The organism is Ruegeria sp. CDSA141, from assembly GCF_059612005.1.
In genome coordinates, this window is sequence record NZ_JBXWPT010000017.1 from 1 (window position 1) to 55,014 (window position 55,014).

General features: G+C 57.6%; 59 protein-coding genes, 2 tRNA genes and 1 pseudogene (1 of these 62 only partly in view). 31 read left to right on the top strand and 31 right to left on the bottom strand.

Features of this window, described 5'->3' with window-relative positions; translation table 11 throughout:
* The first annotated feature begins 520 nt into the window (after nt 1-520).
* From AC2FLP_RS18170 to AC2FLP_RS18185, 4 genes are all read left to right on the top strand, one after another.
* Nucleotides 521-1,270: a 5-oxoprolinase subunit B family protein gene (locus AC2FLP_RS18170; RefSeq protein WP_117872353.1), complete on the top strand. Its 750-nt coding sequence runs from the start codon at nt 521-523 to the stop codon at nt 1,268-1,270.
* Nucleotides 1,267-2,265: a 5-oxoprolinase subunit C family protein gene (locus tag AC2FLP_RS18175; RefSeq protein ID WP_496685376.1), complete on the top strand. Its 999-nt coding sequence runs from the start codon at nt 1,267-1,269 to the stop codon at nt 2,263-2,265. Before AC2FLP_RS18170 ends, AC2FLP_RS18175 begins: the two co-directional genes overlap by 4 nt.
* Nucleotides 2,266-2,277: 12 nt before the next feature.
* On the top strand, nt 2,278-3,039 hold the full coding sequence (locus tag AC2FLP_RS18180; protein ID WP_117872349.1) for a LamB/YcsF family protein: 762 nt from the start codon (nt 2,278-2,280) through the stop codon (nt 3,037-3,039).
* A gap of 149 nt (nt 3,040-3,188) precedes the next feature.
* Nucleotides 3,189-4,436 (top strand): hypothetical protein, encoded by a 1,248-nt coding sequence (locus AC2FLP_RS18185; RefSeq protein WP_299901490.1) that lies wholly within the window; start codon nt 3,189-3,191, stop codon nt 4,434-4,436.
* 57 nt (nt 4,437-4,493) lie between these two features.
* Here AC2FLP_RS18185 and AC2FLP_RS18190 read toward each other — a convergent pair whose 3' ends face one another.
* Nucleotides 4,494-5,888, bottom strand: coding sequence for a D-alanyl-D-alanine carboxypeptidase family protein (locus tag AC2FLP_RS18190; protein ID WP_299901487.1), 1,395 nt, complete (start codon nt 5,886-5,888; stop codon nt 4,494-4,496).
* Nucleotides 5,889-6,167: 279 nt separating this feature from the next.
* Nucleotides 6,168-6,869, bottom strand: coding sequence for an HAD family hydrolase (locus tag AC2FLP_RS18195; protein WP_299901484.1), 702 nt, complete (start codon nt 6,867-6,869; stop codon nt 6,168-6,170).
* Between the two features lie 93 nt (nt 6,870-6,962).
* Here AC2FLP_RS18195 and clpS point away from each other — a divergent pair, with 93 nt between their 5' ends.
* Genes clpS through hemF form a run of 4 tightly spaced genes read left to right on the top strand, consistent with a single transcriptional unit; the run spans nt 6,963 to nt 10,040 of the window.
* Nucleotides 6,963-7,304 carry an ATP-dependent Clp protease adapter ClpS gene (gene clpS / locus AC2FLP_RS18200; RefSeq protein ID WP_117872341.1) on the top strand — a complete coding sequence of 114 codons (342 nt, stop codon included), beginning with the start codon at nt 6,963-6,965 and terminating at the stop codon, nt 7,302-7,304.
* Between the two features lie 43 nt (nt 7,305-7,347).
* The gene (locus AC2FLP_RS18205) at nt 7,348-8,313 is read left to right on the top strand and encodes a class I SAM-dependent methyltransferase (protein ID WP_299901480.1); all 966 of its coding nucleotides are present in this window, start codon (nt 7,348-7,350) and stop codon (nt 8,311-8,313) included.
* A gap of 36 nt (nt 8,314-8,349) precedes the next feature.
* The gene (locus AC2FLP_RS18210; RefSeq protein ID WP_299901477.1) at nt 8,350-9,150 is read left to right on the top strand and encodes an SDR family NAD(P)-dependent oxidoreductase; all 801 of its coding nucleotides are present in this window, start codon (nt 8,350-8,352) and stop codon (nt 9,148-9,150) included.
* Nucleotides 9,151-9,155: 5 nt separating this feature from the next.
* Entirely contained in the window at nt 9,156-10,040 is an 885-nt protein-coding gene (gene hemF / locus AC2FLP_RS18215; protein ID WP_299901474.1) for an oxygen-dependent coproporphyrinogen oxidase, read from the top strand.
* 3 nt (nt 10,041-10,043) lie between these two features.
* Here hemF and AC2FLP_RS18220 read toward each other — a convergent pair whose 3' ends face one another.
* Nucleotides 10,044-10,451: a hypothetical protein gene (locus AC2FLP_RS18220; protein ID WP_496685381.1), complete on the bottom strand. Its 408-nt coding sequence runs from the start codon at nt 10,449-10,451 to the stop codon at nt 10,044-10,046.
* 185 nt (nt 10,452-10,636) lie between these two features.
* Between AC2FLP_RS18220 and AC2FLP_RS18225 the strand changes: the two genes are divergently transcribed.
* Nucleotides 10,637-11,149: a toxin-activating lysine-acyltransferase gene (locus AC2FLP_RS18225; protein ID WP_496685384.1), complete on the top strand. Its 513-nt coding sequence runs from the start codon at nt 10,637-10,639 to the stop codon at nt 11,147-11,149.
* Nucleotides 11,150-12,082, top strand: a complete 933-nt coding sequence (locus tag AC2FLP_RS18230) for a Hint domain-containing protein (protein WP_299901470.1) — start codon at nt 11,150-11,152, stop codon at nt 12,080-12,082.
* Here AC2FLP_RS18230 and modC read toward each other — a convergent pair.
* From modC to modA, 3 genes are read right to left on the bottom strand one after another with little or no spacing between them, the layout of a single operon-like run.
* On the bottom strand, nt 12,079-13,179 hold the full coding sequence (gene modC, locus AC2FLP_RS18235; protein WP_299901467.1) for a molybdenum ABC transporter ATP-binding protein: 1,101 nt from the start codon (nt 13,177-13,179) through the stop codon (nt 12,079-12,081). The two genes, AC2FLP_RS18230 and modC, sit on opposite strands and share 4 nt — an antisense overlap.
* Complete coding sequence (modB, locus tag AC2FLP_RS18240; RefSeq protein WP_299901464.1) at nt 13,176-13,868, bottom strand: molybdate ABC transporter permease subunit; 693 nt, start codon at nt 13,866-13,868, stop codon at nt 13,176-13,178. The genes modC and modB overlap by 4 nt, the downstream gene beginning before the upstream one ends.
* Nucleotides 13,869-13,873: 5 nt before the next feature.
* Nucleotides 13,874-14,653, bottom strand: coding sequence for a molybdate ABC transporter substrate-binding protein (gene modA / locus AC2FLP_RS18245; RefSeq protein ID WP_496685388.1), 780 nt, complete (start codon nt 14,651-14,653; stop codon nt 13,874-13,876).
* A 294-nt stretch (nt 14,654-14,947) separates the two neighbouring features.
* Here modA and AC2FLP_RS18250 point away from each other — a divergent pair.
* Together AC2FLP_RS18250 and AC2FLP_RS18255 are read left to right on the top strand one after the other, a co-directional pair.
* Nucleotides 14,948-15,023, top strand: a tRNA-Val gene (locus AC2FLP_RS18250).
* Between the two features lie 149 nt (nt 15,024-15,172).
* The gene (locus tag AC2FLP_RS18255) at nt 15,173-16,171 is read left to right on the top strand and encodes a LacI family DNA-binding transcriptional regulator (RefSeq protein ID WP_299639828.1); all 999 of its coding nucleotides are present in this window, start codon (nt 15,173-15,175) and stop codon (nt 16,169-16,171) included.
* Here the strand turns inward: AC2FLP_RS18255 and AC2FLP_RS18260 are convergent, their stop codons facing one another.
* Both AC2FLP_RS18260 and AC2FLP_RS18265 read right to left on the bottom strand, forming a co-directional pair.
* Nucleotides 16,172-17,305 (bottom strand): Gfo/Idh/MocA family protein, encoded by a 1,134-nt coding sequence (locus tag AC2FLP_RS18260; protein ID WP_496685444.1) that lies wholly within the window; start codon nt 17,303-17,305, stop codon nt 16,172-16,174.
* Between the two features lie 37 nt (nt 17,306-17,342).
* Complete coding sequence (locus tag AC2FLP_RS18265) at nt 17,343-18,446, bottom strand: Gfo/Idh/MocA family protein (protein WP_496685392.1); 1,104 nt, start codon at nt 18,444-18,446, stop codon at nt 17,343-17,345.
* A 124-nt stretch (nt 18,447-18,570) separates the two neighbouring features.
* Between AC2FLP_RS18265 and iolC the strand changes: the two genes are divergently transcribed.
* From iolC to AC2FLP_RS18280, 3 genes are read left to right on the top strand one after another with little or no spacing between them, the layout of a single operon-like run.
* Nucleotides 18,571-19,539 carry a 5-dehydro-2-deoxygluconokinase gene (iolC, locus tag AC2FLP_RS18270; protein WP_299901430.1) on the top strand — a complete coding sequence of 323 codons (969 nt, stop codon included), beginning with the start codon at nt 18,571-18,573 and terminating at the stop codon, nt 19,537-19,539.
* A gap of 9 nt (nt 19,540-19,548) precedes the next feature.
* Nucleotides 19,549-20,385 carry a 5-deoxy-glucuronate isomerase gene (locus tag AC2FLP_RS18275; RefSeq protein WP_117872307.1) on the top strand — a complete coding sequence of 279 codons (837 nt, stop codon included), beginning with the start codon at nt 19,549-19,551 and terminating at the stop codon, nt 20,383-20,385.
* The gene (locus tag AC2FLP_RS18280) at nt 20,382-21,221 is read left to right on the top strand and encodes a class II fructose-bisphosphate aldolase (RefSeq protein ID WP_117872305.1); all 840 of its coding nucleotides are present in this window, start codon (nt 20,382-20,384) and stop codon (nt 21,219-21,221) included. Before AC2FLP_RS18275 ends, AC2FLP_RS18280 begins: the two co-directional genes overlap by 4 nt.
* 15 nt (nt 21,222-21,236) lie before the next feature.
* On the opposite strand, the gene AC2FLP_RS18285 is transcribed toward AC2FLP_RS18280, so the two are convergent.
* From AC2FLP_RS18285 to AC2FLP_RS18345, 13 genes are all read right to left on the bottom strand, one after another.
* Complete coding sequence (locus AC2FLP_RS18285; protein WP_496685395.1) at nt 21,237-22,016, bottom strand: TIM barrel protein; 780 nt, start codon at nt 22,014-22,016, stop codon at nt 21,237-21,239.
* 27 nt (nt 22,017-22,043) lie between these two features.
* A complete protein-coding gene (locus AC2FLP_RS18290; protein WP_299901420.1) occupies nt 22,044-22,802 on the bottom strand; it encodes an SDR family NAD(P)-dependent oxidoreductase in 759 nt (252 codons plus the stop codon).
* Entirely contained in the window at nt 22,799-23,605 is an 807-nt protein-coding gene (gene iolB, locus AC2FLP_RS18295) for a 5-deoxy-glucuronate isomerase (protein ID WP_299901417.1), read from the bottom strand. Before iolB ends, AC2FLP_RS18290 begins: the two co-directional genes overlap by 4 nt.
* Nucleotides 23,606-23,653: 48 nt before the next feature.
* Nucleotides 23,654-24,835, bottom strand: a complete 1,182-nt coding sequence (locus tag AC2FLP_RS18300) for a phytanoyl-CoA dioxygenase family protein (protein WP_299901414.1) — start codon at nt 24,833-24,835, stop codon at nt 23,654-23,656.
* A gap of 48 nt (nt 24,836-24,883) precedes the next feature.
* Nucleotides 24,884-25,783 (bottom strand): myo-inosose-2 dehydratase, encoded by a 900-nt coding sequence (iolE, locus tag AC2FLP_RS18305; protein WP_496676318.1) that lies wholly within the window; start codon nt 25,781-25,783, stop codon nt 24,884-24,886.
* A complete protein-coding gene (gene iolD / locus AC2FLP_RS18310; RefSeq protein WP_496685398.1) occupies nt 25,780-27,612 on the bottom strand; it encodes a 3D-(3,5/4)-trihydroxycyclohexane-1,2-dione acylhydrolase (decyclizing) in 1,833 nt (610 codons plus the stop codon). The genes iolE and iolD overlap by 4 nt, the downstream gene beginning before the upstream one ends.
* 152 nt (nt 27,613-27,764) lie before the next feature.
* On the bottom strand, nt 27,765-28,586 hold the full coding sequence (locus AC2FLP_RS18315) for an ATP-binding cassette domain-containing protein (RefSeq protein ID WP_117872290.1): 822 nt from the start codon (nt 28,584-28,586) through the stop codon (nt 27,765-27,767).
* Between the two features lies 1 nt (nt 28,587).
* Nucleotides 28,588-29,694, bottom strand: a complete 1,107-nt coding sequence (locus tag AC2FLP_RS18320) for an ABC transporter permease (RefSeq protein ID WP_117872288.1) — start codon at nt 29,692-29,694, stop codon at nt 28,588-28,590.
* A gap of 69 nt (nt 29,695-29,763) precedes the next feature.
* On the bottom strand, nt 29,764-30,684 hold the full coding sequence (locus tag AC2FLP_RS18325; protein ID WP_117872286.1) for a sugar ABC transporter substrate-binding protein: 921 nt from the start codon (nt 30,682-30,684) through the stop codon (nt 29,764-29,766).
* Nucleotides 30,685-30,808: 124 nt separating this feature from the next.
* Nucleotides 30,809-31,822, bottom strand: coding sequence for an inositol 2-dehydrogenase (iolG, locus tag AC2FLP_RS18330; protein ID WP_496685402.1), 1,014 nt, complete (start codon nt 31,820-31,822; stop codon nt 30,809-30,811).
* A 379-nt stretch (nt 31,823-32,201) separates the two neighbouring features.
* Nucleotides 32,202-32,278: transfer RNA gene (locus AC2FLP_RS18335), tRNA-Arg, on the bottom strand.
* A gap of 21 nt (nt 32,279-32,299) precedes the next feature.
* Nucleotides 32,300-32,776, bottom strand: coding sequence for a GNAT family N-acetyltransferase (locus AC2FLP_RS18340; protein WP_117872282.1), 477 nt, complete (start codon nt 32,774-32,776; stop codon nt 32,300-32,302).
* Nucleotides 32,777-33,088 (bottom strand): ETC complex I subunit, encoded by a 312-nt coding sequence (locus AC2FLP_RS18345; RefSeq protein WP_117872280.1) that lies wholly within the window; start codon nt 33,086-33,088, stop codon nt 32,777-32,779.
* 158 nt (nt 33,089-33,246) lie between these two features.
* Here AC2FLP_RS18345 and AC2FLP_RS18350 point away from each other — a divergent pair, with 158 nt between their 5' ends.
* The 5 genes from AC2FLP_RS18350 (at nt 33,247) to AC2FLP_RS18370 (ending at nt 37,720) form a co-directional block, all read left to right on the top strand.
* Nucleotides 33,247-33,504: a hypothetical protein gene (locus AC2FLP_RS18350; protein ID WP_162896869.1), complete on the top strand. Its 258-nt coding sequence runs from the start codon at nt 33,247-33,249 to the stop codon at nt 33,502-33,504.
* A gap of 14 nt (nt 33,505-33,518) precedes the next feature.
* Nucleotides 33,519-35,705, top strand: coding sequence for an excinuclease ABC subunit UvrB (gene uvrB, locus AC2FLP_RS18355; protein ID WP_496685406.1), 2,187 nt, complete (start codon nt 33,519-33,521; stop codon nt 35,703-35,705).
* 5 nt (nt 35,706-35,710) lie between these two features.
* Entirely contained in the window at nt 35,711-36,415 is a 705-nt protein-coding gene (locus AC2FLP_RS18360; protein ID WP_496685409.1) for a hypothetical protein, read from the top strand.
* A 125-nt stretch (nt 36,416-36,540) separates the two neighbouring features.
* A complete protein-coding gene (locus tag AC2FLP_RS18365) occupies nt 36,541-37,248 on the top strand; it encodes an ORF6N domain-containing protein (RefSeq protein ID WP_496685412.1) in 708 nt (235 codons plus the stop codon).
* Between the two features lie 43 nt (nt 37,249-37,291).
* Nucleotides 37,292-37,720 carry an excinuclease ABC subunit B gene (locus AC2FLP_RS18370; RefSeq protein ID WP_496710067.1) on the top strand — a complete coding sequence of 143 codons (429 nt, stop codon included), beginning with the start codon at nt 37,292-37,294 and terminating at the stop codon, nt 37,718-37,720.
* A 5-nt stretch (nt 37,721-37,725) separates the two neighbouring features.
* Here AC2FLP_RS18370 and AC2FLP_RS18375 read toward each other — a convergent pair whose 3' ends face one another.
* Together AC2FLP_RS18375 and AC2FLP_RS18380 are read right to left on the bottom strand one after the other, a co-directional pair.
* The gene (locus AC2FLP_RS18375) at nt 37,726-37,959 is read right to left on the bottom strand and encodes a TFIIB-type zinc ribbon-containing protein (protein WP_117872972.1); all 234 of its coding nucleotides are present in this window, start codon (nt 37,957-37,959) and stop codon (nt 37,726-37,728) included.
* 158 nt (nt 37,960-38,117) lie between these two features.
* Nucleotides 38,118-38,606: an excalibur calcium-binding domain-containing protein gene (locus tag AC2FLP_RS18380; RefSeq protein ID WP_496685416.1), complete on the bottom strand. Its 489-nt coding sequence runs from the start codon at nt 38,604-38,606 to the stop codon at nt 38,118-38,120.
* A 78-nt stretch (nt 38,607-38,684) separates the two neighbouring features.
* Here AC2FLP_RS18380 and AC2FLP_RS18385 point away from each other — a divergent pair, with 78 nt between their 5' ends.
* Nucleotides 38,685-39,167, top strand: coding sequence for a HugZ family pyridoxamine 5'-phosphate oxidase (locus tag AC2FLP_RS18385; RefSeq protein WP_496685419.1), 483 nt, complete (start codon nt 38,685-38,687; stop codon nt 39,165-39,167).
* 3 nt (nt 39,168-39,170) lie between these two features.
* Here the strand turns inward: AC2FLP_RS18385 and AC2FLP_RS18390 are convergent, their stop codons facing one another.
* From AC2FLP_RS18390 to AC2FLP_RS18410, 5 genes are all read right to left on the bottom strand, one after another.
* On the bottom strand, nt 39,171-39,578 hold the full coding sequence (locus tag AC2FLP_RS18390) for a universal stress protein (protein WP_299640831.1): 408 nt from the start codon (nt 39,576-39,578) through the stop codon (nt 39,171-39,173).
* Nucleotides 39,579-39,643: 65 nt separating this feature from the next.
* Nucleotides 39,644-39,970, bottom strand: a complete 327-nt coding sequence (locus AC2FLP_RS18395; RefSeq protein ID WP_117872260.1) for an antibiotic biosynthesis monooxygenase family protein — start codon at nt 39,968-39,970, stop codon at nt 39,644-39,646.
* Nucleotides 39,971-40,113: 143 nt separating this feature from the next.
* A complete protein-coding gene (locus AC2FLP_RS18400; RefSeq protein WP_496685422.1) occupies nt 40,114-42,402 on the bottom strand; it encodes a glycosyl hydrolase family 28-related protein in 2,289 nt (762 codons plus the stop codon).
* A 138-nt stretch (nt 42,403-42,540) separates the two neighbouring features.
* Nucleotides 42,541-42,942 carry a DUF4864 domain-containing protein gene (locus tag AC2FLP_RS18405; protein WP_117872256.1) on the bottom strand — a complete coding sequence of 134 codons (402 nt, stop codon included), beginning with the start codon at nt 42,940-42,942 and terminating at the stop codon, nt 42,541-42,543.
* 48 nt (nt 42,943-42,990) lie between these two features.
* Entirely contained in the window at nt 42,991-44,565 is a 1,575-nt protein-coding gene (locus AC2FLP_RS18410) for a lysine--tRNA ligase (RefSeq protein ID WP_299901367.1), read from the bottom strand.
* 363 nt (nt 44,566-44,928) lie between these two features.
* Between AC2FLP_RS18410 and AC2FLP_RS18415 the strand changes: the two genes are divergently transcribed.
* The 3 genes from AC2FLP_RS18415 to AC2FLP_RS18425 all read left to right on the top strand — a co-directional run bounded on the left by AC2FLP_RS18415 (nt 44,929) and on the right by AC2FLP_RS18425 (nt 46,536).
* A complete protein-coding gene (locus AC2FLP_RS18415) occupies nt 44,929-45,654 on the top strand; it encodes a class I SAM-dependent methyltransferase (RefSeq protein WP_496685425.1) in 726 nt (241 codons plus the stop codon).
* Nucleotides 45,651-46,025 (top strand): EamA family transporter, encoded by a 375-nt coding sequence (locus AC2FLP_RS18420; protein ID WP_205511868.1) that lies wholly within the window; start codon nt 45,651-45,653, stop codon nt 46,023-46,025. The genes AC2FLP_RS18415 and AC2FLP_RS18420 overlap by 4 nt, the downstream gene beginning before the upstream one ends.
* 88 nt (nt 46,026-46,113) lie before the next feature.
* Nucleotides 46,114-46,536, top strand: a complete 423-nt coding sequence (locus tag AC2FLP_RS18425) for a tellurite resistance TerB family protein (protein ID WP_117872968.1) — start codon at nt 46,114-46,116, stop codon at nt 46,534-46,536.
* 18 nt (nt 46,537-46,554) lie between these two features.
* On the opposite strand, the gene dacB is transcribed toward AC2FLP_RS18425, so the two are convergent.
* The 3 genes from dacB to AC2FLP_RS18440 form a co-directional block, all read right to left on the bottom strand.
* Complete coding sequence (dacB, locus tag AC2FLP_RS18430; RefSeq protein WP_496685430.1) at nt 46,555-48,033, bottom strand: D-alanyl-D-alanine carboxypeptidase/D-alanyl-D-alanine endopeptidase; 1,479 nt, start codon at nt 48,031-48,033, stop codon at nt 46,555-46,557.
* Between the two features lie 66 nt (nt 48,034-48,099).
* Nucleotides 48,100-48,720: a nicotinate-nucleotide adenylyltransferase gene (locus tag AC2FLP_RS18435; RefSeq protein ID WP_299642776.1), complete on the bottom strand. Its 621-nt coding sequence runs from the start codon at nt 48,718-48,720 to the stop codon at nt 48,100-48,102.
* Nucleotides 48,721-48,752: 32 nt separating this feature from the next.
* Nucleotides 48,753-49,223, bottom strand: coding sequence for an MOSC domain-containing protein (locus tag AC2FLP_RS18440; protein ID WP_117872250.1), 471 nt, complete (start codon nt 49,221-49,223; stop codon nt 48,753-48,755).
* 137 nt (nt 49,224-49,360) lie between these two features.
* Here AC2FLP_RS18440 and ettA point away from each other — a divergent pair, with 137 nt between their 5' ends.
* From ettA to rplP, 7 genes and pseudogenes are all read left to right on the top strand, one after another.
* Nucleotides 49,361-51,016: an energy-dependent translational throttle protein EttA gene (gene ettA / locus AC2FLP_RS18445; protein WP_496685432.1), complete on the top strand. Its 1,656-nt coding sequence runs from the start codon at nt 49,361-49,363 to the stop codon at nt 51,014-51,016.
* Between the two features lie 796 nt (nt 51,017-51,812).
* Nucleotides 51,813-51,917: pseudogene (locus AC2FLP_RS18450) on the top strand (KTSC domain-containing protein); the annotation flags it as partial.
* A gap of 660 nt (nt 51,918-52,577) precedes the next feature.
* On the top strand, nt 52,578-53,420 hold the full coding sequence (rplB, locus tag AC2FLP_RS18455; protein WP_008757664.1) for a 50S ribosomal protein L2: 843 nt from the start codon (nt 52,578-52,580) through the stop codon (nt 53,418-53,420).
* A gap of 3 nt (nt 53,421-53,423) precedes the next feature.
* On the top strand, nt 53,424-53,702 hold the full coding sequence (gene rpsS / locus AC2FLP_RS18460; RefSeq protein ID WP_005980699.1) for a 30S ribosomal protein S19: 279 nt from the start codon (nt 53,424-53,426) through the stop codon (nt 53,700-53,702).
* 3 nt (nt 53,703-53,705) lie between these two features.
* Nucleotides 53,706-54,086, top strand: a complete 381-nt coding sequence (gene rplV, locus AC2FLP_RS18465) for a 50S ribosomal protein L22 (protein WP_039538267.1) — start codon at nt 53,706-53,708, stop codon at nt 54,084-54,086.
* Nucleotides 54,086-54,796 (top strand): 30S ribosomal protein S3, encoded by a 711-nt coding sequence (rpsC, locus tag AC2FLP_RS18470; RefSeq protein WP_117872244.1) that lies wholly within the window; start codon nt 54,086-54,088, stop codon nt 54,794-54,796. Before rplV ends, rpsC begins: the two co-directional genes overlap by 1 nt.
* Nucleotides 54,797-54,808: 12 nt before the next feature.
* Nucleotides 54,809-55,014: the 5' end (the start) of a 50S ribosomal protein L16 gene (rplP, locus tag AC2FLP_RS18475; protein ID WP_117872242.1), read on the top strand. It continues 208 nt past the right edge of the window; the window shows 206 of its 414 coding nt (coding positions 1-206); it begins with the start codon at nt 54,809-54,811; the stop codon falls past the right edge of the window.

Consider the following 55,014-nt stretch of genomic DNA (forward strand, 5'->3'; position numbering starts at 1 on the left):
CGTCTCCACCGTCTCTCCGATGCGTCCGACCGTCTCTCCAGCCCGTCAGCACCGCCTCAGCAGCGCCGGTGAAGGGGGTTCTAAGTATAACCCGACAAAGCCGCAAGTGGAAAATGACGCCGCTGAGCATTTTTTTGAAACACCCCAAAAAACTGTTTAAAGTCAATGCAGTGAAGAACCTCAAAGGCCACCTCATACCTGCTGACCCGGACTTTTCCCATCGGGTGACCACGGATCAGCACCAAAGGCAAAAGGCGACACTACTATATATTGGGATTTGACCAATGCTGGACACAAGGCTGCGCGACTCAAATCAGCGAGTCGACTCGCTGACTTTAACGGATTCAGCATGGAAGGCCTCAAATATCAGATTTCGAACCATGGCGAGTCTGACAACCAGACATTAAGAAGTCCGACCGCGCCTTCAGTGGGCCCGCACTCTGATCACCTATCTTGCACATCTCTCCGGGATGCGCTCTGGTCCCGGCAATTCGTTTTCGGCTTCAGTAGCGAGACAGGCATGGCACGTCACCTTCCGTTCCCTTTGGTCAGAACCGTCGGGTTTGACGGAGCGCTTGTAACTTTTGCGGACACAATGTCTGAGACCGCGAACCGAGCGGCGCTGGCGTTTCGATCTGAAGTGGATCGGCTTCAGTGGTCAGAGGTCACAGAGTCTTCAGCCTCATTGGCCTCGGCGTATGTTCGGTTCGACACGCAACGCACCACCCATCAGCAGATGTTGCACAAGCTTCAGGACCTAGTTGACCAAAGGGACTGGTACAATACGCCGCTTCCAACTGGCCGCAGGCTATGGCGCATACCGACGGTCTATGGCACCGACCTTGCGCCTCAGCTGGACGATGCCGCTGCTGCTGCCGGTCTCGCGCCGGCAGAAGCGATACGGCGGCTTGGCCAGTCCCGCGTGCGGGTTTTGACGATAGGGTTTGCCCCCGGGCAACCCTACCTTGGGCCATTGCCCCCCGAGTTCAACATTCCGCGGCTGCAAAACCTGACCCCCATGGTGCCCGAAGGCGCTCTGGTTCTTGCAATATCTCAGTTTGTGCTGTTTTCCGGACCGACGCCAACCGGGTGGCAACATGTCGGGCAGACAGCTTTTCGGTGTTTCCGACCTGAGACAAGTGAGGCATTCGCCCTCAACCCCGGGGATGAACTGATGTTCGAGCCCGTTTCCCGCGAAGACTTGGATCACATTAAGGCCAACAATGAGGATGGCACGGGCGGGGCAACCTGCGAGGCGATTGCGCCATGAGCCTGATCGTCCACCAGATCGGCCCGACTTGCACCATCCAGGACCAGGGGCGCATTGGTTATCTGGACCAGGGCCTGTCCCGGTCTGGTGCTGCCGACACACTGGCCCTTTGTGAAGGGGCCGCATTGCTGGGACAGAGCCCGGAACTCGCCGCGCTGGAAGTGGCCGGAATGGGTGGCGAGTTTGAGGCCACACAGAACATGCGCATCGCTTTGACTGGTGCGCGGATGCAGGCCAGTATTGATGGCAGCCCCGTGGCCTGGAACGCCTCGCATCGCTTGGAGCCCGGACAACGGCTGATCATCGGTGCGGCCCTGCAAGGCAATTACGGCTATCTTCACTTGGGGGGCGGTATCGATTCAGAGGTTTTTCTTGGATCTAGATCAGCGCACCTGACGGCACGGACCGGGCGAGCAGTGCAGCCAGGCGACAGGCTGACATGTGGTCCGGATGCAGGCGACGCAGGTTTGAAACTGACCCCTTCCGAGCGCTTCTCGGGTGGCGTGTTACGCGTCGTAGCCAGTTTTCAGACGTCCTTGTTTGATGACGCAACGCTTGATCGATTTGTCCACACCTCATTCCATCGTGGCGCCCGCGCCAACCGTATGGGAATGCAAGTGGACAGTGACGGAGGCGGGTTCGCGGCCACTGGCCAACTGAACATCTTGTCCGAGGTGATCACCCCGGGCGACATCCAGATGACCGGAACCGGAGACCCGTTCATCCTGTTGCCTGAATGCCAGACCACAGGAGGGTACCCTCGCATCGCGACCGTTTTGCCCTGCGACATGCCCCGCGCAGCGCAGACGCCCGCTGGCGGAGCGATCACGTTCGAATTTGTGAGCTTGGATCAGGCCACCGATTTGCACTCGGCATTCCTGGCGGATCTTGCCCGCCTGCCCTCAAAAGTCGAGGCGCTGGTGCGTGACCCGCATGACATCCCGGACCTGTTGTCCTACCAATTGATCAGCGGAGTGATCTCTGCCACCGACTGAGGAGATGTGCCGATGCCAAGCGTCGATCTGAATGCCGATATGGGGGAAAGCTTTGGCCCATGGAAAATGGGCGATGACGAAAGCCTTCTGAAAATCATCACCTCCGCCAATATTGCCTGCGGCTTTCATGCAGGTGATCCGGATGTAATGGCATCTACAATGAAGCTGGCGGCCGAGAATGGTGTCGGCATCGGCGCGCATCCCGGGTTTCCCGATCTGCAAGGTTTTGGTCGCCGGAACATGAAGCTGTCCCAAGGCAACCTGTGCAATCTGGTGCGGTATCAATTGGGTGCGGCGATGGGCGTGGCCAGAGCGGTCGGCACTAAAGTACGGCACCTGAAATTGCACGGAGCACTGGCCAATATGTGTTCGGTTGATATTGATATGGCGCGGGCCTGCTATCAGGGCGCGCTGGACGTCGACCCTGACATCATCGTGATGGTTCTTGCCGTAACGAAACAGGAAGACGCCGTGCGCGAGCTGGGCTGCAATTGGGTGGGCGAGATCTTTGCCGACCGCGCCTACAATGACGACGGAACATTGGTTGACCGCAGCCTGCCCGGAGCCGTGATCCACGACGCGGATGTCGCAGGACCACGCATCCTGAACATGGTGCGTGAAGGCGCCATCATTACCGAAAGCGGCAAGCGGCTGGAGACATCCATCGACACGATTTGCCTTCACGGGGACGGACCGACTGCCGTTCAGATTGCCCGCTCAGTTCGTGAAAGCCTGATCGGGGGCGGTGTAGAGGTGACCAAATTCACCCGCTGAACATCATGCGTTAACACCAGCAGCCCAATTTTACGACTGTTGCCCGTGCAGGTCTCAGCGCTTAGCATGACGGGCAAACGCATATTCTGAATACCATAATTGCAAACAATGCATTGACCCAAAGCGGGCACGTGCAAGGAGGTCGTGGAATGTCATTTGATCTGATGTCTTATCAGCCCCGAGGCGACAAGAAGAACTCGGACTTCTTCAATGAATACCTTCCGAAGATATATCAACGCCGGACAAGCACGGGCGTCGCGGATCAGGTTGGCGCAATGAAGGCCATTATCATTCAGGTCGAACCCGGTGCGCTGTTCGACACAATAGTCGAGCTTTACGTGATGACGCCTTATCGGCACACCGCCAGCTATCTGGGGCAGACCCACAGATTTTCGGTTCTGCATTCGCATCCCGACTATCCCGCGCTTATCCTGATGGCCCCGCTCAGCCCCGGATTTGAAGATTTCATCCCCCGCATCAACCGCATGTACCCGCTGGCGCGCAACATGCCTCAGACGCGTTATGTAGGTGAGGTTTTCGCTGCCAGTGATCTGGACGCGCTGACCGGAGCACTTGAGGATCAGAACATACGCTTCGAGTATTCGGGCGACACCGAGAACCCGTTCTACACATCAGACGGATTCCGATTCACCACGCCGTCGGACTTTACCTGCAACCGGGTTGGGTATTCGCCCCACGACTTTAACGACACCGACAGTCTGGGCCTTGGGGATCGCGTGTTGCTGAGCAATACGGAACAGGCCCGTCTGGAACGGGCCGCCGCCTTCGGAACCGAAAGCAGGATCGCCCCGCTGATGCTGGGAATCGACCATCTTGCGACCCGGGTGCTGGCGGGTGAGCGCGAGGATGCGATCCTCGAATTCCTGACCATGGTGCCCTACTATTTCTGGGGTGCTTACAACATATTCGACATGAACTCATCGACCAACGTGAACCGCAGCGGCAACGTGGACGATGACAAAAAGTCTCCGGCAAAGGTTTTCACCGCAAACAACACGCCATCTTTCGTCAATTCCTTCGCCAAACTGCCAATGCCGACCGAAGATTTCGTGCGCAATTTTGGCCGCCGTCTACACCACATGGCCGTAGAGATTCAGGATGGCGATCACGGCGCCGGGGAAAAGAACGTCGATTTCGTGGTGAACACCTTGAAGGACAAGGGTGTGCCGTTTCTAGCCCATGTGGTGGGTGAGTGCAAAGATGACCCGAACCTGAAACAGATCTTCTCGAAACACTCGAAGCACACCCTGCTGATTACCGAGTATATCGAGCGGTGTCACAAATACGACGGGTTCTTCACCAAGGACAACGTCGCCGCCCTGACGGCTGCCGCCGGACAGGATGAACAATACCAGCACGGTCACGTTTTCGACTGAAAAAAAGGCTGCGGAACACCGCAGCCCAGACCCGTTCAGGAGAGAATATGCCGAACCTTATGACGGCCCGATCATGAAACAGGTGACGTTGCGGGCCTGCAGACGGCGACAGGCCAGATCAGCCTGTTCGCGGGTCATGCCCTGAAAGGTTGCATCGAAACCACGCGAGTTTTGGTTTACCTTGCGCAGCGTGCCTTCCAGCGTGGTCATTTCCGACAATGCAGTCTTCAGCAAAACCTTCTCGGCCTCGTACCGCGTGGTGTAGCGACCCACATTGACGCCCCACAGGTGACCACCGGACGAGGACAGGCGGGTGACGACCTCCTGCTCGGGCTCTGGCTGTTTGGAGGTTTCGGTCGACGCCAGCACCAGATTGTCCGGACGCAATGCCGGACGGGTATCTGAGGTTTCGACAGGCGGGGCAGTAGGCGCGATATCCGCTTCGGCAATGGCCGCCGCAATACCGCTGGTGATGCGATCGCTGTTCTGATCGGCTGCCGCCGCAACAGCACTTGCCACCTGCGTTGCCGCAGTTGGCCGTACAATCGGGCGCAGGCTGGATTTTGGCGCGCCGCTCACACTTGCCACCTGCGTATTGCCACCCAGCCCGGTATTGCCCGCATAAGCGGGGCGTGCCGGTTTGCGAATGGGTGCGCGCGACGGGGCACGACGGAAACCCATATCCAGAAGCTCTGCAACCTTGGCGTTGCGCGAGGCACCGGATTTTCCACCAAAGACGGTTGCGATGATGCGCTCGTCCTTGCGTTTCGCCGACGCCACCAGATTGAAGCCCGCCGCACGGGTATACCCGGTCTTGATACCGTCAGCCCCTTTGTAGGCGGCCAGCAAGCGGCGATTGGTGTTGGGAACGGTCTTAATCCCAGCATGCGTCGATTGCCGCGAGAACAGGTTGTAATACTGCGGGTAATCATACAGCAGATGCCGCCCCAGCGTGGTCATGTCGCGCGCGGTGGACAGGTGCCCCGACTCGGTCAGACCATGGGCGTTCTTGAAGGTCGTGCGGCCCATACCCATTGCTTTCGCGGTCCGGGTCATGCGCCGCGCAAAGGCCGCCTCGGACCCGCTGATGGCAATCCCGATGGCGGTGGCCGCATCATTGGCCGATTTTACGGCTGCCGCACGGATCAGATACCGGAATGCAATCGTCTGACCCGAGCGCAGGCCCAGCTTCGACGGCGGCTCGGCCGCTGCCTTCTTGGTGATCCGAACTTGGGTATCCAACGTGATTTCACCGTTTCGCACGGCTTCGAACGCAACATAAAGCGTCATCATTTTGGTCAGCGACGCCGGATGCAACCGAGTGTCAGCGTTACGCGAATGCAGAACCTCTCCGGTTCGGGCATCGATCACCATCGCAGCGTAGGGTGCCGCCATGGATTTGAGCGGCCCAAACGCCAGCACACATAGCAACGCTATAAGGAATAAGCCCATTCGGGCCGGAACTGTCCGCCGAATCTGCACGGTATTTGCCTCTGTCTGCCTCGCGCCGCCGGGTTTTCCCGGTCAGCAAATTTTGTTTTATTATCGTACAGACTATCACAGAGACCTTGTGAAATAAACCGAAAGCTGAGCTTTTCGCGGTTTCGTTACGCCGCCCGAACAGGGCTATATCTAGACAGATACTGCCCAAAGCACACCAGATGCGCGATTGAGGCAGAACTGGGTCAACACACGGCTGGGTTTTTGTGGAACTGCGGCCAAAAGGCAACATCACTTCAGGCCGCGCACCAGATCGACCAGATCGCCCAAATCCCTCAACTCCCGGAATCGGGGACTGTCGACCGGGGCTTCAGCATGCTCCACCTGCCAGACAAGGCCGTGCGGGACATGAACCCCCCAGCTTCCAGCCTGAATCGGAGCCACAACGTCAGATCGCATGGAATTGCCAACCATCATCGCACTCGCCGGGCCGTCACCGTGTTGGTCAAATATGGACCGGTATGTGTCAGGGGTTTTTTCAGACACGATCTCCACTGCGTCGAACAGATCGCCCAGACCCGACTGAGCCAGTTTGCGCTCTTGATCGATCAGATCCCCTTTGGTGATCAAGACAACCCGGCACAAGTCGGTCATGCCTTCCACGGCTTCGCGGGCATGGGGCAACAGCTCGATCGGATAGGCCAGCATTTCTTGGCCGGCTTCGATCAATTGGCGAATGACCGAGGCCGGAACACGGTCGTCAGTGACCTCGATAGCAGTTTCGATCATCGATAGGACAAAGCCCTTGATTCCATAACCGTAATGTCGAATGTTGCGCTTTTCGGCCGCCAGAAGCCGCTCCATCAGATGGTCCCGGTCGGCATGCTCGGCCAGCAATTCAGCAAAATGCGCCTGCGTCAGCTGAAAAAACCGCTCGTTGTGCCAAAGGGTATCATCCGCATCGAAACCGATTGTCGTCAGCCTGTCAGTCATCTTGTTTACGTCCGCTTGCTCTTTTCACCGGCCATCCCCACGTTATATAAGCGCGGAGATAAACCCCAAGCCTGAATCGGACCGTTGCCTACGATGCTGGAAAAGACCTGGATGATGTCTGACGAACCGGACGACGACAGCGACGCGTCCGTCCTGCTGCAGACGCGCCCTAAAACCAAGCGTCCGCCTTTGTACAAGGTGCTGTTGCTGAACGACGATTACACGCCGATGGAGTTCGTGGTTCATGTGCTGGAACGTTTCTTTGGCATGACCCATGCGGAAGCGTTCGAGATCATGCTGACCGTGCATAAAAAAGGTGTAGCCGTCGTCGGCGTCTTCAGTCATGAGATTGCCGAGACCAAAGTTGGCCAGGTGATGGATTTTGCCCGCAGGCACCAGCACCCGCTGCAATGCACCATGGAACGCGAAGAATAAGGCTTTTCGCCTGACGCTCACCCACTTTCTGCCGGAATAGCCCATGTCCCCTCGCCTGGAACTTGCATTGCAAAACGACCTGTCGCTGTCGCTGCCTCTTAGCGTGATCTGCCCCGTGCCAGGCCATGATTTGTCAGTGCTTCCCCAGGGGGCGCAGGTGGTGCAACCGTTCAAACCTTTTCACGACCATTTTGCTGCGCAGGGCTTTGACACGGTGCCAGAAACAGACGGCCCCTGTCAGGATGCCATTGTGTTTTTGCCGCGCGCCAAGGCGCTGGCGCGGGCGATGATCCATCTGGCCAGTTCACGAGCCCGAGGCGTTGTCGTGATCGATGGCGCAAAGACCGACGGTGTGGACAGCATTCTGAAAGATGTACGCAAAAGGACCTCGGTCGAAGGGCCTCTATCCAAAGCCCACGGTAAAATTTTCTGGTTTCAGGCTGACACACAGACCTTCGCAGATTGGGCCGCGCCAAAGACGCAGATGGTCGATGGATACCACACGGCACCAGGTGTGTTTTCAGCCGACGGGATTGATCCCGCTTCGGCCATGTTGCTGAACGCCTTGCCCGCCAAGCTGGGGCCTCACGTGGCGGATCTGGGTGCAGGATGGGGGTATCTGACCGCAGAGATCCTGGAGCGCGACACTGTGAAATCCGTGCACCTTGTCGAAGCAGACAACCTGGCCCTCAACTGCGCGCGTATCAACGCATCTGACCCGAAGGCCCGGTTTTATTGGGCCGACGCCGTCACCTGGACTGCGCCAGAGCCTATAGACACGGTGGTGATGAACCCTCCGTTTCACACCTCACGCAGCGCGGATCCAACGCTGGGTCAGGGGTTCATCATCGCTGCCGCGCGAAATCTGACCCGCAACGGGACCCTATGGATGGTGGCAAATCGCCACCTTCCATACGAGACAACGCTGAACGAACAACTCACTCAGGTCAATGAAGTCGCCGGCGACAACCGGTTCAAGGTGTTTCAGGCCACTCGCCCTCGACGCTAAGGCTCGCTAACCTGCCCCCAATTCAGGAGGATTCGTATGTCCTTTTCCATCGCAGGCAAGACAGCAATCGTTACAGGCGGGGCCAATGGCATCGGGCTGGCCATAGGACGGCATTTCGCAGATGCGGGCGCAAACGTCATGTTCGCCGATATAGATGAAAAAAGCCTGGTCGATGAGGTTGGTGAACAGGCAGAGGACGGCAATATTCGCTACTTCGCAGGCGATCTGCGCGAAAAGCTGACCATTGCCAATTTACTGTCGGCAACACTGGATGCGTTTGATCAGGTGGATATTCTGATCAACGGGGCGCGCCAGGTGATCCAGTCTGATCCGCTGGACCCTGATGATGACTCGATGCGCACCTTGCTGAACCAGAACCTGATGCCTGCCCTGCGGCTCAGCCAACTGGTCGCAAAGCGTATGATCAAACAGTCCGGGGATGACGATGAAAGCCCGGCAGGATCGATCATCAACCTGTCTTCAATCGCAGCCCGGCGCACGCATCCGGACCTGATGGCCTATTCCGTGTCGACCGCCGCGTTGGATCAGTTGACACGTTCACTGGCCGTGGCGCTGGCGCCGAACCGCATCCGGGTCAATTCGATTGCGCTCGGCTCGGTCATGAGCGCATCCCTTCAATCGACGCTGAGAGAGAACCGAGACTTCCGAGACGATATCGAAAAGCACACACCGCTTGCCCGCATCGCGTCGGCCACCGAATTGACGGAAACCGCGCAGTACCTGGCATCGGATGCAGCCGGATTCATCACCGGCCAGATCCTGACAATCGACGGCGGCCGCACATTGCTTGACCCTGTTGCCGCACCTGCGCATTAAGACCCATGTTCGAAAAAGAAAAATCCACCGCCTCTGCCTGGTTCCGCCAATTGCGCGACGACATTGTTGCCGCGTTCGAAGCGTTGGAGGACAGCCACGATGCCGGCCCGTTTTCCGACATGAAACCCGGCCGGTTTGAAGTGAAGGAAACCAAACGCCAGTCCGAAGACGGCTCTGACGCAGGCGGCGGTCTGATGTCCGTGATGCGAGGCGGGCGTGTGTTTGAAAAGGTCGGGGTCAATGTCTCGACAGTTTACGGGACCCTGGGCGAGCGTGCACAACAGGCAATGGCAGCACGCAAAGGCATTCCCGGGATGACCGAAGACCCGCGTTTCTGGGCCTCGGGGATCAGCCTCGTGGCGCATATTCAGAACCCGCATGTTCCAGCGGTGCATATGAACACTCGGATGTTCTGGACCCCGCACGCCTGGTGGTTTGGTGGCGGATCAGATCTGAACCCCTGCATCGAGTATGATGAAGACACGGCGCATTTCCACGCGACCCAAAAGGCTCATCTGGACCCGCATGGCCCCGGACATTATCCACGTCTGAAGGAGTGGGCAGACGAGTATTTCTATATCCCCCACCGCAAACGCGCACGCGGCGTAGGCGGTATTTTCATGGATGATTATTGCACCGGAGACTGGCAGGCGGATTTCGCCCTGACGCAGGATATCGGTCGGGCTTTCCTGCCGGCTTTCCTGCCATTGGTTGAAAAACGACGTGTACAGGGTTTCTCGGACTCCGACAAAGACACTCAGTTGGTGCATCGCGGTCTTTATGCGGAATACAATCTGGTCTATGACCGCGGCACTAAGTTCGGACTGGAAACCGGACATGACCCGGACGCGGTTCTGATGAGCCTGCCGCCGTTGGCGAAATGGGTCTGACGCTTAGAACGTGTCCATGATGAAATTGTCATAGCAGTAGTTCTGCGCCGACGACGCCGACATATTTGCCCCAACTTTCCTGACGGTGATGGAATACCCGGGCTTGGTATCCGCCCCCGGCGGCGGGGTCAGCGAGAATTGCACGGTCCGGACACCGGGTTCATAGGCGCGCCAGATATAGATCCGCTGGTTGTTTGGCACGCCCAGCGAGCGGATCGCATAGTCCCCGATCCCACACCAATAGTTCACGGGCGCCGACGATCCGATGGCCTTGACCTCATAGACACCGTCCGGCATCGGAGTGATATCCGTGCGAAATTGCGGTCGAACGGACAGACCGAACCCAACAGCCTCGGCCATTGCAGGTATCAACAAAAGTGCAGCAGCAGCAAAAGACTTTACTAAACGCATAATCCAGATATCCCGAAACTAGGGGCCGATACCAATAACATAGCCGGGACGACCTGCGAGTAAAGCGGGACATGCCAACGAACCTGTAACACTGACCACAACAGCGAATTAATTCTACTCAAATTGCAGGAAAGCATTACACTCTCTGTAAACTTTTGGGTCCCGTTACACTGTTGGGCATTTCTTTGAGCAAGACGTTTCCAAAAGACTGGTTTGATTTCCCGCCTGAGAAATACTCGGATCTGGGCGCAATGTTCTATCTGGCAGGGCTGACGACAACACATCAGAAACGCAGTCTGGCACAGGTTTTGTATGCGTTCGAAACCCCGTTTCGCCTGGGCCAGTACCATATCTTCCGACAGAACGGATTCCCCCGAGGCTTTGTCACGTTCGCCGGGCTCAGCCCCGAGGTCGAGCACCGCTATGCAGTAAAAGGAAAACCCCTCACAGACGCGAATTTCACCAGCGGACCCTCTTTCTGGATCATCGATCTGGTGGCCCCGTTTGGACAGACCAGCCAAATTGTTGATATCCTCAAGCAGGAGATCCCGCACCAGCGTGTGCGCACCAACCGGATGGACAGTGACATGACACGCAATCGGATTGTCGAATGGACGCGGGATGAAGCAGGCGAAGTTCACATGCGCCTGTATCGAAAGAAGGAATTTGAACGCGTGTTGCAGCAAGGCGAGGGTTAATTGGTTTCAGTTCCGATCACAGGCGAACTGACCGGGGATGTGACTGGTTTCCCGCCCAACGTGGAGACGGGACAACCCACGTTGGACAATGGAAACTTCAATCCGGTCACACAAACCTGGACGATAGCGGCACAGCCCGCCAACGGAACCGCCTCGATCGACCCGAACACAGGAGAGTGGACCTATACCGTCGACCCGACATTTTTCGATGGTCTCGACAAAGGCGAAGTTGTCTTCGATTCTTTCTTCATCAGCGTCTCGGGTACAACGCAAGTCGGCCCATTCACCCTTCCATTCACCGGCACACCGGACCCGGTGGAAGTGGTCATCAGGATTGAAGGCGTCTGTTTTGCAGCCGGAACTCTGATTGAGACTGAAAACGGCCCAACTGCGATTGAAACGCTGGAGGTAGGTCACAAGGTGGCTACCGAGGATAACGGTCTGCAACCCATCCGCTGGATCGAAAGCAGTACGATTCCACGCGAACGATTATGCGATGAACCTGTTATGCGCCCCGTTCGTATCTCGGCGGGCAGTCTGGGGCCGAACGAACCCTCTCGCGACCTTCTCGTGTCGCAACAGCACAGAATTCTGGTAAAGGGCCCGAAGGTCGAGTTGCTTTTCAGCGCATCCGAAGCCCTGGTTGCCGCCAAACACCTGTGCGGATGGCCCGGCATTGGCATCGATACATCTGTTGAAGCCATCGAATATCTCCACGTCCTGCTGGACCGACACGAAATCCTGAGCGCCAACGGAGCGCTGGCCGAAAGCCTGTTTCTGGGGGAAGAGGCGCTGTATACTTTGTCCTCTGACGCTTTGCGGGAGCTGGCCGCAATATTCCCGGACAGGCCGACCCCGGGTCATACCGGGTTCGGGCGCGCGGCTCGTCTGGTACTGCGCGAACACGAAGCCCGCGCCCTCGCCCGAGACTAACTACCGGCCACAATATGTCCGCCGACATCCTGCGGGGCCAATGCAACCGTCTTGATCACCGCATGACATGTGCTGCCCGGTTGCAGGTTAAGGGCCGCAACAGATCGACGCGTGACCCGCGCCAGCACATTGCCCGCCGGGGTCCTTACGGACACGATCGCACCAGGTCCCTCGCCCGACCGGATCTCTTCGACAGTGCCGCTGAGCACATTCAGCGCCGAAAGCCCCTCGGGTTTTTTGTTCGACAGGATCACTTCCTGCGCAGGAATACGAATACGCAAGTTAGCTCCGATCTCATGCGCAATGCGAGGCAGAAACAACCGTGCGCCATTGGCATTCAATTCCGTCAGCCCATCGGAATGATGCTTTGCAACCTGAACCTGCAACACGGCCCCGACGGCACGGACACCCGTAGGGGCCACAGACGGGTCGGCAAGAACTTCGGATGCGGGCCCATGACGAACGGCCTTGCCATCCTGCAACGCAACGACGGACGTTGCCAATCGGGCCACTTCAGCAGCCGAGTGCGTCACATAGAGGATCGGAACCGAAACCTCATCCCTGAGACGCTCGAAATAGGGCAGGATTTCCGCTTTTCGCCCATCATCCAGTGCCGCCAGAGGTTCATCTGCCAGGATCAATCGCGGGCTTGCCAACAAGGCCCGCCCGATGGCGACACGTTGTTTCTCACCGCCTGACAACCCGGCAGGTCTGCGGTCCAGAAGATGACCGATGCCCAGCATGTCGATGACCCTGTCGGGGTCTTCGCGTCGTGTATTCTTCGGCGCGAACCATCGCCCATAAGCAAGGTTCTGACGCACGGTCAGATGAGGGAACAACCGCCCTTCCTGAAAAATATATCCCAATCGACGCCGATGCGGCGGCAGCCAGAGCCCCTTTTCCGTGTCGAACAGAACCCAGTCATCCACGGACACACGTCCCGCCTCGGGCCGCAGCAACCCTGCGACTGCATTGACAATGGTGGTCTTGCCCGATCCGGAGCGCCCAAAAAGCACTGTTACGCCGGGGGGTGCATCAAAACTGACGTCCAGATCTATCCCTGACAGATGGTGGTGCAACCGAACAGACAGGCTCATGATCCGGCCACCCGCGCGGCGGCGCGGCGTCCCACATATTCTGAAAGCAACAACGCGCTCATCGCGATGACGATCGAGATCAGAACCAGCCGCGTCGCAGCGGCCTCGCCGCCTGGAACCTGCAAAAAGGCGTAAACAGCCGAAGGCAATGTCTGCGTCTGACCCGGAATATTGGACACGAAAGTGATCGTCGCACCGAATTCACCCATGGCCTTGGCGAAAGCCAAAATAGACCCGGCTATGACCCCTGGTAGAATCATCGGTAAGGTCACGGTAAAAAACACCATCGGGCGCGACGCGCCCAGTGTTGCTCCTGCCTGCTCCAGCTTCGGGTCCACCGCTTCGATCGACAAACGTATCGCCCGGACCATCAAAGGGAAGGCCATGATTCCGGCGGCAAGGGCTGCACCTGTCCAGCGAAAGGCCACTACGATCCCGAACTCGGCCAAGATCCGCCCCAGTGGCCCTTGAATGCCGAAGGTCAGCAACAACAGGTATCCGGTGACAACAGGCGGCAGGATCAGCGGCAAATGCACCAGACCATTCAAAACCTGTCGCCCGGGAAACCGCCAGCGGGCCAGAGCGTAAGCGACAAATATCCCAATCGGCAAAGTCGCCAGCGTCGCCCAAAAGGACACGCGCAGTGAAAGTTTCAAGGCTTCAACTTCTGCAGGCCCTAACCAATCCAAGGCAATCACCTGCCCGGCAGGGTAAATCCCTGCTCCAGAAATACAGCCGTGACAGCATCCGTCTTCAGGTGTTCAAGGAAAGCGTGTGCTCCTTCTTTTGCATTGAGGGTCAGTGCCGCAGGGTAAATTATCGGTGGATGCAGGTCGGCGCGAAAAGTCGCAACGACGTGGACCCTTTCCTCCACCTTGGCATCTGATTGGTACACGATCCCCAATGGCGCGGCCCCTGCTGCCACCAGAGCCAGCGCAGCGCGAACATTGTCGGCCTGCGCCACCTGATTCCGCACAGCTTCCCACTGGTTCAGACTCTGCAAAGCAGCTTTGCCATAAATCCCGGCAGGCACCGCATCAACCAGTGCCATGGCCAGATAGCCATCTTTCAATTCCGCCCTGAGGTCATAGCCCGGTTGGATTTCGCCCATTTCGACACGATCATCAGACCCGATCAGAACCAGACCGTTGCCCAGCAAATCCACTCGAGAATCTGCCCGAATTAGACCATCCTGCTCCAACACATCCATCCAATCCGTGTTGGCCGAGACAAACATATCCGCAGGTGCGCCCTGCTGAATCTGCCGCGCCAGAACCGACGACGCCGCATAAGAAACAGTAACTCTCTGGCCGGTCTGGTTTTCATACCCCACCACAATTTCATCCAAAGCGGTCTTGAGGCTGGCCGCTGCAAAAACCAGAATGCCTTCGGCACCGGCCCGGATTGGGGCCAGCGCCAATATGCCAAAGACCAGTGCCACCATCCAAAATCGGCGGCCGAAGGATAGGGTCATGTATACTCCCGACCGGATCGTTTCAGTTTCTCCGGGAATATCGGACGCCACAGGTGGCGCGCAAGCGCCTTTGGCCATTTACACATGATGGGTCGAAAGTTCAGCGCAACATTTGCTGTCGATCTGCCTGGAATTGGGTTACACACTCCTTGGCCTGAGAGGGGTCCTGAGTACACGTATGTTCAGTCGACCGCTCATACGATGCAACGTTGGTCGGCTGCTGATCAAGGAAAACAAGAAAATCTTCCAGACCCTCTTGCGCCCGCCCGCAGGCTTGGCTAAATGCAGCCCCACGGGTGATTAGCTCAGTTGGTAGAGCGCTTCGTTTACACCGAAGATGTCGGGAGTTCGAGTCTCTCATCACCCACCATTCTCCCGTCAAAGCATCAGCATTCAAACAATATCGAAATGCCGAGGCGCAGTTGCAACCGATTGCAAGTCGAGATCGATGATGCATAATGCACCAGCAATGCCACACTTATCTGTTTCCCTGCCCCACTACTATCGGAGTTCCCCGGCGTGAGTGTAACTCTGAAAGACGTGGCCGCTTTGGCCGGCGTTTCACGATCCGCCGTGTCGCGCACCTTTACTGAAGGTGCCTCGGTTTCTGCAAAAACGCGCAGCAAGGTTGAAAAGGCGGCCCGTGAGCTGGGCTATAGTCCCAATGCCCTGGCGTCGTCTCTGACGACCGGGCGCACCAAACTGATCGGATTGATTTCGAACAACTTTCACAACCCGATTTTCCTGGAAGTCTTCGATCAGTTTACACGCGCCCTGCAGGAACGCGGCCTGCGCCCGCTGATCGTGAACCTGACGGACGAAACCGAACCTGCCAACTCTGTCCGAATGCTGCGCCAATACTCGGTTGACGCAGCTATCGTGGCATCCTCGACGTTACCGCCCAGTTTTGCAAAGGCCTTTCATGATGCGGGTGTACCAGTGGTGCACACGTTCGGCCGGTCTGCCACCTCGCCCGAAGTCCATGTGGTCGGGATCGACAACGTGGAATGCGGACGCATGGCTGCGCGCGAGCTGGTCGCGCGGGGCTATGCCAGTGTGGGCTATCTGGGCGGGCCGCAGGATGCGACCTCGTCCCTGGACCGGCAACGGGGCTTCATTGAAGAAATGGCCGGCCATCCGCAGATTCCGGTCAGCCACTCCTTCGCCGGGGCCTATTCCTTCGAAGCGGGGCGGGCCGAGATGCTGCGCCTGCTGGCCGGTGATCCGGCGCAGGCCTATTTCTGCGGCGATGACATCCTGTCGATCGGGGCGCTGTCAGCGCTGGCCGATCACGGGCTGAAACCGGGCACCGATATCGGAATCATCGGCCTGAACGACATGGAGATGTCGCGCTGGGAATATATCAACCTGACCACCATCCATCAGCCGATCAAGCAGATCATCACTTCGTCCGTGGATCTGGTCGTCGAGATGTTGAAAGAGCCTCAGCGTTATCCCGAAGCCCGAATTTTCCCCTGCCGGGTGATTGAGCGGGGCACTCTACGGCCCCGCGTCTGATCAACGAAACATTGGCGGGCGGGCATCATGCCAAGCGCCATCTGCTTTGCCCGAAGCAACAGCCGCGTGAACGGCGGCGATCGATCGCACACCATCAGCAGCATCGGGCAGCCCATCCCGGCTTTCACCGCGGATTGCATCCGCCAGATCGCAATAGATATTGGCGACGGCCAGTGGGAACCCCTCGGGGTGCGCGATGGCGACACGTGACAGGCGCTGAGCTTCGCCATGCAGACCGCCCTCGCCCTTTTCTATGATCTGTGTACGCCCACCAACGGGTGTATAGATTAATTGGTTGGGCTGCTCAGACGCCCAGCGCAGCCCGCCGGTTTCGCCAAAGACCTGTATGTCAAAGCCATGCTGGCGCCCGATCGCCACAGAGGATGTCCAAAGACGCCCGACTGTGCCGCCTTCCATACGAAAGTTGATCATTGCATCGTCTTCCAGCTCCCGGCTTGCGATCGTTGAGGCCATATCGGCCGAAAGCGTCTTCACCTCATCATCGCAGATAAAACTGGCCATATGCAGTGCGTGAATACCGCAATCGGCAAACTGCCCGGAAACGCCTGCCATCGCAGGGTCATAGCGCCACCGCACACGCGGATTGTCGGCATCGGTGGCATCCCCGTGGTGGCCATGGCTGAAATTGGTCACCACAAGACGCACCTGTCCGATTTCGCCCGCGCGCACCATCGCGCGGGCCTGACGTACCATGGGATAGGCGGAATAGCAGTAGTTCACCGCGCAGATCTTTCCCGATGCTTCGGCAACGCGGACTATTTCCTCACCCTCTTCCACGGTCATGGTCATCGGCTTTTCACACAGGACATTGAAGCCTGCTTCAAGATACGCCTTGGCAATCTCGAAATGGGTCGAGTTGGGTGTGGCGATGGTCACCAGGTCAACCCGGTCTTCACGGTCTTTCTCGCCTGCCAGCATCTCTTGCCAGTCTCCATAGGCGCGATCGGTGGCAACACCCAATCGCTGCGCGTATTCCCGGCCGGTTTCGGGCCGGTGATCCAGCGCGCCAGCGGCAAATTCAAACAGCCCGTCAGCCTGTGCCCCCAAGCGGTGCGCAGGACCAATCTGGCTGCCTTCACCACCACCGATCATGCCCCATCTCAACTTAAACATGGTCATTGTCTCTCATTAAAGCTTTTAGGTTGAGCGATCAGAAATCGCAGATGTCTTTCCACTGCCGCTGATCTGACGACGCCAACGCGGCAGCAAGCACGCGGTTGACCTCATGCCCGTCGCGAAAAGAGGGCCAAGTGGCTTTTCCGGTATGGATGGCCTGCAGAAAATCTTTGGCCTCGATAATGATCTGGTCCTGATAGCCCGTTCCGTGGCCCGGACCCTGGCAGAAAGGCTCGTAATCCGGATGCGCCGGGCCGGTCAGGATCTTGGCAAACCCGCGCGTGGCTTCGGGCCCTTCCCGCTTATACAGCCACAGCGCGTTCTGGTCTTCCTGATCGAACCGGATAGCGCCCTTTGTTCCAGATATTTCATAAGCATAGCCCATTTTTCGCCCCGTCGCGACGCGGCTGAAATACAGGTTGCCCATAACCCCGTTTTCGAACCGGCACATCATCTGGGCGTGGTCGTCGTTTGTCACCTCACCACCAGGTCGGGTTTTGTGAACCGTTTCAACATCCGCCATCACCTGTGCGATGGGTCCAACCAGTGCCAACGCACCGTTGACCATGTGCGGTGCCAGATCTCCGATTGTGCCATTGGCCATGCCTGTCGTGCGCCAGGTCGCCGGAGCTCGCGGGTCGGCATAGAAATCTTCGGTGTGCTCCCCCCGGAACCAAGTGACATCCCCAATCTCTCCGTCGGCGATCAGCTGGCGGGCGAATTGGCTTGCGGGCGTGCGAATATAGTTGAACCCCACCATGTTGACCGCACCCGAAGCCTCGGCAGCAGCAACCATAGCCTGGCTGTCCGCAAGCGACGCGCCCAATGGCTTTTCACACAGAACCGGTTTGCCCAGTGCAAAAGCCGCTTCGGCAATCTGACGATGCGTGGATTGAGGCGAGGCGATGACGATTGCCTCGACCTGTGGGTCCTCAACCAATACACGCCAATCGTGGGTCGCGCGTTTGTACCCGTAGGCTGTGCTGTATCGTTCAGCGCTATCGGGGCGGGACGAACAAATGACCTCCAGTCGGGGTCTCAATGCCGTGTTGAACACTGCACCGACCGCAGACATGGCTACGGAATGGGCCTTGCCCATATAGCCGCCGCCGACGATTCCAATTCCGATTTCAGGCATCTGCAACGGCTCCGAACATATCATTTGCAACCGGTTGCAAAATCAGTATCGTGTGAATCGATTCAACGCAAGGTCCAAACTTTGCCGACCCCACTCTGCCGGAGGACAAAACTTGAGCGCTTTGATGGATGGTATCAAAGGAAACCGCTTCGCCGTTCTGGGTCGCGCAGGTATGGACCTGTACGCCGACCCGATCGGCGTCAGAAGCGAGGATGCCGACACGTTTCATGCCGACCTTGGGGGGTCTTCCGCGAATATTTGTGCCGGGTTGGTCAAGTTGGGCAGTGAGGCGTCGCTGATCACGTCCGTCTCGGATGATGCGATCGGACGGTTCTGTCTGAACCGGTTGCGGCATTACGGTGTGGACACATCCTATATCCGCGTTCTAGGCGGCGAATACCGCATGTCTCTGGCCGTGTACGAAAGCCGGATCGAGAACTTTCAGAATGTGATCTATCGTAATGGGGCCGTTGATTTCCAAGTCACCGAAGAGGATATGGACAGGGTCGATTATTCATCATTCTCGGCGATCATCTCGGCTGGGACGGTCTTTGCGTCCGAACCGTCGCGCAGCGCTACATTCCGGGCCTTTGAGAACGCCCGGAACGCAGGCCTGCCGATCATCTTCGATATCGATTACCGCCCCTACAGCTGGCCCTCACCCGAGGTGGCTGCCGAAGTTCTGTCGCGGGCTGGTGACGCCAGCGACCTGATCGTCGGCAACGACGAAGAGTTCGGGTTCATGGCCGGCGGCATCGAAAAGGGTTTTGCCAAGGCCCGGGAACTTGCTGAAAAACCCGGTCGGATCATCATCTACAAGATGGGTGAAAAAGGCGCTGTCACCTTGGTGGACGGGCAAGAACTTCGAACCGGTATTTACCCGGTCACTGCTGTCAAACCCAACGGGGCTGGCGACAGTTTCATGGCGGGTCTGTTGGCTTCGATCGCCGCAGGGCACGATCTGAAAGACGCCGTCATGCGCGGTTCGGCCTGCGCGTCGATCGTGGTGTCGCATCCCGGTTGCGCGCCCGCCATGCCGACGACCCCGGAACTGGACGCGTTCCTCGCTTCTCATCCCGGCCCGGCCACATAGGAGAACTCCATGCATATCGCGCCCTACGATAACCAGAACAAACCGATCGTCGACGCAGATGATCCAACTGTCCCACTGAACTATTTCAACATCGTAAAACTGAAAAAGGGCGAGGCCTTCGAATACAAGGTCCCGGGCTATGAGACCTGCATCGTGCCTGCCACCGGCAGCGTCGACGTGGATGTCGAGGGCGTGCGCTTTGCCCTTCTGGGCAACCGGGGCGAGGACGTATGGGATGGCGAGCCCGAAGGCGCCTATGTGCCGTCGGGGGCCAGGGCGCTGATGGTCTGCGTCTCGGAGACGGCCGAGGTGTTCGTGGCCGGCTCCAAATACGACAAGGTGCTGGACCCGTTCGATGTGCGCGAACACGACCTGGTGCAATATGGCAGCGATGACACCAAGACGCATCGCAAGATCAAGCACATCCTCGGCCAGAAACAGCATGACAAGGTCGGCTGCCTGCTGGTCAGCGAGCTGTTTACCGTGGGTCAGGGCGGCTGGTCGGGCTTTCCCAGTCACAAGCACGACACCAACCGCCTGCCGGACGAGACCCGGCATGACGAAACCTACAATTTCCGTTTCAAGCCCAACTGGGGCTCGGGCCTGCAGATGTTGCAGCGCGAGGACAACGAACCGGGTGATGCCTACCATATCGTCGACGGCTCCACGATCTGCATCGACAAGGGCTATCACCCCTGCTGCGTGCTGCCGGGATACGAGATGTATTACTTCACCATCCTCGGCGGGCTGACCCAGCGGTCGCTGGTGCAGTATTTCCAACCCACCCATGCCTATCAGATCGAGACCATTCCGGGCATTAAAGACATGATCGCGAAGTTCAAATGACCCTCGTCACACTGAAAGACGTCCTGCAACCCGCTTATGAACAAGGCTATGCCGTGGGCGGGCTCGTGACGCTGGGCTGGGAAGACATGCGCGCCTATGTGGCCGCGGCCGAGGCGGAAAATGCACCGGTTATTTTGCAAGCCGGTCCCAGCTGTCGTGAGCACACACCGCTGCCCGTTCTGGGCAAGATGTTCCGGTATCTCGCCGAAAACGCCTCGGTTCCGGTCGTTGCCCATCTGGATCACGGCTACACTTTCGAGGACTGCAAGGTCGCCCTCGACAGTGGTTTTACGTCGCTGATGTTTGACGGATCACGCAAGCCCTTGCAGCAGAACATCGATGAAACCGCCGCGATCGCTGAGATGGCCCACTCAGCCGGGATTTCATGCGAGGGAGAGATCGGCTTTGTGGGGTATTCCGGTGGTGAAGGATCAAACGGCACTGACCCCGAAGAAGCCGCGAAGTTTGCACGCGAAAGCGGTGTCGACGCGATGGCGATTTCGGTTGGCAATGTTCACTTGCAGCAAAACAAAGAAGGTGGCCTGGATGAGGCGCGTGTCGCCGAAATCGATGCCGTGGCCAAAGTGCCTTTGGTCATTCATGGCGGGTCCGGTGTGCCGGTAGAGCAGCGAATGAAGCTGGCGCGCGAGACCTCTATCTGCAAGTTCAACATAGGAACCGAGCTGCGTATGGCATTCGGAAATGCCATGCGTGAAGCCGTCAATCGTGATCCTGAACGTTTTGACCGCGTCACGATCCTGAAGGAAACGCACGACCCGGTTGAGGCCGCTGCCCGCACCGTGATCCGTGCCTTTGGCGCCCCGCCGCAAAGGTAAGATGCCCAATCTTTCTTAAATCGTAAAGGCTGCCCGGAACGCCTCAAGCGCCGTTTCTGGGTCGCCCGCAGCAAATGCCTCGAGGCTGACAGGTCCACGGTACCCCCTGTCATTGAGCGCCCGCGCCACGGCGGCATAGTTGATCTCACCGGTTCCCGGCTGGCACCGCCCGGGATTGTCGGCCACTTGTATCTCTCCGATCCAAGGCAGGCAATTCTCGCACCAACGGATCAGATCGCCTTCCCCGATCTGCGTGTGATAGAGGTCCAGATTTATGCGCAGGCTCTGGTGGTTCACAGACGAAACCAACGCCAGAACATCCTTGGTCGAACCAAAAAGACAACCGGGATGATCCAGCAGATTCAGGTTCTCCAGCGTGAAAACGACATCCTGTTCGTCCGCCAGATCACAAATGCGGCGCAACGTGTCCCGCGCTTTCAGCCACATATCGCCGGTCACAACATCGTGCTGCCAGAGCGGTATTCCACCATCGCCCAAACCGGTGCCGTGCAGGTTCAGACGATCCACACCAAGACGCTTGCCAATCTGTACCGTCTCACGCGCGGATGTCAGGAGCATGTCAGCCCCTAAATCATCCGCAAGACAGCCCTGAAGATAACCATTCATGATCGTATAGTTCGCGCCAACGCGTTCAAGTTTCACCGTATCCCAGGCCGGCCAGTTCCATAGGCCAACACCAAACCCCATCTCGGTCAGCCGCGCGGCACGCCACTCCATGGGTTTGTCGAGCCACAGCATTTCAGCACATGCCGCAAGTTGAAAAGGTTGAGGCATGTCAGCTCTCCAATTGTCCAGATTGGTTCAGATCGAGCCACCTTCGACCATGAAATTCCCCGCACTGCACATGGCCGCGTCATCCGAGGCCAGAAACAGGACCATGCGCGCCACATAGACCGGCTCAATCGGGTCCGGCAGACATTGACGATCCACCTGCTTGGCCAGCGCCTCGGGCGTGACCCACAGGTCTTTCTGGCGGTCGGTCATGATCCAGCCCGGCACCACCGTGTTCACGCGAATACGATGATCGCCCAGTTCACGCGCCATGGTGCGGGTCAATCCATGGACTGCGGATTTGGCCGTGGCATAGGCCGGAAAACCCGCACCTGCCTCCCACCACGAATTCGAGCCGATATTGACGATCGAACCCGCACGCATGGCTATCATGCCGGGCGCCACTGCCTGAATGGCAAAGAACATGTGACGGATATTTGTCGCCATGCGCTCATCCCAGTAGTCCGGCGTCACTTCGCGCCAGTCATGACGATCATCCTGGGCGGCGTTGTTGACCAGCACGTCCGCGGCGCCCAGCTCCTCGACCAGTTGCCCCAACGCCTCTTGCATAGCTTCGATATCGCGCAAGTCGCACTGCACAAAAGCGTGTTCACCGTCCAGGCCAGACAGCAGCGCGAGTCCGGCGTCGGCATTCAGATCCAGAATGCCGACCTTTGCCCCTTGGTCGGCAAAGGCCCGAACGGTTTCAGCGCCAATTCCTCCAGCCCCGCCCGTGACAAAAACCGTTTTTCCCGCAAGGCTTGGGTAATTGGCAAAATCTCTGTTCATCCGTCACGCTCCATGATCCATTCAACCTCGGGGGCTGGTACAAACCGCCATTTTCGCAGCGGCCCGGCCATGACGTTAAGATAGTACATCTCAAATCCATAGGGCGCGCCGCAAGGGTGATGGCCGCGCGGAACAGTAACAACATCGCCATCGGAAAGGGCCATTGTCTCATCCAGCTGACCATCATCTGTATAGACCCGCTGAATTCCGAACCCATTGGAAGGGTTGAGCCGGTGGTAGTAGGTCTCCTCCAGATATGTGATGCGAGGATAATCATCCTCGTCGTGACGGTGACTGGGATAGGACGACCAATGGCCATTTGGTGTGAACACCTCGGTCACCAGCAGGCTGTCTGCGTAGTCCTCATTCTCCATGGCGATATTGTTGATGTATCGCGTATTTACCCCTTTGCCGCGTTCGGTCAGGGTTATGCCATCAGGTCCAATCCGACGCGCCGTACGACCGCCCTTACCCGGCGCCGAACAGATGGCCACAACGCAGTCGGTTTCCGCCACGGCCTCCCACTCGGTTCCGTTGGGCAGATACAGGCAATGCGGCGGCGTCTTTTCGAACACGTTCATCCGGTCGCCCAAAATGCCCCAGTCCTGGCCTGCCCCGGTGATCTTTGCCTTGCCTTCGACCATCACCAGAATAACCTCACGATCCCCGGTTGCCTCGGCCGCCCTGTCGCCTGCTTTTAGATGATACAGGCCAAAGCCCACATATCGCCATCCCGCGCTGGCCGGAGTGATGTCATGTACCTTGCCACGGGTTCCAAACGGTTTCTTCAGCAGGTCTGCCATTCTTGTTCTCCTTATTGGGCGGGCCCACAGGGTCCGCCTGAATTGTATTCAAGCAGCTTGCCTTGCCCGCAGGGCAGAAAGAGCCTCGGATAGCTGTTCCTTCTTCCATCCTTCGAAAACGGCCCGTCTAAGGATGTCAGCCTGGCTGTCGGGCGCGTTGCCTCCAATCGGTGGATCAGTATCCAGATTGGTCGGGAACGGATAACCTTCAGCGGTAGCAGCAATCGCTGCATCCAGGTCCCCCGAAGTCAAAGCCCCACGTTGTTTCAGGGCGACAAGCGACGGGAACACTGCTTGCGACATGGAATGCCGATCAACCATCTCCATCGCGCGACCGAAGGGGGATGAGATTTGCAGCAGGTTTGCCATGCGATTGATGTCGGTGCTGCTGTTCTCGCCCGCTCCATGGAACAGGGCCGGATTGAAGAACACCGCGTCACCCTTTTCCAGAGGCAACTGGATACAGCTGTCTTCGAAATACGCACGGTGCGCTTCATCGTGGAACGCCAGATAGCCCGATGGGTAGAGCTGCGAGAACGGCAACAATTTGGTCGGGCCGCTTTTCACCGGCATGTCACAATGCGCAACCGCCCCTTGCAAGGTCAGCGAGGCCGTCACCAGATGTGCATGAGCCGGATACCGGGCCGCGCTTTCGGCGTTTTGAAACCCAAGGTGATAGTCCCGATGCGCCTGTTGCGCCTTGCCACCGGGGCGCACCTGATTGATCTGAGCGGTCACCTGATAGTTCGGCCCAAGCCATGCTTCACATGCCGCAGCAATCGCCGTGTTCCCGAAATAGAGCGCAAAGCCCTCGGGGTCGCGCAGGCATTGCTTTTGCAGCGCGTTCCACACCCGGTCATTCGCGCCCGAGGCGGCAAAGTGATCGCCCTCACCCGCGCTACCCTGGCGTTCTTCTTCGATGATTTCACGAAATACTTCCGTCGCCCGATCAATGATCGACGTGTCCGGATACGCCCCTTTCAGGGCGATCACACCGGCGGATTTGCCCAGCACCCGGCCCCATTCCGCCAGCAAGGCCCTACGCGTATCAGGCTGTTCCAAACCGGAACGCAGTGCCTGCATATCATAGACGGGCACGTTCTTTTCGACGGAGACGGCAAAAGGCACCGTCTCGGTCGAAAGGCTCTGAGAGGTCAACACCTTGAATTCGTCCAGATCACAGGATTCCCGGTCGAAATAGCCGACATATCCAAGGTCCTGATGTACCATGACGTGCTCCTCTCACATGGCTTCGGTGTTGCCCCGTAAGGCGATGATTTAAGCGGTGATTTCCAACCCTGCGTTGCCACAAACCTCGACAATGTGGTCAAAGCCCATTTTGGAGTACTCACATGGCGGCGCCTTGGCGGGGTCCTGCTCTGCCTCGACCACAATCCAGCCGTTGTAATCCATTGCTTTCAATGCATTGGCCACGGCCTGAAAGTCGATGCAACCATCACCCGGCACTGTAAACGCACCTGCGATCACCGCATCCAGGAAACTTCGATTGTTCTCGCGTGTGTCCTGTACGATTTCGGGTCGGATATCCTTGAAATGTACGTGATGAACCCGGTCGCCCCAACGGTTCAGTGTGGCCATCACATCGCCGCCGCCAAACAGCAGATGGCCCGTATCGAAGCACAGCTTCAATTCGGGGCCGGAACCCTCCATCAGCCAGTTCACTTCATCTTCGCTTTCGATGATCGTGCCCATATGATGGTGATAGGCCATCGGCATGCCCTGATCTGCCATCCACTTGGCAAGTTCGGTCAGCTTGCCCGCATAGGCCAGTACCTCATCCTGCGACAGTTTGGGGCGATCATTGACAGGCGTTCCGATCTGCCCCTGAACGGTATTGGAACACTCGGCGTAAACGATACATGGGCTGTTCAGCGCGACGAATTGTTCGACCTGTTCGCGCACGACGCCGATCTCGGCGTCAAGGTCATTGACCAGAGTGCTGCCCGAGCACCAACCACCACACAACGCTATGTTGTTGGCATCCAGATACGCGCGCAGCCCTTCGGTGTCGGCGGGCATCCTCTGGCCGCGTTCGACACCTGTGAAACCGATCTCGCGCGCTTCTTTCAGCGCCTGCTCCATCGTGTAGGCTGCGGTCAGGTCCGGCAGGTCGTCATTCTGCCAGGCAATCGGAGAGATACCGATCTTCACGCTCATTTCGTGTTTCTTTCCTTGATGGCGGTTTCATAGGCCGCACGTTTTTCATTCACTTCAGGGCGGACGCTGACCTCGGGCACCGCCACTTCCCACCACGTTCCGCCATATTCGGTCGATGGGTAGGGATCGGTGTCGATCACCACGACATAGGGGCCTTTGACCTCACCGCGTTTGGCCAGCGCGTCTTCAAGCTCGGCAATTGAACTGACCTTGACCGAGGTAGCCCCCATCGCTGCCGCATGGGCGGCAAAATCAATGGCCGATGCTGTTTCGTGTACGGTGTGGTCGAGAAGGTTGTTAAACTCGGCCCCGCCTGTCCCCATTTGCAGACGGTTGATGCAACCAAACCCCCGGTTGTCCGTGACGACAACGGTGAACGAGATCCCCATCATCGCCGCCGTCGCCATTTCCGAGTTGGCCATCATATAAGTACCGTCACCGGTAAAGCAGATCACGTCGCGGTCCGGCTGGGCCATCTTGATGCCCATGGCACCGGCGATCTCATACCCCATACAGCTGAAACCATATTCCATGTGATAGGCACCGGGGCGCGGCGCTTTCCACAGCTTGTGCAACTCACCCGGCATCGTGCCGGCGGCACACATCGCAACAGTGTTTTCATTGGCAGCCCGCTGCACTGCGCCGATCACCTGCATATCCGTGGGCAGTGCATTGCTGTCGGTGGGGGCATCCGTCAGCGCATCAACTTTACCGAACCAATCAGATTTCAATATCGCGGGCAGATCCGGCGCGCGATGGTCTGCCAACGCTTCGCTGAGTTCACCCAGACCAACCCGAGCGTCGGCCTGCAACGGCATCGCTCCGTGCTTTTCGGCGTCATAGGCGGCGGTGTTCAGGCTGATCAACTCACGCTGGGGGTTCGCGAACAAACCCCATGACCCGGTGGTGAAATCCTGAAACCGGGTGCCGACGCCCAGCACAAGATCCGCCTTTGCACAGATGTCATTGGCGGGTTCGCCCCCGGTTACACCAACAGGACCAAGGTTGAGCGGATGATCCCAGGCCAATGCGGACTTGCCGGCCTGTGTCTCGGCCACCGGGACATTGTGTGCTTCTGCAAAGCGCTGCAACGCGGCGGTTGCGTCCGAATAATGCACACCTCCGCCTGCAACGATAACGGGACGCTTGGCGGCCTTGATCGCGGCAACGGCACGGGCCAGTTCACCCTCATCCGGGCGAATGCGGCGCTGATACCAGACGCGTGGCTCAAAGAAGCTTTCGGGATAGTCATAAGCTTCGGCCTGCACATCCTGACAAAAGGCCAGCGTCGCCGGGCCGCAATCCGCCGGGTCCGTCATCGTGCGGAAGGCGCGTGGCAGAGCCGTCAGCAGGTGTTCCGGGCGGGTGATGCGGTCGAAATACCGGCTGACCGGTCTGAAACAGTCATTCGCACTGATGGTTCCATCCGAGAACACTTCGGGCTGCTGCAAAACCGGATCGGGGCCACGCGTCGCAAACACATCGCCAGGCAGCAATAAAACAGGCAGGCGGTTTACATGGGCCAGAGCAGCCGCAGTGACCATGTTGGTGGCCCCTGGTCCGATTGACGACGTGACCGCCATCGCGCGGCGCCGACCCAACTGCTTGGCATAAGCAATCGCGCTATGTGCCATGGTCTGTTCGTTGTGACCGCGATAGGTCGGAAGACTGTCTCTCACGCCATGCAGTGCCTCACCCAAACCAGCCACGTTGCCATGGCCAAAAATCGCCCACACACCTGCGATAAAAGGATCACCGGCCTCGTTCATCTGCGCCCCGAGATAGCGCACCAGAGCCTGCGCCGCGGTCAATCGGACTGTTTTGCTCATCATGATCCCTTTCAACTCGGAGCCGCTGTTGGCGGTCCGCGGGTTGTCTCATTTGCGAAGGTGTCAGGCCTTTTACCAGAGCCTGAAAACAGAGTGACGTCAGGTGCCACCGCCCGATGGATGCCCCCGTGGGGACATCCGGATATTTTGTTTTAAACAGTACCGCCCAGCGATCCCTCAAGCTCGGCCATTTCCTGACCGCCGGCCATCAGATCCTGCAGCTGTTCCGGTGTGATTTCGCCGCGCGTGGCCGTACCCAGTGTTTTGCCACGGTTCAGCACGGTAAAACGATCGCCCACCGCCAGCGCATGGCGCACGTTGTGGCTGATGAAAACCACGCCGACACCCTGGCTGCGCACCCGGTCGATTGTGGCAAGAACATTCGACGTCTGACGCACACCAAGCGCCGAGGTCGGTTCGTCCAGGATCAGGATCTTGGCGCCGAAATACACCGCCCGCGCGATGGCGACAGTCTGACGTTCACCACCTGACAATGTACCGACAGCCTGATCCGGTCCGCGCAGATTGATGCCCATCTTGCGCATCTCTTCCATGCAGACGTCGTTTGCATGATCCACATCGAACCGCTTGAGCAGCCCTTTACCCTTGGTAGGTTCACGCCCCATGAAGAAATTGCGCGTCACGCTCATCAGCGGGATCATCGCAAGATCCTGGAACACGGTTGCAATGCCCGCTTCCATGGCATCGCGCGGCGTGTCGAAGTGAAGCGGCTTGCCTTCGAACATGATCTCGCCCTTGGTGGGCTTGTGTACCCCGGACATGGTCTTGATGAAGGTGGACTTTCCCGCACCGTTATCGCCCAGCAGGCAATGGCATTCACCGGGTTTGACGTCAAAGCTGACCCCAGCGAGCGCGATGATATTGCCAAAGTGTTTTTCGATGTCTTTCATCTGTACGATGGGCGCCTGATCGCCGACGGCATCGCCATGGTGGAACTTGGTGTCTTCGGTCATATCAGCGCTCCCCGGTTACGCGCTTACGGATCGCGTTGTTGAACAGAACGGCAATCAACAGCATGGCGCCCAGGAAAACCTGGAACCAATCCTGATCAAAGTCGGTATAGGTCAGGCCGATGACGACCATGCCAAAGATGATCGAGCCGAAGAAGGCACCGATGGCCGAGCCATATCCGCCAGTCAGCAGGCAGCCGCCGATCACCGCGGCGATAATCGCCTCAAATTCTTTCTGGAACCCCCGCCGCGCATCGGTCGAGCCTGCGTCCATGACGGTTATGATGGCCACCAGAGCGGCGCAGCAGGCCGTCAGCATGAACAGTGAAACCTTGACGCGGCTCACCGGAACACCTGAGTTGGATGCAGCGGTGCTGTCACCACCCGAGGCGAAAATCCAGTTCCCGACCGGGGTGCGCAACAGAACGTAGGTTGCCGCCAGTGTAATGAAAATGAACCACAGGATTTCGACGGGAATTCCCGGGACCTTGGGCGCGCCGCTTTTGAATGTATCTATCATGCCGTTGGCGGCCAGCCATGCGAACAGGCTGCCGAATGCTTCGCCCGAAAAGAAAGGAGCCAGCCAGTCGTTTTCGACCGCATCGCGTACACCGCGCAACTGGGTCGAACCGCCTGTTGCCATTTTCAGGCCGACCAGTGACAGGCCACGAAGGATGAACAAAAACGCCAGCGTTACAATGAACGATGGCAGGCCCGAACGGATCACGATATTGCCGTTGATCGCACCAACACAGGCCGCGAATACGAATGTCATTGGGATGGCGAAGATCAGTGGCAATTGCCAGGTCACGACACAGACGCCGAAAAACAGCCCCGAGAACGCAACCATCGATCCGATTGACAAGTCGAACTCTCCGCCAATCATCAGTAGTGCGGCGCCGATAGCCAGGATGCCCAACTGCGCCGCAGGGGTCATGAAGTTCATAACACCAGCAAGGGTGAACATCGATTCATCTGCGGTGATCGCAAAGAATAGGAAAACCAGAACAGCACCGGCAATGGCACCCAACTCGGGCCGTTTCATTAGTTTGGCTAGGAATGGTTCTTTCTTGACCCTTTCGTCCGACAGGACGGGCGCTGATTCACTCATGGTTTCCTCCCAATTCGGTGAGACCGGCGCGTTGGCGCCGATCCTGTTGATTGCCGGATCGCGCCGAAGTCAGCGGATGCCCTGTGCGGACAGTTCGATGACCTGAGCGGCCTTGTCCTGAGTGATCAGGTTCGGACCCGACGGCACGTCGCCGCCCGGCATCAGGCCGTACTTGGCGTGCAGACCCATGAAGTTCACGGACAGATAACCCTGAAGGTACTGCTGCTGGTCGATGGCAAAGGCCGCATCGCCATCAACGATTGACTGCAAGAAGTTGGCCGACAGGTCGAACGAGGCAACATTCACATCCCGCCCCGACGCTTTGGCAGCAGCGACAGATGGCTCGCCGGCCGAGCTTGCGCCCAAAGCCATAACGGTATCGACGCTTTCGTCAGAAGCCAGCGCGGCAGAAACCTTGGACTCGATCTCGGACGGATCGTTCGAGGTCGGCAGAACGGTTACCTTACCGCCAAACCCTTCGGTGAAACCTTCGCAGCGCAGGTCAAGTGACACGTTGCCAACCTCGTGGTTGACACAGATCGCATTGGAGCCACCCATCGACGCCAGTTCTTCACCAGCTGCTTTCCCTGCATCGTATTCGTCCTGACCTACGTGCAGCAGAGCACCCAGTTCCTTGGCCACTTCCGCGCCCGAGTTGATCGAGATCACCGGGATACCGGCGGCAACCGCGCGTTCGATCGAGGGGCCAAGCGCGTCCGCATCCGGGATCGAAACGATCAGCCCGTCGGGCTCCTGGTTCACGGCGGCGTCGATCAGCTGCGACATGGCCACCATGTCAAAGGTTTCAGGCGCACGATATTCCACGTTCACACCGACATCTTTACCGGCCTGCTCGACACCGTTTTTCACGACGTTCCAGAATGCGTCGTTTGCCTGGCCATGCGACACGACCACGATTTCCTGTGCAAACGCGGGCGTGGCCAAGGCCAATGCCCCCGCAGCAAGCGCGCCTTTAACGAATTTCTTCATTTCAGTTTCCTCCCATTGGTTCAGTCTGATCTTCTGTTGGGGTACCGGCCCCAATCATCCGGCTGTGCCGAATCTCCGTGGCTGCGACGCTGGGCCGAGCTGGCGTAAGTTTGAAGAATTTCGATCATTTTGCAACCGGTTTCAAAATTTCTTCCATTCGAACCGGTTTTCCTGTCTGCGCTGACACGGTTGCAGCCTCGGCCATCGCCAGTGCCGCAACACCATCTTTCAATGTCACCGGAACGTCGGATCCGCCTTCAACAGCTTCGACAAATGCGGCCCATTCCACGCGGTACGCAGGCATGTAGCGCTCCAGGAAGAAATAGGTTGGTTTGGCGCCCACAACACCGTCTGCCGTTGATTTTACGACTGTGTTTTCCAGTACATTCCGAGCCTGCAGCAACCCCTCAGAACCCAACAACTCGACCCGCTGGTCATAGCCATAGGCCGCGCGCCGTGAATTCTTGATGACTGCAATCCTGCCATCCGCGTAGGACATTGTAACTACGGCTGTGTCCACATCTCCTGCAGCCCCAATCTCGGCGTCCACAAGCGAAGATCCAACCGCCGAGATGGTATCGGGAACCTCCCCCATCAGGTAGTTTGCCATATCAAAATCATGAATCATCATGTCTCGAAACAACCCACCAGAAACTTTTACGTAGCTTACCGGCGGTGGTGCTGGGTCAAACGAGGTGATTGAAAGCAATTCCGCCTTACCAATTTCACCCGCGTCCAACCCCGCCTTCAAGGACGCGAAATTGGGATCGAATCGCCGATTAAATCCAATCATTACCGGCTTGCCTCGTCCCGAGACAGTGTTCAGGCAATCCGTGGCACGCTGAAGGTTCAGATCAACAGGCTTTTCGCACAGAACAGCCTTGCCTGCGCCGGTCGCAGCTTCGATCAGATCAGAATGCGTGTTGGTTGGAGTTGCGATCAGAACCGCGCCAATCTCCGGATCCGCAAGGATCTCTTCAGAGCGGCGCGCATCGACCCCATGATCGTTGGCCAGGCTCGCCGCAGCTTCGGGCAAGGCGTCGGAAACGGCACTGAGCGTGCTGCCCGGATGAGATACAATCGCCTGTGCATGAACACGCCCGATGCGCCCGGCGCCCAACAATCCGACCTTCAACATGCAACTCTCCCGAATCTTGTTATTGCGCGCAACAATGATTCTCTTTGCAACCGGTTGCAATATTTTTTTTCACTACCTCAGAGCTTTTGCTCCCAAAGCCCCAAATCCCCTCGAAAAAGCAGCGACATGATCCCAGATCCCGAACCTTCAGCAACACTCCACACGCTGAAATCCGCGCATTGGCCGCCCTACGGGAATCCCCCAATTTCGGAACACGGTGAATCAGGTTAATGTTTAGTTAAGGAACACACTACCACTCTGTGACCCCTAAGAAGGGCTGGCATGACCCCCTCGTCCAGCCCTTCCCCCCCACCCAGCAGCCACAAGAAAGCGGCGGCCCCAACGGCCCGGTGCTTTCATTGAAATTGGCGTTCGAGAATGGCGATCCCTGAAGGACTCGAACCCTCAACCTGCTGATTAGAAGTCAGCTGCTCTATCCAGTTGAGCTAAGGGACCGCTGCACCCTTCTTGCGGTTTTTACGCGTGGGGTTCAAGAGCCAAGCGCATGAATGCGCTGTTCGGATCGTCGCTGTACCCAAAGATCGGTCCGCAGTAGGAATAGCCCAACGCTTCGTAGAGTTTACGAGCGGCATCATACTCCGGAAGATGCTCTGCCCCGGTTTCCAAAACCAGGGCTTCGACACCTTCAGCACGCGCCAGTTCTGCCAGATGGATCATCATGACGCGCGCCAGTCCGCGCCCACGCGCCTGCGCGAGGATATGCACCGATTTCACCTCGGCCGTACCATCGGGCAGCGCTTTCAAAGCGCCGCAGCCCAAAGCCTGCTTGCCGTCGTAGATCGCACAGAATCGAATCCCCGGTCCGGCCAGTGACTCGGCGCTCATCGTGTGGTTGCTTTCCGCAGGACCCGCTGATTCGCTGTGGGCGAAATGCGCTTCGACAACCGGGCGCAACACGTCCGAAGTCGGGTCGGCCTCGCGAATGTCGATCATTCAGTGTGTCCAGGGCGCACGCCGGTCGGTGGCGAAGTTTTCCCCGTAGCCCCGTGCGCGCAGGTTGGCTTTGCGCTTGTGCGGCTCGCTGACCTGCGCGTCGATACCATTGTCACGAGCGTAATCAATCGCCTCTTTCTTGGTGTCGAATTTCAGACGTATCTGGGTTTGCGTGTCATTGGATGACGTCCAGCCCATCAGCGGATCAACCTCACGTGCCGAAGCAGGGGCATATTCCAGAACCCATTTGCGGGTTTTGGCCATCCCCGAGGTCATCGCATTTCTTGCAGGCTGGTAAATCCGTGCGCGCATGTCGCCTCTCCGTACTCACTTGGCTGAACCTGTTTATGCGTCAGAGCGCAGCCCGGGACAAGACAACAATTGTCGCAGATCACCGAAGCCCGCCAATGCCAGAAACTGTCATCAGGACCAACTATGATCTTCGAAAAATCAGCCGAAGGATAAAACAGATGATCCATCGCGAACGCACTATGGACGTCGACGCAAACCCCGGGAACATCTTGGCGATGCCCTCGACCGAAGCCCATGCCGTGATCGCCGTCAAACCGATGATGACGAAGGCTCTCGACGGCGAGCTTGCCGCGTTGGCCGGTAAGATTGGTTCGGATCACGATCCGGATGCGTATCTGCCTAGTATCAAAACTGGGAGATTTGTACCGGATCAGCCCTTGCAGTTGGACAAAATAAGAACAAATGTAGGAGCCTGATCCGGAGCCTGCCCATGCCATACGCCCATTCCGACAAGACCCAAATGACAACCGAAGATGTTCGGGCCCGCCTGAAACTGGAAGGCGGCAAACAGTTTGTCATGCATACGGAGTTCGCCCCCGCCGGAGACCAGCCAACCGCGATCAAGGAGCTCGCAAGCGGTCTTCTGGATGGGGAGCGTGATCAGGTTCTGTTGGGAGCGACCGGTACGGGCAAAACCTTCACCATGGCCAAGGTGATCGAGGAAACCCAACGCCCGGCGATCATCCTCGCACCCAACAAGACACTGGCGGCGCAGCTTTATGGTGAGTTCAAGGGGTTTTTCCCGGAAAACTCGGTCGAATACTTCGTCTCCTACTACGACTACTACCAGCCCGAGGCCTATGTCGCGCGGTCGGATACGTATATCGAGAAAGAATCCCAGATCAACGAACAGATCGACCGGATGCGCCACTCGGCTACGCGGGCGCTGCTGGAACGCGACGACGTGATCATCGTGGCCTCGGTCTCGTGCATCTACGGTATCGGCTCGGTCGAGACCTACGGGGCGATGACGCAGGACCTGAAGGTCGGAAACGAATACGACCAGCGGCAGGTGATGGCCGATCTGGTGGCCCAGCAATACCGCCGCAACGATCAGGCGTTTCAACGCGGGTCGTTCCGGGTGCGCGGCGACTCACTGGAAATCTGGCCCGCCCACCTTGAGGACCGCGCCTGGAAATTCTCGTTCTTCGGAGAGGAGCTTGAAAGTATCACCGAGTTCGACCCGCTGACCGGCGAACGCGCCGCAACGATGGAGCAGGTGCGCGTCTACGCCAATTCCCACTACGTGACGCCGAAACCCACGATGCAGCAGGCGATCATCGGCATCAAAAAGGAACTGCGCACGCGCCTCGACCAACTGGTGGGCGAGGGCAAACTGCTGGAAGCCCAACGGCTGGAACAGCGCACCAATTTCGATCTGGAAATGCTCGAGGCCACCGGCGTCTGCAACGGCATCGAAAACTACTCGCGTTATCTGACGGGCCGCGCACCGGGTGAACCGCCCCCGACCCTGTTCGAATTTATCCCCGACAACGCCATTGTCTTCGCCGACGAATCTCACGTCAGTGTCCCTCAGATCGGTGGCATGTACCGCGGCGACTATCGGCGCAAGTTCACGCTGGCCGAACATGGGTTCCGCCTGCCGTCCTGTATGGACAACCGACCCCTCAAGTTCGAGGAATGGGACGCCATGCGCCCACAATCCGTCTTTGTTTCGGCCACCCCGGCGAAGTGGGAGATTGAGCAGACCGGCGGCGTCTTCACCGAACAGGTGATCCGCCCCACTGGCCTCTTGGACCCCGAGGTCGAAATCCGCCCTGTGTCCATGCAGGTGGACGATCTTTTGGACGAGGTGCGCAAGGTCGCTGCCGACGGATACCGCACGCTGGTCACCACGCTGACCAAACGCATGGCCGAGGACCTGACCGAATACCTGCACGAACAGGGCATCAAGGTCCGCTATATGCACTCCGACATCGACACGCTGGAACGCATCGAAATCCTGCGCGACTTGCGGCTGGGGGCCTTCGACGTGCTGATCGGGATCAACCTGCTGCGCGAGGGGCTCGACATTCCTGAATGCGGTCTGGTCGCCATTCTCGATGCCGACAAAGAGGGTTTCCTGCGCTCGGAAACATCCCTGATCCAGACCATCGGCCGCGCCGCGCGGAACGCTGATGGCCGGGTGATCATGTATGCCGACAAGATCACCGGTTCGATGGAGCGTGCTTTGGGCGAAACCAACCGCCGCCGCGCCAAGCAGGTAGCCTATAACGAAGAACACGGCATCACCCCCGCGACCGTACAAAAGAATGTCGAGGATGTCCTGGCCGGCCTCTACAAGGGCGACGTCGACATGAACCGCGTCACCGCCACCATCGACAAACCGATGCACGGCGCGAACCTTGAGGCGCATCTGGATGGTCTGCGCGACAAGATGCGCAAAGCTGCCGAGAATTTGGAGTTCGAAGAGGCCGCCAACATCCGGGATGAGATCAAACGTCTGGAAGCGGTCGACCTCGCCGTCGCCGACGACCCCATGGCGCGCCAATGGGCGGTCGAGAAAGCCTCGGAAGACGCGGTGAAATCACGCGGACGGTCAACGGCTGGACGGCCGGGGCAGCGGGGTGGGAATGTGAAACGAAGGAAACGGTGAATTCAGTGAACGACCAAAACCTGATGGAAACCGTAAACGAGCACATCACAATACTTCGGCTGAACATTGATGCTTTTGAAGCGTGTCGCCTTTCCAAAATCACGGCAGCAACAAACCCGATTACTCCCAAAGTTGCTTTGAAGTTGCTTATTTTTCGTGAAGCACTGATGTGGAGAATCTTGGAACTAGCGTCAGGAGCCCTAAGAGAAATCGAACATGGAAACGCTCTGACAGGGATAGTTGCTTCTAGATCAGTGCAAGAGTGTGCGGCAGCATGCCACTTTTTCACTAGAAAGCTCGAAATAGGTGTTGATAAAGAAAGCGCTGCAGGACTCGATGATACCGCGATGAAGCTTGTGCTGGGGTCGCGTTGGGAGGACTGGGAGTACGAAAACGTAAATGTCCTCACAATGGTTGACACTGTCGACAAAACCATCAGTGGATTTCGAAAGAGTTACGACAGCCTATCAGAGTATCTTCACCCCAATTACACTGGCGTCGCCCTTTGCTTCTCAAAGCATGTAAGCAAATTCGACATTGAATTCGGCAGCTACCCTCGCGGAAAGGGAGAACACCTGTTGAAAGCTACAAGATCTCTAATGGGAAGTCTGGAGCTGTTCGAACATGAGTACAACAGATCTGCCGATCTTATGCCGAGTGTAGTTTCGATTTGCACCCGAGATCTGGAAAACAATTTGATTGATCCGTAGTGATGAGTGGGGTCGCCCATTTGTAGCGAAACTATCCATGATATCTAAGCCCAAACTCCACCATTGCAGCCCAGCGCGCACTCCGCCACGTTTGAAGTCACAAATTGTGATTCCAAACGGCTGCCATGACGAACCCGAAAAACCTCCCCTCCACGCATGAGGTCCAAAGCGCCATTCAACGAGTGCGCGGCACCCGTGTGGTGCTGGCCGAGGATTTGGCGCAGTTCTACGGAAGATCCGTGAGCGCCTTCAATCAGGCCGTCTCGCGCAACAAGGACCTGTTCAAGGGCTACCGCTTTCAGCTGACCGATGCCGAGGTCGCCGATTTGCAATCACGGAATGTGATCTCAAAACCCAAGGGCCGTGGTGGGCGGCGGGTCAATCCGTGGGTCTATACGGATTACGGCGTGGCCATCGCCTCGGCCCTGTTCAAGGACCCGCGCGCGATCAAGATCACGCGAATGATCACCGAGGCCTTTGTCGACGGCGCAAATGCGCTGGCCGAGACCCCGCGCAGCGTACCGGAGATCCTGCCGCCAAAGGATGCCCCCGCCCCGCTGCTGCCCAATGGCGAACAGCTGCGCGATCTGGCCGAAAACATCCTCGATTCCGGGCAGCAGAGCCTTGTCGATTACATTGCCAACCCCACCACCAAACGGCAACAAGCCGTGGCCGTGATCATGAAGACCCTCGCCGAAACTGCCGGGGAAGAGGTGCGCACCCAGCACGAGCGTCTGCGCCTGCGCATCGCTGAACGGTTGGCCGCAGGCGATTATGCCGATGATGACGACCGCAAAGGGTTGCTGGAACTGCTGAATGCAATGAAAGGCTGAGGCAACCCTTGCCTTGGACCTTTCGGCCACTAGAATCCGCACCATGCGCGTTGTCATGTTATCACTGATCCTCGGCACACCAGCCGCCGCGTGGGAAGCAACGGTGGGCCAGATCTGCACCCTGTCACATGTGACGGACACGGCAGAGATACTCCTGACCTACGACCCCGCACAACCCCTCTATACCCTGTCCGTTACCCGCAAGACCGAAGGCTGGACCAACACCCCATGGTTCGCGATGCGGTTCGAGGGGCCAAACCCCATCGAAATCGCCACTCCGCATCATGTCCTTTCTGACGGTGCATCATCGTTGACAGTCACTGATACCGGATTTGGAAACGTGCTGGACGGGCTGGAATACAACCTGACCGCCTATGCGTTCACGCAGGACAGGGTGACTGAATTTCCCTTGAACGGTGCGGCGCCCCAGGTTCGCATTTTTCGCGAATGTGCCGGGGCCCAGCTGTCCTGACCGGGTCAGAAATCGAACAAATCTTCCAGAAAACCGCCTCGTTTCTTTTTCTTGCGATAGCCGTGATCCGCCCGGTCATCATAGCCGGATTGTGGCGGAGAATACGCTGTCGACCGCTCGATGATCTTGTCCAGTTCACCCCGATCCAGCCAAACGCCTCTGCACTGCGGGCAATAGTCGATTTCGACCCCGTTTCGGTCCGTAATGACCAGTTGAGTGCCGTCAATCGGGCATTGCATCATACGATCTCCCATCTTGCTATCAGTATGAGATGGGGTTGATCCGCTGCATTGCCATCCCTCTGTGACATGACGCCCGTTCGCCTGGGCCGAAGTCGGATGACACGGGCAACTGGTCCTGGCCCAAGCAGATCTTCTGAACTTCGCAATTGCCGCCGTCAGGGTCGCACAAACTTGGCAGTTCCAAGAGACCGTTGTTGCGGTTCAGGACTGTTGTGAGCTGGCGGCGCACTTGCCCGCGGCACGCTGGCAGAACCACAGGCGACCCCGTCGCCATCCTGGTCATTGCGCTTGTGGTAGCCCGCCTGCCCCTCGTAAAATGGCCCTACCCCCAGCGACTGCGTTGCATCACAACCCGCCAATGCGATCAGGTGGATCACCGCCTCGTCCCGTTCAAATTCGGACAGGCGCAAGAAAACACCGGTGGCGATCACCACGGTGGTCAGCGGCAACAACAGAACCATGACCAGAATGCGAACCGGAGACAGCGCCTGCCTGCGCGTTGCCTCTGCGCGTCGGTGTCGTTTGGACGACCGTGGCTTCAGATCAGGCATATCCTGCGAGGGTTTCTTGAACAGCATTCCCTGAACCATAACGCCGATATGTGGCAAAGCCGAGGCAATCCGAATTTGAACGAGGCGAAACAAATGGCGCAGTTCAGGTCAGGCCCTTAAGATAAAAAAATCGCCAACTGCCCGTTCATTCTGTACTGCCGGACCGACATCGTGACTGAACCCAATCCTTATCAGACGCCCGACAAAGCGGTGCGCTTGCAAGCGCAGGATCTTCTCTTTCAAGCTCCATTTGCCGCGCTGGCCTTTCTGCGCCCTGACACGGGCTTGCCGTCACTCTCCCGGATCGCGTTGACCACGGATGAAGCAGGTTGCCCTGTCTCGCTGATCTCCACCCTTGCGGAACATACGCGTGCGTTGAGCGCCTGTCCCAATTGCGCCCTTCTGATCGGAGAGCCCGCAGACAAGGGCGACCCGCTGACCCATCCGCGCCTGACACTGCACGTGATCGCTCAGCCTGTTCACCGGGGCATGGCAGGCTATAGCGCCTTGCGAGACCGGTATCTGGCCAAGCGACCCAAGGCGAAACTCTACATAGATTTCGCTGATTTCGGACTGGTGCGGTTTACCATTCAGGACGGCCTTTTGAACGCCGGATTTGGCAAGGCTTTTCGCCTTACCGCTCAGGATTTCTAGCCATCAGCGAACCACATGCACGGCACAACCCGCATGACGCACGACATGCGATGCGGTTGAGCCCAGCAGCAGATCCTGCATCCCCGGCCGGTGCGACGCCATTATGATCAGATCGGGTTTATTCGCCTCGGCCCAATCCAGAATGGTTCGGCCGGAATGTCCTTCAATCACCAAACCCTTGGCATTCGGCAGTTGAGATGCCAGTTCATCCAGTTCTGCCTGAATCGCTTTCCGTGCTTCTGTCAGGTATTCGGACGGCATGTAAGAGATCGCATAGTTGGGAATATGCTCGACCACATGCAACAATGTCACTTTAGCGTCTGGCGTGGCCAGAATCTGGGCAAGCTTCAAGGGCCCGGACGTATCTCTTTCAGCATCGAACGAGATGGGGACCAGAATGTTGTGATACATAGTGTGAGCCTCCATTTTTGCAGGATCACTTTGAAACAGATATGAAGCACAGGCTTTGATTCAGGTCAGGAACTGCCAAATGTTTCAGCGACATCGTACATGACCGGCTCAAAGCTTTTGCATAGCTCGTTGATCTTGCGGTTGCGATCACGCATTTCAGGTGTGCGCAGCATAGCAAGGAAATCTTCGCGGCGTTCCCATTGCGAATAGTTTGCGATCCGGGTTTGTGCATCATTAACGTGCAGCCCGGCGGAAACGAAACCTGGCTGCTTCGAAATGAACTCGGAATAGGCGTCCGTCAAGGCCTCCAAAAGGTCCTGACACGTGCCAGGTGTCATCTCAAAGGTCGTGATAACTGTTTGAACACTGGCGTTTTTGGCAATTTTCAGCATCGGGATTCTCCACTTCCTGGCCCAAGCCTAACACATCAAAATCAAACGTCGCCTATTTCCTGCAAGCTTCGCAAACCGGGTCTGTCATTACCGGTCAAATCAGAGTGAAATGGCCACCCGGCTCGGGGTGGCCATCCGGTCTCTTAACGTTCCATGCGCATCAGAACAGAGGCCGTACCTTTCACATGCTCTGGCCAACGCAACAGAAAACTGTCACCTGTCGCCCCCTGTTCGACCTCAACATGAGGAGCGCTGAAGACGTGGTTGTTGAACGCCCCTGAGAGCACACCGATTGTCGCAACCCCATCGCAGCTTCGTGCCTTACCGTCGAAAGGCAACTGTCCGTTGGCCGAGACAGGCCAAAGATTGGACACCGAGCTTTGCGTATGGCGAACCCTCAATGGGTTTGCGGTTTTCCTGGTTACGCCATGGTAGGTATTATTCTGGAAAGTCACGTTCGTATGCCTGTCTTTGTTCAAGTCGGCGAGGGATGTATCCACCTGTTCCACTCGAAAAATGTCACCGCTCGTGGCACGAAACTTGTTACCGGTCACCACCAGGCCATTGAGAAAATGCCCAGGCCCATAAGGGCGAATAACGATGAAACTGAACCAGGACGGCGCTTGACTGGAATAAAATATATTGTCCGTAATGCTCATTGCACTGAAAGAAAAGCCACTGGTGTATGTCGGCGACGGGTCTCGTTCATTCGTCCATTCGATGAAACAGTTGTCGACATAATTCTCCGCGATGGTGGAACTATTGTAGGTGCCGATCATGATCAGCCCGGCAGTACGCACACCTTGCGGGATGCTATCGCCCTGAAAGACATGGTTGCCCAGAACCATATTGTTGTCGCCGCCCAGAACAGCGAAATGCCTGAAACGCACCGCGCGGTTGTGGCGCAGCTTCACATCGTTTGAATTGGTGTTCAATCCGATGGAATATCGATCCGTTACAACAAAAGATTCTTCTGCCGAAAGGAACTGACAATTGTCGATCAGCATGCCCTTGCACCCCGTTCCGGTCGACGTCATCCCCCGGTCTTTCGGGCGACTGACATGACAGTCTTTCAACGAAAAGGTGCTGCCAGCGGCCGCCAGACGAATTCCGCTACATCGGCTGTTGCACTGAAACTCGATCTGCTCCATTCCGAACTTCCGAAGTTTGCTGAAGCCGCTGAAATCCAGCAGGTACTTGAATGAGTAGAATGTGAAAGACTGGGTCCCCGACGCCCCCACAAGAGGCGCGCTCAGTGTGATTTCACCAGCCCCGACATTCTTTGACCGCACATAGATCTCACGCCCGACGCCGCTGCCCGCAACGTAGGACCCAACAGGAATGTTGGCGACATTTGCAACATTGGTCAGACGCGTATTGTCCGAAGGATCGTAAGTCGCAGTTGATGTGAACGTTTCAGTATCCCACGCTGAACTGCTTTTGACGTCAAACTGACCGTTCCGGATCACACGACGGGTCGAAAACCCGCTCTGCTTGTTGGGAACCGCTGCCGCCATGTCGATCGGAGCGGTGACGGAAATCTTGCGCCCGCCCAAATCGAGTGAGTCATGATCCGAATTGTTCAAAAGAGCCTGAAACGCTTTTTTGAACGCCAATTCTTCGTCTCCGAAGGCCGAAATGTAAGCAGGCAGATGGAAATCCTTTGTCAGCAACAACATCTTGTCATCCGGCATGGTGACTGTGCCTTCAAAGTCCATCTCGGACGTCATACTGGTGTTTTCAGCCAGATGATAGGTCCCTTGCGGAACGTAAACCCGTCGGCCACCCGCCGCCTGATCGGCCGCTTCAAACGCAGCCGAGTCGTCCGTCACACCGTCGCCGATGGCACCATAATCCCGTACATCCACAACACTGATCATTTCGCGCAGGAAGACACCGGTGACATCCGTGATCTCCAGGTCGTCGATGCGCACCAGCGCTCCGTTCGAGCCCTCAATATCCAGACCAAAATGGCCATACAGGGCGGCAAGCCCCCAAGGCATGTCCACGCCCGGGCGCTGGCCGGTTCCGACAATCGCCGTTACTTCATGCACGGCCCCATAGCCCGACAACTGTGTTGCAGGCCCCTGCTCCACGACACCCGCCACATGCGCGTCGCCCGCACCCCCGGCCCAGGCCGCAATACGCACCGACGGCAATGGTCCGCTGATCGCCTTGACCCGCGCCTTGATCTGCAAATAGCACCCGGGCAAAATCGGTGTCTGGCCCATGTATCGAAGCTGTTGGGTGGTTTGGATTTTCAGAATCTCCAGGCAGCCACCAAAATTGGCATCCGCAGGCACGAAAACCCCGGTGCCGGATCCACCATATGTGGGTGAGCCCGGCGTTCCGTCCCCCGCAGACCATACGGTCAGGCCATTCGCGAATTGAGGCGGCATGAAAACGATGCCGTCAGTGATTGCCTTGTTCATTGAAAACCCTTTCTCAATCGCGCCGCGCAAATCTGGCGACGCGTCCAAACCCCGTGTCCAGGTCCGCCCCGAACGCGTCAGTCTGGATACCGAAAGGGAGTTAACCGCGGTTCATCTCACCGTGACGGTGGTGTTGCCTCAGGCCGCAGGATCCGCGTTACCCAACAATTGGACCCCGTTGATTTTCCAACCGCCCTCCAGAGGGATCATCTGATAGTCCAATATATGCACGCGCCCATTTCCGTCAGTGATCAACACTTTCTGCCACAAAGCCCCCGCCACCTCACGCAATTCCAGAAAGCGCACGTCAGAAGGACGCCAGACCATTGGATACCCATTGCGTACCATTGCTCCGAAATTGTCGGGATTTTGAAAAAGGCGCTGAATGCTGGGACTGGCAAAGGTAAAGGCCGTGGCAAAATCATCCGCCTTGAAGGCTTGTATCTGCGCCGAAATGTTTGCTTCGATCTCTGCGTTTTGCGCAAATGCGCCTGACCCCAACCCGGCACTCAGGGATACAGCAAGCAAAAATCGACGCATGGGGCCACCTCCTGCAAAAAGTGTAGCCCCTTACTGGATCAGGTCAAATCAGGCCAGCTCTCCGGCCAGCGCCTTTTCGATCAGGGCGATTGTCTCTGGCACACCGTACAGAGCGATGAAGCCGCCAAAGCGCGGACCCTGCGATGCACCCAGAAGCACTTCGTACAACGCCGTGAACCAACCGCGCATGGGGTCGAACCGCTCACGCCCGATGGAGTAGACCACCGATTGCAGCGCCTCATCCTCGGCCGGGCCATCATAAGCCTCAAGCGCGGCTTTCAGCGCTTCGAGCGCCTCACGCTCCTGGTCGGTCGGTGCACGATGTTTACGCGTTGGTTTAACGAAATCGTTGAAGTAGCGAACCGCAAAGCCCGCGGCCTGGTCCAGATCGGGATGGCTCAATGCTGTTGCTTCCGGCGCATAGCGGCGGATAAAGCCCCACAGCGCCTCCTTGTCTTCCGCGCCAGAGACCGACGCCAGGTTCAGCAGCATCGCAAACGGTACGATCAGGGTCGATTCAGGAACGTCGCCACCGTGAATATGCCAAACCGGATTGTTCAACTGAGCTTTCAGGTCCTGCCCCGGATAGGCGCGCAACTGTTGATGATATTCATCATAAGCCTTCGGAATAACATCAAAATGCATCCGCTTGGCCGTTTTGGGCTTTTGGTACATGAAATACGCCAGGCTTTCGGTCGGTGCATAGGTCAGCCACTCGTCAATCGACACGCCATTGCCGGACGACTTGGAAATCTTCTGGCCCTTCTCGTCCAGAAACAGCTCGTACGAGAAATGCTCGGGCGCCCGGCCACCCAGCGCACGGCAGATCGCATCATAGATCTTTTCGTTAGTCGCGTGTTCCTTGCCGTACATCTCGAAATCAACGCCAAGCGCCGCCCAGCGCGCCCCGAAATCTGGCTTCCATTGCAGCTTCACGTTGCCGCCAGTGACGGGCAGGGTCCATTCTCTGCCATCTTCGTCATCGAAGGTGACGGTATAGGTCTCAGCGCAGACCTTCTTCATCGGAACATACAAAACCCGACCGGTTTCGGGATGGATCGGCAGGAAGATTGAATAAGTCTGCTGGCGTTCTTCACGCAAGCTTTTGAGCATGATGGCCATGACGTCATCGTACTTGTCGACCGCGCGCTTCAGGATCTCGTCGAACTGGCCTGAACGATAAAAATCGCGTGCCGAATAGAACTCATAGTCGAACCCGAACGTATCAAGGAACCGACGCAGCATGGCGTTGTTGTATTCGCCAAAGCTGGGGTATTCGCCAAACGGATCGGGAACCGAAGTCAGCGGGCGCTGCAAATGTTCCTCAAGCGCCTCGGGATTTGGCACATTGCTGGGCACTTTGCGCATCCCGTCCAGATCGTCCGAAAAACAGATCAGCTTGGTCGGGATATCCGAAAGCGCCTCGAACGCGCGCTTGACCATCGTGGTCCGCGCGACCTCACCAAACGTGCCGATGTGGGGCAGGCCCGACGGGCCGTAACCGGTTTCGAACAGCACATACCCCTTTTCCGGAGCACCTTTCTGATAGCGTTTGAGCAACCGGCGCGCCTCTTCAAAAGGCCAGGCCTTGGACGACATCGCGGTTTCACGCAGTTCAGACATTTCAATGTGCTCCATCGGGGAAAGTGTCACGGCCACCCCATGCAACCGGACCGACCCCTCCTATTGTGCCAGTGCAGCATGAGTCAATAAAGCAGTGGCGCAATTCGCGGCACACCCAGTTAAAAAACAGCCGCCATCGGGCCTGCTGCAAAACTGTTTTTTGGCCCGCAGACACTCTGTACGTGATATCTGCGCCGCTTTTTCACTGACCAGCCTTACTCAAGCCACAATGGTGGGACGATTGTTCCCGCGAAACAAAAAAGACACGGGCGGCGCGCCAACTTGACCTGCTTATTTCGCACGCTTACCCGGCAATGTTAAACAAAGGCGACACGGGGGTTTCCCCGAACCAGAGGAAACGGGATGCGACGCGAAACCACCAACCGTATACGCTTTGTACTCGAAGATATCCTGCCGCCTATCCTGCGTGACAGCGCCGCCTTTCATTGGCTAGCCTGCAGGGTTTGGGGCGAACACATCACGCGTCTTGCAGAATTCCGCGAACGCGCAACCTACCTGACGGATGACGAGTACGAAAAACTCTACCACGATCATCCGCGTGTGCATCAAGGCACCGACAATTCCGAGGCCTGTATCAAACGGATAGCCGAGGATATCGTTGGGCAAAGCATCTGCGATATTGGCTGCGGCACCGGAGTTCTTTTGCAACGCATAAAAGCCGCCAGACCGGATATCACGCAGCTGACAGGAGTGGATTTCGTGGTCGATGATGCGGATGCCATCGACAATATCGACTATGTCGCTGCCCGGATCGAAGAGCTGCCGTTTGAAGACAACAGCTTTGACACCGTCATCTGCACCCATGTGATTGAGCATCTTCTGGACTACCGGCAAGCGATCGCTGAACTGCGTCGTGTCGCGCGAAAACGCGTCATTATCGTCGTCCCGCGTGAACGCGAAAGCAGGTTCACCTTCAATCCACATTTCAACTTTTTCCCCTACACACACAGCTTTCTGCGTGCCGTGTATCCCAGCCCGGACATCCATATCTGCGAGGATCTGGGGCGCGACATCTATTACTGTGAAGGCCGCTCCGAGGAAAAACCAGAACCCGAGCAACAAGGATGACCCCGCCCACCCCTACGACACTGGTCTGGGCTGGTTTGCTGTGCACACCAGTTATGATCTCAGCCGGGCAAATCTTGTTCAAACTTGCAGGAAACCGGATTGATGGGCGCGAAGTCACCGGATTTGCGGGGCTCATCCAAACGCTATTCGATCCGTTCCTTCTGACAGCCTTTGCCATCTATGGCTCGGCAACGGTGCTTTGGGTGTATGTCCTGCGGTATCTGACACTGTCCCAGGCCTACCCCTTCATGGCCCTCAGTTTCGTTCTTGTGCCACTGGCCTCACACGTCTTCTTCGGCGAAACACTTGGGCTGCGCTACTGGTTGGGGGCTGCGCTTTTGATTTCGGGAATGATGGTCATGAACACCTGATCACGCTAGGTGGATGAAACAAGGTGTTGAACCTGACCCGCTGCGCTCATATCGTGCGTCTTCGAACAACCCCAATCAGGACCATCCCATGACCGAGCAAGTGCCCCACCCGATGTCTCCGCAGGATTGCCTTGTGGCGATCATGGTTGCAGTCTCGGCCTCTGACGAAAACATCCGAACCGCCGAGCTGGTCAAGATCGAAGTTGCCGTGAACATGCTGCCGGTCTTTGCAGGATACGACATTGATCGGACCCGTCGCGTATCACAAATCGTTTTTGACCTGTTCGAACAGGAAGACGGGCTGGATGCGCTGTTTGGCCTGATCCGTGAAAACCTGCCCGAGCGTCTGAACGAAACGGCCTATGCGCTGGCTTGCGATGTTGCGGCCGCCGACGGAGCGCTGGCCGAAACGGAACTGCGCCTGCTGGAAGAAATCCGGTACGAACTGAATATCGACCGATTGCATGCCGCAGCCATCGAACGCGGGGCACGCGCGCGCCATACGGTCTGATCCTCTGATCCCGATAATCTAGCTTCCGTAAAGCGAGCCCCAGCGCTCCAGCAAGGCCCGCTGCAGTTTTCGCGACCTGCGGTTCCAGCTGCGCGCGCCTTCTGGGCGTTCACGTTGTGCACGTGGAATTTTGGCGCGATGGGCCACGTCCGCGGTAAAAATTGCAAAGGCCAGATCGACCCCGTCCGCCGTTGTCAGGAAACCGCCCAGCCCGGATACGAAGTTCAATGTCCCTGTCTTGGCATCGACCTTGACCGGATGGTTCTTGACCGGCCGCCCATTTCGATCAGTTAAGGCAAAAGGCTTCATCAAGGGGCGCAACGCCCCCATTTTCCGGGCCGCGACAAGGGCAGCGACCAGATCCGCCGGCACCATACGCGAGGCATCGCCCAGACCGGAATGATCAACCATCGCAATTCCGCTCACGCCAAAACTCTGAGATGCCCAACGGTTCATCTCGGCCGCGGACTCTGCCAGGTTCCGTGGGTCAACGCCACGCGCTTTGGTCGCGGCCAATCCGACCATCTCGGCCGTAAGGTTGGTTGAGTATTTCAACATCCCGCGCAAAATACTGTCCAATGGATCGCTGCGATGCAGGACAAGGTCGACGCCCTTCGGCGACTCTCGCGTCACCTGCACCCGATTCAAAACGATCCCATTGGATCGGGCCAATGTGCGGAATACATCTCCAGCGTATAAGGCCGGTTTGCGCACAGGCAACCAACGCGCCCCGCCATTGCCCAGCGCGCCCTTGGCCACGGTCCACCGATCCTGCCGTGGGCTTGGCTGATAGGTATAGATCGGCAGGCTTCGGCTTTCGACCCGCATGGTCGCCACATCCACTGCCGGCACGTAACGCGCGCTGCGGGCGTCCATGGTCACATCATAGCCTTTACCGGCACGCTTCCACTCAAAGTGAACCCGATTGAAATTCAACGATATTCCACTGATCGCCGGGCTGTACCCCACATGATCCGGCTGCCCCGGATCAATGCTGAATACGAAGGGCAGAGCCCCGTCATAAACTTTGAAGGCTCCGCGAACCTCGGTAATTCCGGCCTTGCGCAGGTTGGCCGCCATCGTAGCCAGCGCATCCGTGTCCAGCAGCGGATCTCCACCCCCTGCCAGAATCAGATCGCCATGCAAAATTCCGTTTTCAATTGGCCCATCTGCGATCAAACGGGTTTCGAAGCGATGGTCAGGCCCCAGAACGTCCAGCGCGTAAAGCGCGGTCATTGCCTTGCCAACGCTGGCCGGTGGCAAACCCGCACCCTCGCCAAAATTCTCCAGTGGCGCCCCGGTCGCCACATCCGCAACGGCGAACACAACTTCGCCTTTCAATCCTGCGGCTGCGACCAAACGCTCGGTGCCGCTCAACAGCACACCACGCGCACGCGGCCTGAGCGAAACCAGCGGCGCCTGCGCCAGACCAGCTACCGGGATCAGAGACGCCCCCAATCCTCCCAGAAACAAACGACGTGAAAAACGACCAGTCATAGGTGAAATAAAATCCCACAGATCAAATGCGCGCAACAGCTACCTGAGATTATGCGCCCACTGCGGCTATTCCGGCAACACTTCCGCGCGCCATTCGCCGCGCGTCCGTATCTCTGTGGAACTGACATCGACCATCGGCACATTCACGAAACACCAGGCCGGAGCCTGCGCCCGTCCCAAAAGATGCCGCGCCTGCCCATCGATTCGGTATTTGGCATAGACCCGCGCCGCCGGAGACATCCGGGCGGATATCCGGTCGCCCGGCCGCGCCACCACACCAACAGGCACTCTGTCCATGATCACCCGCCAGTCTTTCCAGTGATGAAACTGGGCCAGATTGTCCGCGCCCATCAGCCAGACAAACCTGACATGCGGAAAAAGCTTCTGCAACGCCGCCAGCGTATCCGCCGTCGCCCGTGTCCCCGTCAGTGCCTCGATATTCGTCACGTCAACTTTCGGATGCTGCATCACATTTCGTGCTGCCGCCATTCGCCTGCCCATGGGTGCCGGCCCGCGTTCTTTTAGCGGGTTGCCCGGCGATACCAGCCACCAAACCCGATCCAACCCGAACGCCTTCATCGCCTCAAGCGTGACATGTACATGGCCCTGATGCGGTGGATCAAACGACCCGCCGAACAAACCGACGACCTGCCCAGGTCGCGCATATGGTATGCCGTACCGCTCCATACCCTGCTGATGTTCAGAACTGCGAGGTGTTGTCAATCAACAGGTTGCGCCAAATCGCCAAGCCGAACCCGCCCGGGTCGCACGACTTCCGCGCACCATCCTCCGTGCCCCCGCACTGCGGAATAGCCGCCTTTACCAAGCGATTCTTCCATCCGGCTGCACGGCGCACATATTACTGTGAACCGCAGGATGGCCTCTCCTACTTGCACCTGACGTCCCTTGAGCGCCGCCAGATTGATCCCCGACACCACCAAGTTTCGCCGCAGAACACCCGGCGCAACCGGTCCGCGCCCCAGATAAGAGCCAATCGCCGATAAATGCTCCTGCTGGATCAAAGTCACCGCCCGCTTGCCCGCGCGGGCGCGGTCACTGTCCAGACCGGCCTCAGTAATCACGACCTCCTCTAGCGCTGTAATCTCGACTCGGCGCTCTGGTCGCGCCCCGATCCACGTAACGCAACCGGGCTGCGCCCAACCTGCAATCAAATCCGCCAGTTCCGACACAACGCCTCCATTTTCAATGCAACCTGACTACGCCGTCCGACCCAAAGACGAAATTCACAATACCACCAGCTTGCCCAGCCCGTCCCGCTCGGATATCCAGCGTTTCAACCAAATTTCCCCGACCCAGAGGACGCGACATGGCCGCCTATCAATATGTCTACCACATGCAGGGTGTCTCCAAGACCTATCCCGGTGGCAAGAAGTGCTTTGAAAACATCCACCTGAGCTTTCTGCCCGGCGTAAAAATCGGTGTCGTCGGCGTAAACGGCGCTGGTAAATCGACGCTGATGAAGATCATGGCGGGGCTCGACAAGGACTTCACTGGCGAGGCCTGGGCAGCCGAAGGTGCCAAGGTCGGCTATCTGCCGCAGGAACCGAAACTGGACGAAACCCTCAATGTCCGCGAAAATGTGATGTTGGGTGTAGCCGAAAAGAAGGCAATCCTCGACCGGTACAACGAACTGGCCATGAACTATTCGGACGAAACCGCCGATGAGATGGCCAAGCTCCAGGACGAGATCGACAGCCAGAACCTGTGGGACCTCGACAGCCAGATCGACGTCTCGATGGAGGCGCTGCGCTGCCCGCCGGACGATGCGGACATCGCCAACCTCTCGGGCGGCGAGAAACGCCGCGTGGCGCTCTGCAAGCTGCTGCTCGAAGCGCCCGATATGTTGCTGCTTGATGAACCGACCAACCACCTGGACGCCGAGACCATCGCCTGGCTGCAACAGCACCTGATCGACTACAAGGGCACCATCCTGATTGTCACCCACGACCGCTATTTTCTGGACAGCATCACCGGCTGGATCCTCGAACTCGACCGCGGTCGCGGCATTCCTTACGAGGGCAACTATTCCGCATGGCTGGAACAAAAAGCCAAACGGCTGGAACAGGAAGCCCGCGAAGACAAGTCCAAACAGAAGACCCTGCAGCGTGAACTGGAATGGATGCGTCAGGGCCAAAAAGCCCGTCAGGCCAAATCCAAGGCCCGGATCAACGCCTATAACGAGCTGGCCGATCAGTCCGAACGCGAAAAGCTGACCCGCGCCCAGATCGTCATCCCCAACGGCCCCCGCCTTGGCGGCAAGGTGATCGAGGTCGAGGGTCTGTCGAAACACATGGGTGACAAGCAACTGATCGAGAACCTCGACTTTGCCCTGCCTCCCGGCGGCATCGTCGGAGTCATCGGCCCCAACGGTGCCGGTAAATCGACGCTCTTCAAGATGCTGACAGGTCAGGAACAGCCCGACAGCGGCACCATCACGCTGGGCGACACAGTCGAGCTGTCTTATGTCGACCAGTCCCGCGATGACCTCAAAGACAACGACACCGTGTGGGAGGCGATCACCGGCGGCGCCGAGATCATCCAACTGGGCGACGCGCAGGTCAATTCCCGCGCCTATTGCTCGTCGTTCAATTTCAAGGGCGGCGACCAGCAGAAAAAGGTCTCGCTGCTGTCAGGGGGTGAGCGCAACCGCGTCCACATGGCCCGCCTGCTGAAAGAGGGCGGCAACGTCCTGCTGCTCGACGAACCGACAAACGATCTCGACGTCGAAACCCTGCGCGCGCTGGAAGACGCGCTGGTCGATTTCGCCGGCTGCGCCGTCGTCATCTCACACGACCGCTTCTTCCTCGACCGGATTTGTACGCATATTCTGGCGTTTGAGGGGGATGCCCATGTCGAGTGGTTCGAGGGCAACTTCGAGGATTACGAAGAGGACAAAAAACGCCGTCTGGGACCGGACGCTCTGGAACCCAAGCGATTGAAGCATAAGAAGTTTGCGCGGTAGCAGAGCAGTCAACCTCGTTCACAAAGTTCTGTGGATGGGTCTATTAAAAGTTCTGTGGATTGGTCTATTACAGGTCAATTCGCGGAATTTGGCTAAGATACAATGTGATTACATTTTTGTGCCCGATGATATGCGAACCACAATATCTTGTGGATAAACCCACATTGTGACATTTTTGACTCTTGAATACCGAGTTTTTCTGAGTCAAACATTGTCTACACCACATTCGAGGCACGCTGTGTCTTGAACGAAAGACCCTCGCTTCGGCGGGGGTTTTTTTGTGGATAACATTGGGGAGGAATGTGTATAACCCTATGGGCGAATACTTCAAATAGTTGCTCGGGGGACCGCAGGCCCAAAATATAGTTGACAGCTAACTTCAATCGAGTCAGGTTTGGAGGTGGTGAGGGCGTGCCTCGAATGTGGTGTTCATTCGCGTCCTTGCTGAAACGTAACTAGCAAAGGATGTGAACTATGTTTTCACAGACAAGGGCTCGTGCTCCCATCGGCACAACTGCACGCACCGGTCAAAAGTGCCCGGAGAGCGGAGTTTGGAAAGTGGTTGGGAACCCATCCACTACAGCACCAATCGCCAAGAGCAACGTCATGCCGCCGTACGATGGCAAAGCCGTTACTTGGAAGTTGATCCAACATGCGTAGCGTCAGAAGGGCCGGTATTGCACCGGCCCTTTCGATTTCTTAACCGCGAGCCACATTCATGCCATATGTAAACTCAAGCGCAAAAAGACAAATCGAGTGGAGCGGCGGTACACTTTCTATTTAGTTCCGAGAAAGCGGTAGATACGACTATTTTGGTGTCCCTGAACACGTCTACGACGCGTTTCTGTCTGCACGTTCTAAGGGACTGTTTTATAACGACCATATCAAAGATCGATATTAGCAAGTAGGCCGGGCTGAAGCCCGGCCTACGGGGGTGTTCTTTGTATCACGGCTCTCCGAATGCGCCGTCCGTCACACCGTCGCTTCAACCCGGATCAACCCGACCCGCAAGAATACCGCGATAGATTGACGATTACGGTCACTCGGTAGAGTGCTTCCCCAGCCCGCTCATGAGTGCGGCCGCCAAGCAGCAGCGGCTCAACATAAAATACATCGGACTGATTGCAGGGGCAGCACCTTTCCAGATCGGTTTCCGCGAAACCTTCCGACCCGACCCAATAAGCCCGGTCACCGAGCTTTCCGATCGGGGCTCACTGCACCAAAGTCCACAGGAATCGGGTTCAACCTCTTCTGTCAGGTCCTGTTCCCGCTCTCTGAGTTCCAGCGACAGCTCGTGCATTACTGGGTTTAGCATCCGGGCTGTAAACCACAACGCGTTTGGCCAGGGTGTGGTTTTCACGGCCACAGAAGAAGTTTGATACTCTGACTTGTCACCCGGCCCCAACACTGCTAAACGCACCCAATCTTGCGGCCTCGGATTCGTTCCGGGGCCTTAGATATTTTGAACCGGGGACCTTCGGGGCCCTATACCCTTGGCACCTACGGGGGCCTATCACATAGCGGGGAAACCCCCGCACTTGCTAAACGGAAGACAGAAAGCATGGCACTCAAGTCGTACAAGCCGACGACGCCGGGCCAGCGCGGGCTGGTGCTGATCGACCGTTCGGAGCTTTGGAAAGGACGTCCGGTCAAGTCTCTCACTGAGGGTTTGACCAAATCGGGCGGCCGGAACAACACCGGACGGATCACTTCACGCCGCCGCGGCGGTGGCGCAAAGCGTCTCTACCGGATCGTTGACTTCAAACGGAACAAATTTGATGTCGCGGCAACCGTTGAACGGATCGAATATGACCCGAACCGGACCGCATTCATCGCACTGGTAAAATACGAAGACGGCGAGCAGGCGTATATCCTGGCTCCGCAGCGTCTGGCTGTTGGTGACAAAGTCGTGGCATCCGCCAAGGCCGACATCAAGCCGGGCAACGCAATGCCGTTCTCGGGCATGCCCATTGGTACCATCGTCCACAACATCGAGATGAAGCCTGGCAAAGGCGGTCAGATCGCACGTGCGGCCGGTACTTACGCTCAGTTCGTTGGTCGCGATGGCGGCTACGCTCAGATCCGTCTGAGCTCGGGCGAGTTGCGCATGGTCCGTCAGGAATGCATGGCCACCGTCGGTGCCGTGTCCAACCCCGACAACAGCAACCAAAACCTCGGTAAAGCCGGTCGTATGCGCCACAAAGGCGTGCGCCCGTCGGTTCGTGGTGTTGCAATGAACCCGATCGATCACCCGCACGGTGGTGGTGAAGGTCGTACCTCGGGTGGCCGTACACCGGTTACTCCATGGGGTAAGGACACCAAGGGTAAGCGTACCCGCAACAAGAACAAAGCGTCCCAGAAGCTGATCATCCGCTCGCGGCACGCCAAGAAGAAGGGACGTTAATCTATGTCTCGCTCTGTTTGGAAGGGCCCTTTCGTCGATGCTTATGTGCTGAAAAAAGCCGAAGCAGCGCGCGAGTCGGGCCGCAACGAAGTCATCAAGATCTGGTCGCGTCGTTCCACCATTCTGCCCCAGTTCGTGGGTCTGACCTTTGGTGTTTACAACGGCCAGAAGCACATTCCCGTCAACGTCTCGGAAGACATGATTGGTCAGAAGTTCGGTGAATACTCGCCGACTCGTACCTATTACGGTCACGCCGCTGACAAAAAAGCGAAACGGAAGTAAGTCATGGGCAAGGAAAAGAACCCCCGCCGCGTGGCTGAAAACGAAGCAATGGCGAAAACGCGCATGCTTCGCACCAGCCCGCAGAAACTGAACCTGGTTGCGCAAATGATCCGCGGCAAGAAAGTCGAGAAGGCTCTGACCGACCTGACTTTCTCGAACAAGCGTGTCGCGCAGGACGTCAAGAAGTGCCTGCAGTCCGCAATCGCGAACGCCGAGAACAACCACAACCTGGACGTTGACGAGCTGATCGTCGCCGAAGCATGGGTTGGCAAAAACCTGGTCATGAAGCGCGGTCGTCCGCGTGCCCGTGGCCGTTTCGGCAAAATCATGAAGCCGTTCTCGGAGATCACCATCAAGGTGCGTCAAGTTGAGGAGCAAGCCTAATGGGACATAAAGTCAATCCGATCGGCATGCGCCTTCAGGTCAACCGCACCTGGGACAGTCGCTGGTACGCTGACACCAAGGATTACGGTGATCTTCTGCTGGAAGACATCAAGATCCGTGAGTTCATTCAGAAAGAGTGCAAACAAGCCGGTGTTGCACGTGTGATCATCGAACGTCCGCACAAGAAGTGCCGCGTCACGATCCACACCGCACGTCCGGGCGTCATCATCGGCAAGAAAGGCGCGGACATCGAAGTTCTGCGCAAGAAGCTTGCTGGTATGACCGACAGCGAACTGCACCTGAACATCGTCGAAGTGCGCAAGCCCGAGCTTGACGCGCAGCTGGTTGCCGAGTCCATCGCTCAGCAGCTGGAGCGTCGTGTTTCGTTCCGTCGCGCAATGAAGCGCTCGGTTCAGAATGCCATGCGTATGGGCGCCCTGGGTATCCGGGTGAACGTCGCTGGCCGTCTGGGCGGTGCTGAAATCGCACGGACCGAGTGGTACCGCGAAGGCCGCGTGCCTCTGCACACCCTGCGTGCCGACATCGATTACGCACATGCCGAAGCGATGACCCCCTACGGGATCATCGGGATCAAGGTCTGGATCTTCAAAGGTGAGATCATGGAGCACGATCCGCAGGCACGTGACCGTAAAGCACAGGAACTCCAGGACGGCCCTGCACCTCGTGGTGCTGGTGGCGGTCGTCGCTAAGGAGGGAAAGATATGCTTCAACCAAAGCGTACTAAATTCCGCAAGATGCACAAAGGCCGGATCAAGGGTGAAGCCAAGGGCGGCTCTGATCTGAACTTTGGCACTTACGGTCTGAAAGCTCTGCAGCCCGAGCGCGTCACCGCGCGTCAGATCGAAGCTGCACGTCGTGCCATGACCCGTCACATGAAACGTCAGGGTCGTGTCTGGATCCGTATCTT

What these genes read in the sequence shown, in the direction of transcription:
- AC2FLP_RS18170 (WP_117872353.1), top strand. Translation starts at nt 521, where the DNA reads ATGGCACGTCACCTTCCGTTCCCTTTGGTCAGAACCGTCGGGTTTGAC.
- AC2FLP_RS18175 (WP_496685376.1), top strand. Translation starts at nt 1,267, where the DNA reads ATGAGCCTGATCGTCCACCAGATCGGCCCGACTTGCACCATCCAGGAC.
- AC2FLP_RS18180 (WP_117872349.1), top strand. Translation starts at nt 2,278, where the DNA reads ATGCCAAGCGTCGATCTGAATGCCGATATGGGGGAAAGCTTTGGCCCA.
- AC2FLP_RS18185 (WP_299901490.1), top strand. Translation starts at nt 3,189, where the DNA reads ATGTCATTTGATCTGATGTCTTATCAGCCCCGAGGCGACAAGAAGAAC.
- AC2FLP_RS18190 (WP_299901487.1), bottom strand. Translation starts at nt 5,888, where the DNA reads ATGGGCTTATTCCTTATAGCGTTGCTATGTGTGCTGGCGTTTGGGCCG.
- AC2FLP_RS18195 (WP_299901484.1), bottom strand. Translation starts at nt 6,869, where the DNA reads ATGACTGACAGGCTGACGACAATCGGTTTCGATGCGGATGATACCCTT.
- clpS (WP_117872341.1), top strand. Translation starts at nt 6,963, where the DNA reads ATGCTGGAAAAGACCTGGATGATGTCTGACGAACCGGACGACGACAGC.
- AC2FLP_RS18205 (WP_299901480.1), top strand. Translation starts at nt 7,348, where the DNA reads ATGTCCCCTCGCCTGGAACTTGCATTGCAAAACGACCTGTCGCTGTCG.
- AC2FLP_RS18210 (WP_299901477.1), top strand. Translation starts at nt 8,350, where the DNA reads ATGTCCTTTTCCATCGCAGGCAAGACAGCAATCGTTACAGGCGGGGCC.
- hemF (WP_299901474.1), top strand. Translation starts at nt 9,156, where the DNA reads ATGTTCGAAAAAGAAAAATCCACCGCCTCTGCCTGGTTCCGCCAATTG.
- AC2FLP_RS18220 (WP_496685381.1), bottom strand. Translation starts at nt 10,451, where the DNA reads ATGCGTTTAGTAAAGTCTTTTGCTGCTGCTGCACTTTTGTTGATACCT.
- modC (WP_299901467.1), bottom strand. Translation starts at nt 13,179, where the DNA reads ATGAGCCTGTCTGTTCGGTTGCACCACCATCTGTCAGGGATAGATCTG.
- modA (WP_496685388.1), bottom strand. Translation starts at nt 14,653, where the DNA reads ATGACCCTATCCTTCGGCCGCCGATTTTGGATGGTGGCACTGGTCTTT.
- AC2FLP_RS18260 (WP_496685444.1), bottom strand. Translation starts at nt 17,305, where the DNA reads ATGTTTAAGTTGAGATGGGGCATGATCGGTGGTGGTGAAGGCAGCCAG.
- AC2FLP_RS18265 (WP_496685392.1), bottom strand. Translation starts at nt 18,446, where the DNA reads ATGCCTGAAATCGGAATTGGAATCGTCGGCGGCGGCTATATGGGCAAG.
- iolC (WP_299901430.1), top strand. Translation starts at nt 18,571, where the DNA reads ATGGATGGTATCAAAGGAAACCGCTTCGCCGTTCTGGGTCGCGCAGGT.
- AC2FLP_RS18275 (WP_117872307.1), top strand. Translation starts at nt 19,549, where the DNA reads ATGCATATCGCGCCCTACGATAACCAGAACAAACCGATCGTCGACGCA.
- AC2FLP_RS18280 (WP_117872305.1), top strand. Translation starts at nt 20,382, where the DNA reads ATGACCCTCGTCACACTGAAAGACGTCCTGCAACCCGCTTATGAACAA.
- AC2FLP_RS18285 (WP_496685395.1), bottom strand. Translation starts at nt 22,016, where the DNA reads ATGCCTCAACCTTTTCAACTTGCGGCATGTGCTGAAATGCTGTGGCTC.
- AC2FLP_RS18290 (WP_299901420.1), bottom strand. Translation starts at nt 22,802, where the DNA reads ATGAACAGAGATTTTGCCAATTACCCAAGCCTTGCGGGAAAAACGGTT.
- iolB (WP_299901417.1), bottom strand. Translation starts at nt 23,605, where the DNA reads ATGGCAGACCTGCTGAAGAAACCGTTTGGAACCCGTGGCAAGGTACAT.
- AC2FLP_RS18300 (WP_299901414.1), bottom strand. Translation starts at nt 24,835, where the DNA reads ATGGTACATCAGGACCTTGGATATGTCGGCTATTTCGACCGGGAATCC.
- iolE (WP_496676318.1), bottom strand. Translation starts at nt 25,783, where the DNA reads ATGAGCGTGAAGATCGGTATCTCTCCGATTGCCTGGCAGAATGACGAC.
- iolD (WP_496685398.1), bottom strand. Translation starts at nt 27,612, where the DNA reads ATGAGCAAAACAGTCCGATTGACCGCGGCGCAGGCTCTGGTGCGCTAT.
- AC2FLP_RS18315 (WP_117872290.1), bottom strand. Translation starts at nt 28,586, where the DNA reads ATGACCGAAGACACCAAGTTCCACCATGGCGATGCCGTCGGCGATCAG.
- AC2FLP_RS18320 (WP_117872288.1), bottom strand. Translation starts at nt 29,694, where the DNA reads ATGAGTGAATCAGCGCCCGTCCTGTCGGACGAAAGGGTCAAGAAAGAA.
- AC2FLP_RS18325 (WP_117872286.1), bottom strand. Translation starts at nt 30,684, where the DNA reads ATGAAGAAATTCGTTAAAGGCGCGCTTGCTGCGGGGGCATTGGCCTTG.
- iolG (WP_496685402.1), bottom strand. Translation starts at nt 31,822, where the DNA reads ATGTTGAAGGTCGGATTGTTGGGCGCCGGGCGCATCGGGCGTGTTCAT.
- AC2FLP_RS18340 (WP_117872282.1), bottom strand. Translation starts at nt 32,776, where the DNA reads ATGATCGACATTCGCGAGGCCGACCCGACTTCGGACGTGTTGCGCCCG.
- AC2FLP_RS18345 (WP_117872280.1), bottom strand. Translation starts at nt 33,088, where the DNA reads ATGCGCGCACGGATTTACCAGCCTGCAAGAAATGCGATGACCTCGGGG.
- AC2FLP_RS18350 (WP_162896869.1), top strand. Translation starts at nt 33,247, where the DNA reads ATGATCCATCGCGAACGCACTATGGACGTCGACGCAAACCCCGGGAAC.
- uvrB (WP_496685406.1), top strand. Translation starts at nt 33,519, where the DNA reads ATGCCATACGCCCATTCCGACAAGACCCAAATGACAACCGAAGATGTT.
- AC2FLP_RS18365 (WP_496685412.1), top strand. Translation starts at nt 36,541, where the DNA reads ATGACGAACCCGAAAAACCTCCCCTCCACGCATGAGGTCCAAAGCGCC.
- AC2FLP_RS18370 (WP_496710067.1), top strand. Translation starts at nt 37,292, where the DNA reads ATGCGCGTTGTCATGTTATCACTGATCCTCGGCACACCAGCCGCCGCG.
- AC2FLP_RS18375 (WP_117872972.1), bottom strand. Translation starts at nt 37,959, where the DNA reads ATGCAATGCCCGATTGACGGCACTCAACTGGTCATTACGGACCGAAAC.
- AC2FLP_RS18390 (WP_299640831.1), bottom strand. Translation starts at nt 39,578, where the DNA reads ATGTATCACAACATTCTGGTCCCCATCTCGTTCGATGCTGAAAGAGAT.
- AC2FLP_RS18395 (WP_117872260.1), bottom strand. Translation starts at nt 39,970, where the DNA reads ATGCTGAAAATTGCCAAAAACGCCAGTGTTCAAACAGTTATCACGACC.
- AC2FLP_RS18400 (WP_496685422.1), bottom strand. Translation starts at nt 42,402, where the DNA reads ATGAACAAGGCAATCACTGACGGCATCGTTTTCATGCCGCCTCAATTC.
- AC2FLP_RS18405 (WP_117872256.1), bottom strand. Translation starts at nt 42,942, where the DNA reads ATGCGTCGATTTTTGCTTGCTGTATCCCTGAGTGCCGGGTTGGGGTCA.
- AC2FLP_RS18410 (WP_299901367.1), bottom strand. Translation starts at nt 44,565, where the DNA reads ATGTCTGAACTGCGTGAAACCGCGATGTCGTCCAAGGCCTGGCCTTTT.
- AC2FLP_RS18415 (WP_496685425.1), top strand. Translation starts at nt 44,929, where the DNA reads ATGCGACGCGAAACCACCAACCGTATACGCTTTGTACTCGAAGATATC.
- AC2FLP_RS18420 (WP_205511868.1), top strand. Translation starts at nt 45,651, where the DNA reads ATGACCCCGCCCACCCCTACGACACTGGTCTGGGCTGGTTTGCTGTGC.
- AC2FLP_RS18425 (WP_117872968.1), top strand. Translation starts at nt 46,114, where the DNA reads ATGACCGAGCAAGTGCCCCACCCGATGTCTCCGCAGGATTGCCTTGTG.
- dacB (WP_496685430.1), bottom strand. Translation starts at nt 48,033, where the DNA reads ATGACTGGTCGTTTTTCACGTCGTTTGTTTCTGGGAGGATTGGGGGCG.
- AC2FLP_RS18435 (WP_299642776.1), bottom strand. Translation starts at nt 48,720, where the DNA reads ATGGAGCGGTACGGCATACCATATGCGCGACCTGGGCAGGTCGTCGGT.
- ettA (WP_496685432.1), top strand. Translation starts at nt 49,361, where the DNA reads ATGGCCGCCTATCAATATGTCTACCACATGCAGGGTGTCTCCAAGACC.
- rplB (WP_008757664.1), top strand. Translation starts at nt 52,578, where the DNA reads ATGGCACTCAAGTCGTACAAGCCGACGACGCCGGGCCAGCGCGGGCTG.
- rpsS (WP_005980699.1), top strand. Translation starts at nt 53,424, where the DNA reads ATGTCTCGCTCTGTTTGGAAGGGCCCTTTCGTCGATGCTTATGTGCTG.
- rplV (WP_039538267.1), top strand. Translation starts at nt 53,706, where the DNA reads ATGGGCAAGGAAAAGAACCCCCGCCGCGTGGCTGAAAACGAAGCAATG.
- rpsC (WP_117872244.1), top strand. Translation starts at nt 54,086, where the DNA reads ATGGGACATAAAGTCAATCCGATCGGCATGCGCCTTCAGGTCAACCGC.